The 57366-nt window shown below is 66.7% G+C and carries 47 protein-coding genes (2 of these 47 only partly in view); 25 read left to right on the forward strand and 22 right to left on the reverse strand.

Annotation, left to right across the window (positions count from 1 at the left end):
- Positions 1 to 817 carry the 5' portion of a porin gene (locus BHE01S_RS06435; RefSeq protein ID WP_042261768.1) on the reverse strand. The gene continues 341 nt to the left of window position 1, outside the view, so 817 of the gene's 1158 nt are visible here — the first part of the coding sequence; the start codon lies at positions 815 to 817; the stop codon falls past the left edge of the window.
- Positions 818 to 1409: 592 nt separating this feature from the next.
- On the opposite strand from BHE01S_RS06435, the gene dbpA reads away from it, so the two are divergent.
- The 6 genes from dbpA (at position 1410) to BHE01S_RS06465 (ending at position 8121) form a co-directional block, all read left to right on the forward strand.
- Positions 1410 to 2816 carry an ATP-dependent RNA helicase DbpA gene (gene dbpA / locus BHE01S_RS06440; RefSeq protein ID WP_042261770.1) on the forward strand — a complete coding sequence of 469 codons (1407 nt, stop codon included), beginning with the start codon at positions 1410 to 1412 and terminating at the stop codon, positions 2814 to 2816.
- A gap of 107 nt (positions 2817 to 2923) precedes the next feature.
- Positions 2924 to 3580, forward strand: a complete 657-nt coding sequence (locus BHE01S_RS06445; protein WP_042261773.1) for a DsbA family oxidoreductase — start codon at positions 2924 to 2926, stop codon at positions 3578 to 3580.
- A gap of 160 nt (positions 3581 to 3740) precedes the next feature.
- Positions 3741 to 4451 carry a DUF3348 domain-containing protein gene (locus BHE01S_RS06450; RefSeq protein ID WP_042261776.1) on the forward strand — a complete coding sequence of 237 codons (711 nt, stop codon included), beginning with the start codon at positions 3741 to 3743 and terminating at the stop codon, positions 4449 to 4451.
- Between the two features lie 16 nt (positions 4452 to 4467).
- On the forward strand, positions 4468 to 6825 hold the full coding sequence (locus BHE01S_RS06455; RefSeq protein ID WP_042261779.1) for a DUF802 domain-containing protein: 2358 nt from the start codon (positions 4468 to 4470) through the stop codon (positions 6823 to 6825).
- The gene (locus BHE01S_RS06460) at positions 6822 to 7469 is read left to right on the forward strand and encodes an OmpA family protein (RefSeq protein WP_042261782.1); all 648 of its coding nucleotides are present in this window, start codon (positions 6822 to 6824) and stop codon (positions 7467 to 7469) included. The genes BHE01S_RS06455 and BHE01S_RS06460 overlap by 4 nt, the downstream gene beginning before the upstream one ends.
- Positions 7459 to 8121: a DUF2894 domain-containing protein gene (locus BHE01S_RS06465; protein WP_042261787.1), complete on the forward strand. Its 663-nt coding sequence runs from the start codon at positions 7459 to 7461 to the stop codon at positions 8119 to 8121. The genes BHE01S_RS06460 and BHE01S_RS06465 overlap by 11 nt, the downstream gene beginning before the upstream one ends.
- Positions 8122 to 8126: 5 nt before the next feature.
- Here BHE01S_RS06465 and BHE01S_RS06470 read toward each other — a convergent pair whose 3' ends face one another.
- The 3 genes from BHE01S_RS06470 to BHE01S_RS06480 all read right to left on the reverse strand — a co-directional run bounded on the left by BHE01S_RS06470 (position 8127) and on the right by BHE01S_RS06480 (position 11422).
- The gene (locus tag BHE01S_RS06470; protein ID WP_042262122.1) at positions 8127 to 9248 is read right to left on the reverse strand and encodes a 3-deoxy-7-phosphoheptulonate synthase; all 1122 of its coding nucleotides are present in this window, start codon (positions 9246 to 9248) and stop codon (positions 8127 to 8129) included.
- Positions 9249 to 9414: 166 nt separating this feature from the next.
- A complete protein-coding gene (locus tag BHE01S_RS06475; protein WP_042261789.1) occupies positions 9415 to 10422 on the reverse strand; it encodes a sterol desaturase family protein in 1008 nt (335 codons plus the stop codon).
- A 13-nt stretch (positions 10423 to 10435) separates the two neighbouring features.
- Positions 10436 to 11422, reverse strand: a complete 987-nt coding sequence (locus BHE01S_RS06480; RefSeq protein ID WP_042261791.1) for a YVTN family beta-propeller repeat protein — start codon at positions 11420 to 11422, stop codon at positions 10436 to 10438.
- Between the two features lie 237 nt (positions 11423 to 11659).
- Between BHE01S_RS06480 and BHE01S_RS06485 the strand changes: the two genes are divergently transcribed.
- Together BHE01S_RS06485 and zwf are read left to right on the forward strand one after the other, a co-directional pair.
- Positions 11660 to 12985, forward strand: a complete 1326-nt coding sequence (locus tag BHE01S_RS06485) for an Nramp family divalent metal transporter (protein WP_042261793.1) — start codon at positions 11660 to 11662, stop codon at positions 12983 to 12985.
- Between the two features lie 227 nt (positions 12986 to 13212).
- A complete protein-coding gene (gene zwf, locus BHE01S_RS06490) occupies positions 13213 to 14688 on the forward strand; it encodes a glucose-6-phosphate dehydrogenase (protein WP_042261795.1) in 1476 nt (491 codons plus the stop codon).
- Between the two features lie 50 nt (positions 14689 to 14738).
- On the opposite strand, the gene BHE01S_RS38360 is transcribed toward zwf, so the two are convergent.
- Together BHE01S_RS38360 and BHE01S_RS39505 are read right to left on the reverse strand one after the other, a co-directional pair.
- The gene (locus tag BHE01S_RS38360) at positions 14739 to 14888 is read right to left on the reverse strand and encodes a hypothetical protein (protein WP_042261797.1); all 150 of its coding nucleotides are present in this window, start codon (positions 14886 to 14888) and stop codon (positions 14739 to 14741) included.
- A 62-nt stretch (positions 14889 to 14950) separates the two neighbouring features.
- Positions 14951 to 15082 (reverse strand): hypothetical protein, encoded by a 132-nt coding sequence (locus tag BHE01S_RS39505; protein WP_280523813.1) that lies wholly within the window; start codon positions 15080 to 15082, stop codon positions 14951 to 14953.
- Positions 15083 to 15246: 164 nt separating this feature from the next.
- Between BHE01S_RS39505 and BHE01S_RS06505 the strand changes: the two genes are divergently transcribed.
- A complete protein-coding gene (locus tag BHE01S_RS06505) occupies positions 15247 to 16311 on the forward strand; it encodes an alcohol dehydrogenase (RefSeq protein ID WP_042262126.1) in 1065 nt (354 codons plus the stop codon).
- A 327-nt stretch (positions 16312 to 16638) separates the two neighbouring features.
- The gene (locus BHE01S_RS06510) at positions 16639 to 18774 is read left to right on the forward strand and encodes a tetratricopeptide repeat protein (protein ID WP_042262128.1); all 2136 of its coding nucleotides are present in this window, start codon (positions 16639 to 16641) and stop codon (positions 18772 to 18774) included.
- Between the two features lie 32 nt (positions 18775 to 18806).
- On the opposite strand, the gene BHE01S_RS06515 is transcribed toward BHE01S_RS06510, so the two are convergent.
- Positions 18807 to 19025 (reverse strand): hypothetical protein, encoded by a 219-nt coding sequence (locus BHE01S_RS06515; protein ID WP_042261799.1) that lies wholly within the window; start codon positions 19023 to 19025, stop codon positions 18807 to 18809.
- A gap of 184 nt (positions 19026 to 19209) precedes the next feature.
- On the opposite strand from BHE01S_RS06515, the gene BHE01S_RS06520 reads away from it, so the two are divergent.
- The 3 genes from BHE01S_RS06520 to BHE01S_RS06530 all read left to right on the forward strand — a co-directional run bounded on the left by BHE01S_RS06520 (position 19210) and on the right by BHE01S_RS06530 (position 22382).
- Positions 19210 to 19557, forward strand: coding sequence for a DUF1330 domain-containing protein (locus tag BHE01S_RS06520; RefSeq protein ID WP_042261802.1), 348 nt, complete (start codon positions 19210 to 19212; stop codon positions 19555 to 19557).
- A 157-nt stretch (positions 19558 to 19714) separates the two neighbouring features.
- A complete protein-coding gene (locus tag BHE01S_RS06525) occupies positions 19715 to 20176 on the forward strand; it encodes a hypothetical protein (protein ID WP_042262129.1) in 462 nt (153 codons plus the stop codon).
- Positions 20177 to 20252: 76 nt separating this feature from the next.
- Complete coding sequence (locus BHE01S_RS06530) at positions 20253 to 22382, forward strand: phosphocholine-specific phospholipase C (protein ID WP_042261805.1); 2130 nt, start codon at positions 20253 to 20255, stop codon at positions 22380 to 22382.
- 20 nt (positions 22383 to 22402) lie between these two features.
- Here the strand turns inward: BHE01S_RS06530 and BHE01S_RS37635 are convergent, their stop codons facing one another.
- Complete coding sequence (locus BHE01S_RS37635) at positions 22403 to 22642, reverse strand: hypothetical protein (RefSeq protein ID WP_157025168.1); 240 nt, start codon at positions 22640 to 22642, stop codon at positions 22403 to 22405.
- Positions 22643 to 22688: 46 nt separating this feature from the next.
- Here BHE01S_RS37635 and BHE01S_RS06535 point away from each other — a divergent pair, with 46 nt between their 5' ends.
- Both BHE01S_RS06535 and BHE01S_RS06540 read left to right on the forward strand, forming a co-directional pair.
- Positions 22689 to 24935 (forward strand): TonB-dependent siderophore receptor, encoded by a 2247-nt coding sequence (locus tag BHE01S_RS06535; protein WP_084068614.1) that lies wholly within the window; start codon positions 22689 to 22691, stop codon positions 24933 to 24935.
- A gap of 201 nt (positions 24936 to 25136) precedes the next feature.
- Complete coding sequence (locus tag BHE01S_RS06540; protein WP_042261807.1) at positions 25137 to 26579, forward strand: NAD-dependent succinate-semialdehyde dehydrogenase; 1443 nt, start codon at positions 25137 to 25139, stop codon at positions 26577 to 26579.
- Positions 26580 to 26614: 35 nt separating this feature from the next.
- Here BHE01S_RS06540 and BHE01S_RS06545 read toward each other — a convergent pair whose 3' ends face one another.
- Positions 26615 to 27013: a GFA family protein gene (locus tag BHE01S_RS06545; RefSeq protein WP_042261809.1), complete on the reverse strand. Its 399-nt coding sequence runs from the start codon at positions 27011 to 27013 to the stop codon at positions 26615 to 26617.
- 217 nt (positions 27014 to 27230) lie between these two features.
- Between BHE01S_RS06545 and BHE01S_RS06550 the strand changes: the two genes are divergently transcribed.
- Together BHE01S_RS06550 and BHE01S_RS06555 are read left to right on the forward strand one after the other, a co-directional pair.
- Positions 27231 to 28289 carry a catalase family peroxidase gene (locus BHE01S_RS06550; protein WP_042261811.1) on the forward strand — a complete coding sequence of 353 codons (1059 nt, stop codon included), beginning with the start codon at positions 27231 to 27233 and terminating at the stop codon, positions 28287 to 28289.
- The gene (locus tag BHE01S_RS06555) at positions 28286 to 28831 is read left to right on the forward strand and encodes a cytochrome b (protein WP_042261812.1); all 546 of its coding nucleotides are present in this window, start codon (positions 28286 to 28288) and stop codon (positions 28829 to 28831) included. The genes BHE01S_RS06550 and BHE01S_RS06555 overlap by 4 nt, the downstream gene beginning before the upstream one ends.
- Positions 28832 to 28888: 57 nt before the next feature.
- On the opposite strand, the gene kdgT is transcribed toward BHE01S_RS06555, so the two are convergent.
- A complete protein-coding gene (gene kdgT, locus BHE01S_RS06560) occupies positions 28889 to 29905 on the reverse strand; it encodes a 2-keto-3-deoxygluconate transporter (RefSeq protein WP_042261814.1) in 1017 nt (338 codons plus the stop codon).
- A gap of 290 nt (positions 29906 to 30195) precedes the next feature.
- Here kdgT and kduI point away from each other — a divergent pair, with 290 nt between their 5' ends.
- From kduI to kdgR, 3 genes are all read left to right on the forward strand, one after another.
- Entirely contained in the window at positions 30196 to 31032 is an 837-nt protein-coding gene (gene kduI, locus BHE01S_RS06565) for a 5-dehydro-4-deoxy-D-glucuronate isomerase (protein WP_042261816.1), read from the forward strand.
- A 53-nt stretch (positions 31033 to 31085) separates the two neighbouring features.
- The gene (kduD, locus tag BHE01S_RS06570; protein ID WP_042261819.1) at positions 31086 to 31856 is read left to right on the forward strand and encodes a 2-dehydro-3-deoxy-D-gluconate 5-dehydrogenase KduD; all 771 of its coding nucleotides are present in this window, start codon (positions 31086 to 31088) and stop codon (positions 31854 to 31856) included.
- A 127-nt stretch (positions 31857 to 31983) separates the two neighbouring features.
- Positions 31984 to 32805, forward strand: a complete 822-nt coding sequence (gene kdgR, locus BHE01S_RS06575; RefSeq protein WP_245639653.1) for a DNA-binding transcriptional regulator KdgR — start codon at positions 31984 to 31986, stop codon at positions 32803 to 32805.
- Here the strand turns inward: kdgR and BHE01S_RS06580 are convergent.
- The 3 genes from BHE01S_RS06580 to BHE01S_RS06590 are packed head-to-tail and all read right to left on the reverse strand — an operon-like array spanning position 32802 to position 37045.
- On the reverse strand, positions 32802 to 34310 hold the full coding sequence (locus tag BHE01S_RS06580; RefSeq protein WP_042261823.1) for an efflux transporter outer membrane subunit: 1509 nt from the start codon (positions 34308 to 34310) through the stop codon (positions 32802 to 32804). The two genes, kdgR and BHE01S_RS06580, sit on opposite strands and share 4 nt — an antisense overlap.
- Before the next feature lie 16 nt (positions 34311 to 34326).
- Positions 34327 to 35973 carry an MDR family MFS transporter gene (locus BHE01S_RS06585; RefSeq protein WP_084068616.1) on the reverse strand — a complete coding sequence of 549 codons (1647 nt, stop codon included), beginning with the start codon at positions 35971 to 35973 and terminating at the stop codon, positions 34327 to 34329.
- On the reverse strand, positions 35909 to 37045 hold the full coding sequence (locus BHE01S_RS06590) for an HlyD family secretion protein (protein ID WP_042261828.1): 1137 nt from the start codon (positions 37043 to 37045) through the stop codon (positions 35909 to 35911). Before BHE01S_RS06590 ends, BHE01S_RS06585 begins: the two co-directional genes overlap by 65 nt.
- A 95-nt stretch (positions 37046 to 37140) precedes the next feature.
- Here BHE01S_RS06590 and BHE01S_RS06595 point away from each other — a divergent pair, with 95 nt between their 5' ends.
- From BHE01S_RS06595 to BHE01S_RS06610, 4 genes are all read left to right on the forward strand, one after another.
- Complete coding sequence (locus tag BHE01S_RS06595; RefSeq protein WP_042261830.1) at positions 37141 to 37872, forward strand: CerR family C-terminal domain-containing protein; 732 nt, start codon at positions 37141 to 37143, stop codon at positions 37870 to 37872.
- A 108-nt stretch (positions 37873 to 37980) separates the two neighbouring features.
- Positions 37981 to 38616 carry a LysE family translocator gene (locus BHE01S_RS06600; protein ID WP_042261832.1) on the forward strand — a complete coding sequence of 212 codons (636 nt, stop codon included), beginning with the start codon at positions 37981 to 37983 and terminating at the stop codon, positions 38614 to 38616.
- Positions 38617 to 38721: 105 nt separating this feature from the next.
- Positions 38722 to 39288 carry a TetR/AcrR family transcriptional regulator gene (locus BHE01S_RS06605; protein ID WP_042261834.1) on the forward strand — a complete coding sequence of 189 codons (567 nt, stop codon included), beginning with the start codon at positions 38722 to 38724 and terminating at the stop codon, positions 39286 to 39288.
- A 280-nt stretch (positions 39289 to 39568) separates the two neighbouring features.
- Positions 39569 to 39994, forward strand: coding sequence for an organic hydroperoxide resistance protein (locus tag BHE01S_RS06610; RefSeq protein ID WP_042261835.1), 426 nt, complete (start codon positions 39569 to 39571; stop codon positions 39992 to 39994).
- Between the two features lie 82 nt (positions 39995 to 40076).
- Here the strand turns inward: BHE01S_RS06610 and recD are convergent, their stop codons facing one another.
- The 7 genes from recD to BHE01S_RS06645 all read right to left on the reverse strand — a co-directional run bounded on the left by recD (position 40077) and on the right by BHE01S_RS06645 (position 54373).
- Complete coding sequence (gene recD / locus BHE01S_RS06615) at positions 40077 to 42302, reverse strand: exodeoxyribonuclease V subunit alpha (RefSeq protein ID WP_084068618.1); 2226 nt, start codon at positions 42300 to 42302, stop codon at positions 40077 to 40079.
- Positions 42299 to 46135 (reverse strand): exodeoxyribonuclease V subunit beta, encoded by a 3837-nt coding sequence (gene recB / locus BHE01S_RS06620; RefSeq protein ID WP_042261837.1) that lies wholly within the window; start codon positions 46133 to 46135, stop codon positions 42299 to 42301. The genes recD and recB overlap by 4 nt, the downstream gene beginning before the upstream one ends.
- Entirely contained in the window at positions 46132 to 49716 is a 3585-nt protein-coding gene (recC, locus tag BHE01S_RS06625) for an exodeoxyribonuclease V subunit gamma (RefSeq protein ID WP_245639654.1), read from the reverse strand. The genes recB and recC overlap by 4 nt, the downstream gene beginning before the upstream one ends.
- 239 nt (positions 49717 to 49955) lie before the next feature.
- Entirely contained in the window at positions 49956 to 51032 is a 1077-nt protein-coding gene (locus tag BHE01S_RS06630; protein ID WP_042261841.1) for a sn-glycerol-3-phosphate import ATP-binding protein UgpC, read from the reverse strand.
- A gap of 25 nt (positions 51033 to 51057) precedes the next feature.
- Entirely contained in the window at positions 51058 to 51903 is an 846-nt protein-coding gene (ugpE, locus tag BHE01S_RS06635) for a sn-glycerol-3-phosphate ABC transporter permease UgpE (RefSeq protein ID WP_042261843.1), read from the reverse strand.
- A gap of 13 nt (positions 51904 to 51916) precedes the next feature.
- Positions 51917 to 52798, reverse strand: coding sequence for a sn-glycerol-3-phosphate ABC transporter permease UgpA (gene ugpA / locus BHE01S_RS06640; RefSeq protein ID WP_042261844.1), 882 nt, complete (start codon positions 52796 to 52798; stop codon positions 51917 to 51919).
- A 333-nt stretch (positions 52799 to 53131) separates the two neighbouring features.
- Positions 53132 to 54373 carry an NAD(P)/FAD-dependent oxidoreductase gene (locus BHE01S_RS06645; protein WP_084068620.1) on the reverse strand — a complete coding sequence of 414 codons (1242 nt, stop codon included), beginning with the start codon at positions 54371 to 54373 and terminating at the stop codon, positions 53132 to 53134.
- A gap of 314 nt (positions 54374 to 54687) precedes the next feature.
- On the opposite strand from BHE01S_RS06645, the gene BHE01S_RS06655 reads away from it, so the two are divergent.
- The gene (locus BHE01S_RS06655) at positions 54688 to 55212 is read left to right on the forward strand and encodes a nucleoside 2-deoxyribosyltransferase (RefSeq protein ID WP_042261850.1); all 525 of its coding nucleotides are present in this window, start codon (positions 54688 to 54690) and stop codon (positions 55210 to 55212) included.
- A gap of 37 nt (positions 55213 to 55249) precedes the next feature.
- On the opposite strand, the gene BHE01S_RS06660 is transcribed toward BHE01S_RS06655, so the two are convergent.
- Both BHE01S_RS06660 and BHE01S_RS06665 read right to left on the reverse strand, forming a co-directional pair.
- Complete coding sequence (locus BHE01S_RS06660) at positions 55250 to 56923, reverse strand: S10 family peptidase (protein WP_042261851.1); 1674 nt, start codon at positions 56921 to 56923, stop codon at positions 55250 to 55252.
- 136 nt (positions 56924 to 57059) lie between these two features.
- A protein-coding gene (locus BHE01S_RS06665) for a S53 family peptidase (RefSeq protein WP_042262133.1) crosses the window boundary here: on the reverse strand, positions 57060 to 57366 show its final stretch. It continues 1331 nt past the right edge of the window; the window shows 307 of its 1638 coding nt (coding positions 1332–1638); its start codon lies beyond the right edge, outside the window — the gene reads right to left on this strand; it ends in the stop codon at positions 57060 to 57062.

Below are 57366 nucleotides of genomic sequence, written 5' to 3' on the forward strand. Positions count from 1 at the left end.
TGTTGCCGCCCTGGCCGCCGGCGATCAGGTTTTCGTACTGCGTGTGCGTCCACACGAAGCCGACCGTTGCCGGGCCGTAGTTGTAGTTCACGCCTGCGCCGAAGGTGCGCTGCGTTTGTGCCGACAGATTGAAGTTATTGCCGTTCGATGCCGAATTCGCGCCGTTGGCGTTCGTGTTCGTCGGCGAGTTGTTCATCTGCAGGTAGGCAGCCGCGAAGTTCAGCGGGCCGTTGCCGTACGATGCGCCCGCGCTCCATGCGCGGTTGTTCGCGAACTGGCCGGCGTCGTTGCTGAAGCCGTACAAGCCGCCGAACTTGAAGCCCTGGTAGTTGACGCTCTGGTACTTGACCGCGTTCTTGATCGAGAACGAGTGGTCGAGGTTGTCGTTGTCGAACGGGTGAGCGGCGAGGTTGTTGCCGTAGCCCGAACCGGCTTCCGAAAGCGGGCCGAGGTAATCGACCATCGAGTCATATTGACGGCCGAGCGTCAGCGTACCGAAACGGTCGCTCTGCAGACCGACGAACGCCTGGCGGTTGAACATCGTGCCGCTCTCGCTGTCCTTGCCGTTGTTCAGGTTGAAGCCGTTTTCCAACGTGAAGATCGCATGCAGTCCGCCGCCCAGGTCTTCGCTGCCCTTCAGGCCGAAGTACGTGTCGCCGACGGCGCCGCTACCCTGGTTCCATGCGGCGTGGCCGCCTGCATTGTTCGCGTAGACGATACCCGCATCCAGTGCGCCGTAGAGCGTAACGCTGCTTTGTGCGTGAGCGGAGGCTGCGAACGCGCCGAGGACGCCCGCGATAATCAAAGTATTCTTCATGACTTTCCTTATGACATTCAGACCGCGCTGAAGCGGCTCCGGGTATTGGAGCCACACCGGCAATCCCGAGCGAAGTCTACGTGTCAAAGGCTTTAATTCGCCTCAGCAAGCGCTGTAACAGATATTTGCTAAATCTGGAAATATCGAAAGAAAATCCCGTAAGTTAATGTTTTTAATCAGAAATACAGAGTAACGCACGGATCGGACCGAATCGGCTGTGTGGCAATCACGCGACGCCCGGATTCGCATGGGAATTCGATTATTGTGTAAATCGGATTAATTGACGGGTATTTCCGGCGATTAAAATTTCTTCGCCTGGATGAACTTTATCACGGTCATGCCGGTCTTATCGCGCGCGTGAATTATTGCTCTATGCGGCGATTATTATTGCGTGAAATCGCGATTAACAAACGCGGCGTTTTCGGCTTACCCGGCATCGTTCGTCATTTCCCTCGCGCGGCACGCGCGCGAGCGCGGGCGCGCGCATCCGTTAAAATCCCCCAACACGCGTGCACCGCGTGCACCACCCGCATCGACGCCACTTCTACCGAACGGCCGCGTCGCCCTTACCCGTCCGGCGCGAGACTCCGTCATGACAAACAAAGCCACTCCTACGCACGCCCAGCCCTTCAGCGAGCTGCCGCTCGCGCCCGCCATGCTCGCCAACCTCACGCGCCTCGGCTACGTCGACATGACGCCGATCCAGGCCGCGAGCCTGCCCATCGCTTTCGCGGGCCACGACCTGATCGCCCAGGCCAAGACCGGCAGCGGCAAGACGGCGGCCTTCTCGCTCGCGCTGCTCTCGCGCCTCGACCCGCGCCGTCAGGACGTGCAGGCCATGATCCTCTGCCCCACGCGCGAGCTGGCCGACCAGGTCACGCAGGAGATCCGCCGCCTCGCACGCGCCGAAGAAAACATCAAGGTGCTCACGCTGTGCGGCGGCACGCCCATGCGTCCGCAGGCGGCGAGCCTCGAACACGGCGCGCACATCGTCGTGGGCACGCCGGGCCGCATCATGGACCATCTGGAGCGCGGCAACCTCGCGCTCGGCGCGCTCAATACGCTCGTGCTCGACGAAGCCGACCGCATGCTCGACATGGGCTTTTTCGACGACATCGCCACCGTGGCGCGTCAATGCCCCAAGGAGCGCCAGACGCTGCTCTTCTCGGCGACCTACCCCGAAGGCATTACGAAGCTGAGCCAGCAATTCCTTCGCAATCCGAAGGAAGTCAAGCTCGAAGAACATCACGACGACAGCAAGATCCGCCAGCGCTTCTATGAAGTCACGGAAGACGAGCGCCTGCACGCCGTGGGCATGCTGCTCAACCACTACCGTCCTGTGAGCACGCTCGCGTTCTGCAACACGAAGCAGCAATGCCGCGACCTGCTCGACGTGCTGCGCGCACAGGGCTTTCACGCGCTCGCGCTGCACGGCGAGCTCGACCAGCGCGAGCGCGATCAGGTGCTGATCCAGTTCGCCAACCGCAGCTGCTCGGTGCTCGTGGCGACCGACGTGGCCGCGCGCGGCCTCGACATCGCGCAGCTCGAAGCCGTGATCAACGTGGACGTCACGCCGGACCCGGAGGTGTACGTGCACCGCATCGGCCGCACGGGCCGCGCCGACCAGGACGGCTGGGCGCTCAGCCTCGCGAGCATGGACGAAATGGGCCGCGTGGGCGGCATCGAGCAGGCGCTCAAGCGCGAAGTCGAGTGGAGCCCGCTCGCGGAACTGAAGCCCGCCAGCAACGAGCCGCTGCTGCCGCCGATGGAGACGCTGCAGATCCTCGGCGGGCGCAAGGAAAAGATCCGTCCCGGCGACGTGCTGGGCGCGCTCACCGGCGAAGCGGGCTTCAGCGGCGCGCAGATCGGCAAGATCAACGTGACCGATTTTTCGACCTACGTGGCCGTGGAGCGCAGCATCGCGCGCGACGCGCTGCGCAAGCTCAACGCGGGCAAGGTCAAGGGCAAGAAGGTCAAAGCCCGTATGATGGACGAATAAGCCGACGAATAAGCCGACGAATCCTCCGCGCCGGGCGCGCACGCGGCTTGCGCAAGCGCGCTGCACCGCGCCTCGGTGACCCCGCGTTCAACCGGATCAGGAAAGCCATGAAACAACCGCTCAGAATCGATTTCGTCTCCGACATCGCGTGCCCCTGGTGCGCAATCGGCCTCTCGTCGCTGAACCTCGCACTCGAACGGCTGCGCGACACCGTCGATGCGCAGATCGTCGTGCACCCCTTCGAACTGAATCCGCAGATGGGCCCGGGCGGCGAATCCGTGGTCGAGTATCTCGGCAAAAAGTACAACCGCACCCCCGCGCAGATCGCCGAGACGCAGGCCATGATCGGCGAGCGCGGCGCGAGTGTCGGCTTCGCGTTCGGGCCGCGCGAGCGTGTCTACAACACCTTCGACGCGCATCGTCTGCTGCACTGGGCCGGCATCGAAGGCAAGCAGCTGCCGCTCAAGCTCGCGCTGCTGCGTGCCTATCACGGCGAGGGCAAGGACACGAGCGACCATGCGGTGCTCGTCGCGGCGGCGCAGTCCGTGGGGCTCGACGCGGACAAGGCGCGCGAAGTCCTGGAAAGCGGCCAGTTTGCCGACGAGGTGCGCGCCGAAGAGCACGAATACCAGGCGGCGGGCATCCAGTCGGTGCCGGCGATCATCTTCGACCAGCAGTATCTGGTCAACGGCGGCCAGCCCATCGAAACCTTCGAGCAGGCGATCCAGCAAATCCTGGCCGAGCGCGCCAAGGCCAAGGCCTGAACGGCTCAGGCGCTGAAGCCCCGCGCGGCGGTGCCTCGCGCCCGCGGGCGCCGCGCTTTCGCGGCCCGCCGCGCCGTCGTCCAGGCGTCCGGCAATCCGCCGATGCCGGCCGCCCCCTCGCGGGCATGTACACTAGCGGGTTTTTTGCCCAGGTGGAAAAGTGCTAGCCCCGCAACGCCTCGCGTTGAGCGGCCCGACGCTCGTTCGCTTACTTGCCCGCTTCGGCGACGCCGAAGTGCCCGAATCCCGGCAATCGATCTCGGACCATCTGAGCCAGTGGCTCGGCTGGACGGACGCCATCGCGCTTTCGACGGCGCTGAGCGTTCAGGCGCCCGGTGGCGAGCCCGCCACGCGCGTGGGCGCCAGTGCCGAACAAAGCCAGAGCGAGCGCGTGCGCGCGGCGCTGAGAAAGGCCATTGCGGGCGAAGGCGCGCCCGCGCGGCGCGATGGACGCCGCACGCAGGCCGCGAGCCAGCCAGCCGATGTGGAACCCGATTTCGCGGATTTCCGCCAGCGCTACCTGGCGCTGCAACAGGCGATGGAGACCGACATCGCCGCGCTGCGCGCCCGTCTGCGTGCCGCGCTGGCTGCCCGCGCGCCAGCGCTTGCGCGCCTTGCGACGGTCGATACCGTGATGGAGCAGGCGCTCGGCGCGCGCGAGCGCAGCCTGCTCGCCGGCGTGCCCGCGCTGCTCGGCGCGCATTTCGAGCGGCAGCGCGCCGCCGCGGCGGCACCGTCCGCCGCAGAAACCGCCGCGCGCAACGCCTGGCTCGCCGGCTTTCGCAAAGATATGCAGAGCGTGTTGCTCGCCGAACTTGAAATTCGGTTTCAACCGGTGGAGGGGCTGCTTGCCGCCCTTCGCGCCAGCTAACCCTATGTCCCGCGCTATGTCCCGTTTTCGCATTGAACCTGTCGTCTTCGTCGTGGGCCTCGCCGCCGTGTGCTGGATCGGCGCCGGCTACGCGGTCACGAACCCGCTTGCGAGCGCCGTCACGCTGCTGATCGGCGCATGCTATGTCGCGGGCGCCTGGGAGCTTTATCGCTTTCAGCAGGCCACGGCCACGCTCGCCCGGGCGACCGCTCAGTTGAACGCGCCGCCCGCGCGCCTGGCCGGCTGGCTCGACACGCTGCATCCGGGCCTGCGCAACGCAGTGCGCGCGCGCATCGAAGGCGAGCGCGTGGGCCTGCCGGGCCCGGCGCTCGCGCCCTATCTCACGGGCCTGCTCGTGCTGCTCGGCATGCTCGGCACGCTGCTCGGCATGGTCGTCACGCTCAAGGGCACGGGTGCGGCGCTGGAAAGCGCCACCGACCTCGACGCCATCCGCGCCTCGCTCGCCGCGCCCGTGAACGGCCTTGGCTTCGCGTTCGGCACCTCGATCGCGGGGGTGGCCACCTCAGCCATGCTCGGGCTGCTCTCGGCGCTGTGCCGCCGTGCACGCATCGAGGCCGCGCAGCAGCTCGACGTGAAGATTGCGACGACGCTGCGCGCCTTCTCGCGGTCCCATCAGCGCGAAGCCTCGTTCAAGCTGCTGCAGCGCCAGGCCGACGCCATGCCTGCGCTCGTCGACAAGCTTGGTGCGCTGATGACGTTGATCGAGCGCCAGGGCGCCGCGCAGCACGAACAGCAGATCGCGACCCAGCAGGCCTTCGCCGCGAACGCCGAAGCCGCCTGGAGCCGCCTCGCGGCTTCCGTGGGCCAGTCGCTCAAGTCGAGCGCGGCGGAAAGCGCACGCGCCGCGGGCGCGGCGCTGCAGCCCGTGGTCGAAGCGACCATGGCGGGCCTCGCGCGCGAATCGGCGTCGATGCAGGGCGCGCTCACGCAGGCGGTACAACAACAGCTCGAAGGGCTCGTGAGCGGCTTCGAGGCGTCGACGGCGAACGTCGCCGAAATCTGGAACCGCGCGCTCGCACAGCACCGCCAGACCAGCGAGGCACTCGCCGCCGACCTCGGCGGCGCGCTGGAGCGCTTCAACGCAAGCTTCGAGCAACGTGCCGCAGGCCTGCTCGATGGCGTGTCGACGCGCTTCGAGAGCGCATCGGGAACGATGTCTCAGGCGTGGCAGGCGGCGCTCGACCAGCAGGCGCGCGCCGGCGAGAAACTCGCCGCAGCCAACCAGCAGGCGCTCGCCGCGGCGACTGCGACGTTCGAGCAGCACTCGGCGTCGCTGCTGCGCGCGGTCGACGAATCCCATGCGGACCTGCAGACCAGGCTCGGCGCACGCGACGAAGCGCGGCTCGCAAGCTGGGCCGAAGCGCTCGCGGCGATGGCCGCCACGTTGCGCACGGAGTGGCAAGCGAGCAGCGCGGCGTCGGCCCAACGCCAGCAGGAAATCTGCGCGACGCTCGCGCAGACCGCGAACGAGATCGCCGCGCAAGCGCAGCAGCACGCGAGCAAGACGATCGCCGAGATCGATCGTCTCGTCGACGCCGCCGCCGCTGCGCCGAAGGCCGCGGCAACCCTGCACGCGGAAATTGCCTCGCGCGACGCGCAGCGCCTCGAAGCATGGACCGCGTCGCTTGCCGCGATGTCGGCCGCCTTGCGCGAGCAATGGCAAGCCACGAGCGCGGCCACCGCGCAGCGTCAGCAGGAAATCTGCGCGACGCTCGCGCAAACCGCGAACGACATCGCCACGCAATCGCAGGCCCATAACGCCGGCACGATCGCCGAAATCGGCCGCCTCGTGCAGGCCGCCTCGGTCGCGCCGCAGGCCGCGGCCGAAGTCATCGCCGAGCTGCGCCAGAAGCTTTCGGACAGCATGGTCCGCGACACCGCGATGCTCGACGAGCGCAACCGCCTGCTCGCCACGCTCGAAACGCTGCTCGACGCCGTGAACCGCGCCTCCACCGAGCAGCGCTCGGCGATCGACGCGCTCGTTTCTACGTCGTCGGCTCTGCTCGAGCGCGTGGGCGGCCAGTTCAGCGCGAGCGTCGAGGCCGGCAGCGGCAAGCTGGGCGAGATCGCCGCGCAGGTGAGCGGCAGCGCCGTGGAAGTGGCGAGCCTCGGCGACGCGTTCGGCGCGGCCGTGAGCGTGTTCGGCGAATCGAACGACAAGCTCGTGGCACACCTGGAGCGCATCGAGGCCGCGCTCGACAAGTCGCTCGCGCGCAGCGACGACCAGCTCGCCTACTACGTGGCGCAGGCGCGCGAGGTCATCGACCTGAGCATGCTGTCGCAGAAGCAGATCGTCGAGAACCTGCAGCAGCTCGCGAGCCAGCGCGCGAGCGCCGGAGCGGAAGCGGCATGAACGACGAAATCGACGGCGGCGCGGCCCCCGCTGCGCCGGTCTGGCCCGCGTTCGCCGACCTGATGTCGGTGCTGCTGGGCGCGTTCCTGCTAATCCTCGTGGGCGTGGTCGGCATGCAGCTCGAACTGTCGAGCCGGCTCGCGAACGAGGTCAAGCAACGCAAGGCCGAAACCGCGCGCCGCAAGACGCTCGAAGAGGCGCTCGCGGGCCCGCTCGCGGCGGGGCGCGTGACGCTCGTGAACGGACGCATCGGCATTAGCGGCAGCGTGCTGTTCGCGCTGAATTCGGACCAGCTGACGCCGCAAGGCCGCGACCTGCTCAAGAGCCTCGCCGGGCCGCTCACGGCGTATCTGAAGAGCCGCGACGAAATCCTGATGGTGAGCGGATTCGCCGACGACCAGCAAGTCCATGCAGGCAACCGCCGCTTCGCCGACAACTGGGAGCTTTCGGCTGAGCGCGCGCTGACGGTCACGCGCGCGTTCATCGAAGAGGGCGTTCCCGCGTCGTCGGTGTTCGCGGCCGCCTTCGGCTCCGAGCAGCCGGTGAGCGCCAACACCGACGAGGCCGGTCGCGCGAAAAATCGCCGCGTGGAGATTGCGCCGGTGCCGCGGCCGACCGTCGGCGAGGGCAAGCATGGCCAATGATGCGTGCCCGCCGCTCGAACGAACCGGCGCGCCAACTACCGCGCCCGACGCCCGCGCCCTGCTCGACGCCTGGCGCGCCCGCGGCGCGGACCGGCTCGACCCGGTGCGCTTTCACTTCATCGAGGCGCTGGAGCGCCGCGCCGCCGCACTCGCGGGCGAAGCGCGCCGGCGCATCGACGCGCGCCTCGCGCAACTGCTCGACGCCTTTGCCGAGGACCTCGCGCGCGAGGCATCGAAAATCACGCACAGGCTCGACGGCGATAAGCCGGGAAGCGAACTGGGCCGCCTCGTCGATTCGCTCGTGCGTGCGCAACCCGCTCGACCGGCGACGCGCGTGCGGCACGAGCCGGACCCGGAGCTCGTCGAATACTTCCGGCAAACGTGGTCGCGCGTGCGCGCCGAAAAGCAGTTGCGGCAGTCGCTGGACCAGGTGCCCAGAAACGCGGGGCCGCTCAATTCGAGCAGCCTCGTGCATCGCGCGCTCTCGCTGATGCGCGAAGTGTCGCCGGGGTATCTGCAGCAATTTCTCGCCTATGCCGATGCGCTTTCGTGGCTCGAGCAGTTGAACGCGAGTGTGGGGGTCGCGGCGCCGGTGAAAGAGGCGCCGCGGGCTGCGTCAGCGAAGAAAGGCGCGCGGGGCAAAGGGCGCTAGCGCCCTCACCCCGCCTTGCGCCGCGCCCGCACCGCCTGCGCCAGCCCATCCAGCACGGGCGCCGTCTGCGCCCAGCTGATGCACGCATCGGTGATCGACACGCCGCGCTTGAGCGGCACGCCCGGCTTCTGGTCCTGGCGCCCCTCCTCGAGATGGCTCTCGATCATCACGCCGACAATGCGCTTGTCGCCGCCCGCCAGCTGCTCGCCGATATCGCGCGCCACGTCGATCTGGCGCTGATGCGCCTTGTTCGAGTTCGCGTGCGAGCAGTCGATCATGACCTGCTCGCGCAGCCCCGCCTTCGCAAGCGCCGCGCAGCACGCCGCCACGGAAGCCGCATCGTAATTCGGCCCGCTCTTGCCGCCGCGCAGGATCACGTGGCAGTCGTCGTTGCCGCGCGTTTCGAAGATCGCGGCCATGCCCATCTTCGTCATGCCCATGAACGCGTGGCTCGCGCGCGCCGCGACGATGGCGTCGGCCGCTATCTGCACGCCGCCGTCGGTGCCGTTCTTGAAGCCGATCGGGCACGAAAGGCCGGAGGCGAGCTGCCGGTGGCTCTGGCTTTCGGTCGTGCGCGCGCCGATCGCGCCCCACGCCACGAGGTCGGCGATGAATTGCGGGCTCAGCAGATCGAGGAATTCCGTGGCCGTGGGCAGGCCGAGCGCGTTGATGTCGAGCAGCAGCTGGCGCGCCGCGCGCAGGCCCTCGTTGATGCGGAAGCTGCCGTCCAGACGCGGGTCGTTGATATAGCCCTTCCAGCCCACCGTGGTGCGCGGCTTCTCGAAGTACACGCGCATGACGATCAGCAGGTCGTCCTTGAGCGTATCGGCCTTCGCCTTGAGCAGCTTCGCGTATTCGATCGCCTGGTCGTGGTCGTGGATCGAGCACGGGCCCACCACCACGACGAGCCGGTCGTCGCGCTGTGCGAGCACCCCGGCAATCTCGCCGCGGCTCGTTTCGACGAGCGTTTGCGTCTCCTGCGGCACCGGCAGCTCGTCGAGCAGCAGCGCGGGCGAGATGAGCGGCCGCACGGCGCCGATGCGCGTGTCGTCGATGCGGGTCGTGTCCTGGGTGGCGTCGGCCACGCCGACTTCCTGGTCGTGCTGCGGATTGTCGATACGGCTCAAGATGTTCTCCAACTGCGCCTTTGGCGCGCGCATCATGCATGTGTGGGGGATCAATGCGCGATTATCGCATCCGGCGCGCGAGCGGCATGCCAAACGTCGTCCTGAAACGCAACGAGGCGGCCCGAAGACCGCCTCGCACGAGGAGCCGCCGCGAATGCCGCGAAGCTCAGCGCGCCGCGTCGCCCATCGGATATCCCTTGCCCGCGAGGCGCCGCGCGATGCGCACGAGCGCGAGCCACTGCTGCGCGAGCAGGCCTGCGCCATAGTTCGCGCCGCGGCCGTGCGGCGCGGGCAACTGGTCGCGAATGCCGGTGGGCTCATGCTGCTTGTTCCACGACGCCGTGCGGAACATCACGTCCCACCACGGAAACAGCACGCCGAAGTTGCAGCCGTAGCGCGTGCCCTCGTGCCCGTAGCCGATCGCATGATGGCGGCGATGAAACGCCGGGCTCACCACGATGCGCTCGAGCAGCCAGCCAAAGTCGAGCCGCGCGTTCACGTGCTGCACGCTCTGCATGAAGTTGCTCACGGCCACGAGCACGACGAACTGCGCGGGCGGCACGCCGATAACGAGCGAGATGCCCGCAAAGAACGCGGCCTGAACGATGTCGTCGAGGAAGTGATTGCGGTCGTCGCACCACAGCGACATTTGCTGCTGGCTGTGATGCACGGCGTGCAGTTCCCACCACACGCCGAAGCGATGCTGCCAGCGGTGATACCAGTAGCCCGCGAAGTCGAGCGCGACGAGATAGATCAGGAACGACACGAGCGGCTTGTCGGTCACGCCGGGCCAGAGGCTGTCCACCTCGATATTCGGGATGTTGTGGATCGCCATCAGGCTCTGCCAGTGGTTGAACAATGGCGTGAGCAGAAAGAAGAATGCGATGTTCAGAATGCCGAGTTTCGCGATCCACGTGTACCAGACGTCGGCGCGCAGCGCCCGGCGATCGCCCCAGTCCTCCGCGGGCCGCAGCGCCTCGAGCGGACGCAGCAGCACATACGAGGCGCAGATCTGCAGCACGCCGACGATCACCCAGTAGAGCGCGTCATAGGTGTCCTCGTCGTAGCCCATCAGGCCGACCTTGTAGAAGATCGGCTGCACCACGTCCACGTAGACGAGCGTCTGCAGCCACGAAACGAGGTTGTCGGCCTGCGAAATCAGCGTATCGAGCATCGAGACTCCCTCATCAGTCCGGATTCGGCGCGTACACCGGCGCACTGTTCGCGAAGTAGATGCCGTGCGGCGAGCGGCCCACCGCGATCGTGTCGATCAGCTTGCGCGTGTTCAGGTCGATGATGCCCACGTGCTTCGCGAAACGGAACGTCACCCAAAGGTAACGCTTGTCGGCCGAAAGTTCCATGTCGTCGGGGCCGGGGCGCAGACCCGTGATGTCGGCGACTTTCGTGAGCGTCGTGTAGTCGAGAATGCTGATCGTGCTCTCCACGCGATTCGACACGGCGATATGTTTGCCATCGTCCAGATTGCGGAAGTTATGCGCGCCGCGGCCAGTCTGGATCTTTTTCACGACCGTGCGGTTGTGCCAGTCCACCACGGCCACGTCGTCCTCGCCCGTCATGCCCACGAGCAGATATTTGTCGCCCGGGGTCATCCAAAGGCCCGCGGGCGTGTTGCCCACCTGCAGCTTCCAGAGCACCGTTTGCGTCGGCAGGTCGATGGCGGCCACTTCGCCCGTGTCCTGCAGCGTGACGAACGCCGTTTTGTTGTCGGAGGCGAACGTGATGTGGCTCGGCGTCTTGCCGAGCGGAATGCGCTTTGCGATCGTGAGGTTCTGGCCGTCGTAGCGGTAGACGTCCACGCGGTCGAGCCGCAGACCGGCGGTCACGAACCATTTGCGGTCGGGCGAGAAGCCGAGCTGGTACGGATCTTCGATGCCTTCCAGGCGGCGCTGTATCTGCCCCGTATGCGGGTCGAGGAACAGCAGGTCGTTCGACACCGAATCGGCGACGATGAGCGACTTGCCATCGGGCGTGATCATCAGGTGATGCGGTTCCTTGCCCGTGGGCTCGGTGCCGACCACGGTGCGGCTCGCCTCGTCGATGAGCGAGAGCTTCGCCTCGCCCGAGTCGAGCACGATGACCTTGTCGTCGGCGTGGGCGAGTGCGCCCCATGCGAGGCCGCTCATCAGCAGCGCGGTCGCGAGCGGTTTCTTCATACGGACCGGTGTACACGAAAAGATCGGGAATTCAGGCATTTCGTAAGGGAAGGAGAGCAGCGAAGGCGCGCCGCGCCGGTTTGTGCTGAGATAACGCCAGGGCAGGCGCGCGGATTGCCTGCTTAACGCGTGAGGGCCCGATTCCGATGACGCATTTTCAATGTATTCGCACATGCTCGATGCGTGCCGCAAGGCGATGGGCTGCGCCTTCGGACCCCGGCATGCGCGAGAAGTTGCATGGATCATCGCGCCCGCGATGACGAGGCGCGGCGCGCCCCCGACGGCCTCACGCGCAACACGGCCGCCGCGGCGCGCGAAGCGCTCGAAGGACGCCGCCGCGGCGTCGCCCTTCTGTTGCCGCTTGCGGGTCCGGCCGTCGTCATCTCGGTGGCCTATATCGACCCCGGCAATATCGCGACCAACATCCAGGCCGGCGCGCGCTACGGTTACGCGCTGCTATGGGTCGTGCTGCTCGCCAACGTCATCGCCATGGTATTTCAGGGGCTTTCCGCGAAGCTCGGCATCGCCACGGGGCGCAATCTCGCCGAACTGTGCCGCGACAGCCTGCCCGCGCCGCTCGTGTGGCTCATGTGGGGCGTGAGCGAGATCGCGGCCATGGCCACCGATCTCGCCGAATTCCTCGGCGGCGCGATCGGCCTTGCGCTGCTCCTTCATCTGCCGCTGCTCGCGGGCATGGCGGTGACGGCCGTCGTGACCTACGCACTGCTGTTTCTCCAGCGCGCGGGCTTCCGGCCGCTCGAGCTGCTGATCGGCGCGCTCGTCGGCGTGATCGGCATTTGCTATGTTCTGGAGCTTTTCATTACGCCGATCGCGTGGCAAAGCCTTCTGCGCCACCTCGCCACGCCACGCTTGCCCGATGCGCAAGCCGTGACGATCGCGGTGGGCATCATCGGCGCCACCGTCATGCCGCATGCGCTCTTTCTGCACTCGGGGCTCACCCAGGCGCGTGTGCTTGCGCGCAACGATGCCGAACGCAAGCGCCTCGTGAAGTTTTCCAACGTCGAGGTCGTGGTGGCGCTTTCGGTGGCCGGGCTCATCAACATGGCGATGGTGGTGATGGCCTCCGGCGCGTTCCACCAGGGCTACGCGGACGTCGCCGAAATCGGGACCGCCTACCGCACGCTCGCGCCGCTGCTGGGCGCGGCGGCCGCCAGCATCTTTCTCGTTTCGCTGATCGCCTCGGGCATTTCGAGTTCGGTGGTCGGCACGCTCGCGGGGCAGATGATCATGCAAGGCTTCGTGAACTTTCGCATTCCGCTGTGGCTGCGCCGTGCGGTGACGATGGTGCCCAGTTTCATCGTAGTGGGGCTGGGCGTGAACGCCACCAACGCGCTCGTCATGAGTCAGGTCGTACTGAGCCTCGCCCTGCCGTTCCCGATGGCCGCGCTCGTGTGGTTCACGTGCCGCCGCGGCGTGATGGGGCCCCATCGTAACGGCGCGCTCACGGCTGCGGCAGCCGTGGCGGGCGCGGCCGCGGTGCTCTCGCTCAACGTCGTGCTGGTGCTCGCGACCTTCGGGGTGGCGGTGCCGGGGCTCGGGTAAAGATCGGCTCCATGCCACGCGAGGCATGCATGAACGGCCGGTCGGTCTATCGACGCGGAAGCCTCGGACGACGCCTCGTTCGCGCCACGCGTGCAAACTCGCGCGAAACCATGCACCATTAGCGTTTTCGCCGCGCCCCGCTCTTGCGGCCGGTGCGGGTATTGCAACCGCGCGCCGGCGTTCGTGCCCAACCATGTCACGCGAGCGCGCGTCACCTCCGACCTGCCATGACGAATCAGCCTGCCCAAGCCTTGCCCGAACAGCCCGTCGACATGATCATTTTCGGCGGCGGAGGCGACCTGGCCGCGCGCAAACTGCTGCCCGCGCTCTACATGGCGCACCTGCACGGCAACCTGCCGCCGGAAACGCGCATCATCGCCGTGGGCCGCAAGAACTGGACGATCGACGACTATCGAAAGTTCATGGAAGAGCAGTCGCGCCCGTTCATCGACGCGAAAGCGTTCGACACGCAAGCGTGGGACCGCTATCTGAACCTGTTCCAGTACGTGATCATCGACGTGAACGATCCGGCCAGTTACGCGAACCTGAAGGCGGCGTCGCGCGAGCATGCGCTGCGTGTGTTCTACCTCTCGACCTCGCCGGAACTGTTCACGACGATTTGCGACAACCTCACGCTGGGCGGCCTGATCGACGGCAGTTCGCGCGTGGTGCTCGAAAAGCCGCTCGGCCACGATCTCGCCTCGGCGAAGGAGATCAACGAGTCGGTGGGCCGGCATTTCGCCGAATCGCAGATCTACCGGATCGACCACTATCTCGGCAAGGAAACGGTGCAGAACCTGATGGTGCTGCGCTTCGGCAACCCGATCTTCGGGCCGCTGTGGCAGGCGCCGTACATCCGCAGCGTGCAGATCACGGTGGCGGAAACGGTGGGCGTGGGCAGCCGCGCGGGCTTCTACGATCACACGGGTGCGCTGCGCGACATGGTGCAGAACCATCTGCTGCAACTGCTGTGCATCGTGGCGATGGAGCCGCCCGTCTCGCTCGACCCGGACGCCGTGCGCGACGAGAAGCTCAAGGTGCTGCGCTCGCTGCGCCCCATGTCGCTCGCCGATATCGCGCGCGACACCGTGCGCGGCCAGTACGCGGCGGGCGCCGTGGACGGCCAGCCGGTGAAGGCCTATCTGCAGGAAGACAACGTGCCGGCCGACAGCAAGGCGGAGACGTTCGTGGCGCTGCGCGCGCACATCAACAACTGGCGCTGGGCCAACGTGCCGTTCTTCCTGCGCACGGGCAAGCGCATGCAGAAGCGCCAGTCGGAAATCGTGATCGAATTCGCGGACCTGCCGTTCTCGATCTTCCCGAGTGGGCCGCGCAATTACGGCAACCGTCTCGTGATCCAGCTTCAGCCGGAAGAGTCGATCCAGCTGCAGATGCTCGCGAAGGAACCGGGCAGCGGCATGAACATGCTGCCCGTGAGCCTGAATCTCGACTTGCAGCAGGCCATTCCCGAGCGCCGCGCGGAAGCCTACGAGCGCTTGCTGATCGACGTGATCCGCGGCCGTCTCACGCACTTCATGCGCCGCGACGAACTGGAAGCCGCATGGACGTGGGTCGAGCCGATTCTCAACGGCTGGAAGGAACTGAACGACCGCCCGCGCACTTACACGGCGGGCACGTTCGGGCCGGCGGCATCGTCGGCGCTGCTCGCGCGCGAAAACATGTCGTGGGCCGAAGAGATGTAATGTGAACGACTGCGAGCGCCGCGCCTCATGCGGGCGCTCGCAGCATGGTTTTACTGGTCGCCCGAATCCGGTCGAAACAGGTCGAAGCCGGCAAACACGATCACGCCGCTGAGCGCCATCAACGGCACCGAATGGCGCCCAAGAAAAAGGACCACGGCCGCAAGCCAGGTTGAAATACAGAAAGCGCCGATGCGCCGCATGATGCCAACTCCCTACTCTTTAATGCCCTTCTGAAGCGTTGCCGCGCGATTCAAGCCTGACATCACCTCAACGTCGCGCGCGCCGTGCGCAGGCGCGACACCGTATCCGCGAACGCCTCGCCGCCGAGCGTGCGCTTCAGGCGGCTCGCGGCGTTGAGCGCCTCGCGAATCGCCATGGCCTGTGCCGTTGGCACGATCGCCACTTCGCGACCATCGCACACGTCTGCCCAATGATAATTCAAGCGCACAGCAGCAAAAATAGAACGATCGGACGAATCCCCGTCGCATCGGCTATGATTCGAAGACCGCCGCAATCGTCTGGCCGCCGTACATGACACTCACGGAGACATCGATGCAAATGCGCTGTTACTGCATTATCCATCACGGCAAGCCGCTCGAGCGGGTCGAGCGCGACGTGCCCGAGCCCAGGGGCACCGAGGTGTTGCTGCGCGTGAAGGCAGCGGGCCTGTGCCATTCCGATCTGCACATCTGGGAGGGCTATTACGATCTGGGCGGCGGCAAGAAGCTCTCGCTCGCCGACCGCGGCATCAAGCTGCCGCTCACGCCGAGCCACGAAATCTGCGGCGAGGTCGCGGCGCTCGGCCCCGACGCGCAAGGCGCGCCGGAAGCGCTGGCGGCGGGCACGTCGGCAGTCGTGCATCCGTGGATCGGCTGCGGCGAATGCGCGGCCTGCCGGCGCGGCGAAGAGAACATCTGCGCGAAACCGCAGTCGCTCGGCGTGCTGCGCGACGGCGGCTTTGCGGATTTCGTGATCGTGCCGCATCCGCGCTATCTCGTGGACCTCGCCGGCCTCGACCCCGTGAAGGCCGCGCCGCTCGCCTGCGCGGGCGTGACGACGTATTCGGCCGTGAAGAAGTTCGGCGCGCGCATCCACGAAGGTCCCGTGGTCGTGATCGGCGCGGGCGGCCTCGGCATGATGGCGCTCGAAGTGCTCAAGGCGATGGGCGCACAAGGCGCGATTGTCGTGGACGTGGACCCCGTCAAGCGCGAAGCCGCGCTTGCGGCGGGCGCGCTCGCGGCCATCGACGCGCGCGCGGACGACGCCGTGCAGCAGATCATCGCGGCAACGGGCGGCGGGGCACGCGCGGTGCTCGACCTCGTGGGCGCAACGCCCACCGTCAAGCTCGCGCTCGACGCCTGCGCGCGCGGCGGCCACGTGGTGATCGTCGGGCTGATGGGCGGCGACCTCACGCTCTCGCTGCCCATCATCCCGATGCGGCCGCTGAAGATCGAGGGCAGCTATGTGGGTACGCTGCCCGAGCTGCGCGAACTCGTGACGCTGATGCGCGAAGGCAAGATGCATCCCTCGCCCGTCTCCACGCGGCCGCTCGCGGAAATCAACGAGGCCTTCGAAGCGCTCGTGCAAGGCAAGGTGGTCGGGCGGCAGGTGCTGGTGCCCTGATGCGTTTCGTCGGGCGCGGCCTTGTTTGGCCGCGCGCGACGGCAAATCGTTCGGAATTCGAATCAATTGGGGAGATCGGCTCACGGCGACGATCCCCGATTCGATACACGCAGGCGCCCGGAACGCCCTCTTACGGTCTCCCCCGGCGCTCGCCCCATCGGAAAGCCATCTGCAAGCTTTTCCGGGCGGGAAGCGCTGATCGTCCGAATAAGCGCACCGGATGCGCTCAATTCGCGCCGTTGCCCGAGCACGAGCTGTCGTAATCTCGACACTGCCTCAGTGTCCGTGTCGCCCACGCGCCGCGCCCCGACTCTTACGATTGTCACCGTGACCATTTCAACGCCCCTCGCGCCCGCCCCCGACGACCTCCTGCGCGAAGCCAATGCGCACTGCGAAGCACACCGCTTCGCCGACGCGCTCGCCTTGCTCGAACCGCATGTGGGCGGCCAACCCGGGGCGACGGACGAAGCCGCGCTCGCGCCGGCGCTCAATCTCGCGGCCTTGAGCGCGATGGGCACGGGCGACGCGGCGCGCGCCCAGGCGTTGTGGCAGCGCTGCCTCGCGGCAAAGCCCGACTTCGCGCAGGCATACAGCGGTCTCGCTGCACTCTTTGCGGCGCTCGGCGTCCTCGGCGAGGCCCAGGCGCTCTATGAACGGCTGCTGAGCCTCACGCCCGCCGACGCCGACGCCCGCAGCAACCTGGGGGTCGTCCTGCAGCGCCAGGCACGCCACGCCGAGGCGGAAGCGGCCTTTCGCGCCGTCCTCGCGCACCACCCGGCCCACGCCGACGCCCACTACAACCTCGGCCTCCTGCTGCAGGGACAAGGCCGCCACGCAGAAGCCGAAAACGCATTTCGCGCCGCCATCGCTGCGAATGCGCGCCACGCAAAGGCATACAACGCGCTGGGCACAGTGCTGCGGGACAAGGCGCGCGGCGACGAGGCCGCCGAGGCCTATCGCCAGGCCCTGCTGATCCATCCGCAGTACCCGGAGGCGCTCAACAATCTCGCCACGCTGCTCAAGGCGTCCGGCAAGCTCGCCGAAGCCGAACTCGCGGTGCGCCTCGCACTGCAGATCCGCCCCGGTTTCGTCGATGCACTGAACAACCTCGGTTGCGTGCTCACCGACCTCAAGCGCGTGCCCGAGGCGGAAGCGGCTTTTCGCCAGACGCTCGCACTCGCGCCGAAGCACGCCGAAGCGCAGTACAACCTCGGCGTGGCGCTACATACGCTCGAGCGGCTGCCCGAGGCCGAGGCGGCGTATCGCGAGACGCTGCGCCGGCTGCCGGGCCGCGTCGAGGCGTATAACAATCTCGCCTGCGTGCTGATGGCGCTCGGGCGCCGTGCCGAAGCGCTCGAGGTGCTGCACGAAGCCATCGCCGTGCGGCCCGATTTCGCCGAGGCGCACTTCAATATCGCGAGCCTGCACAAGGAATTCGGCCGGCTCGACGAAGCGGAGGCCGGCTACCGCCGCGCGCTCGACGCGAACCCGGAATACGGCGACGCGAAATTCCGTCTCGCCACGCTGCTCATCAGCATGGGCCGCTTCGAAGAAGGCTTCGCGCGCTATGAGTGCCGCTATACCATGCCCGGCTTCGTGCATCACGCGACGCAGCGTCTGCTGCAATGTCCCGCCTGGCAAGGCGAGCCGCTCGCCGGCAAAACGCTGCTGCTGTGGCAGGAAGACGGCCTCGGCGACATGCTGCAATTCGGGCGCTACGCGCGCGTGCTCAAGGCGCAGGGCGCGGCGCACGTCGCGTTCGCCTGCCAGCCGCCCTTGCAGCGGCTCTTTCGCGGCGTGCAAGGCATCGACGCCGTGCTCGACCATGAAGCCGGCGCGGCGGCAGCCGGCCAGTTCGACTACTGGATAAGCCCGATCAGCGTGCCCCACCGTCTGGGCACGACGGTCGAGACGATCCCCGCGCCGCTCGTCCATACGCCCGAGCCCGCGCTCGTCGAGCACTGGGGCGCGCGCCTCGCCACGCTCGCGCCGGGCCCGCGCATCGGCATCGTCTGGAAGGGCAACCCGAAGCATTTCAACGACGCCCACCGCTCGCTGCCCTCGCTTGCCGCACTCGCTCCGCTATGGAACCTGCCGGGCGTGCAGTTCGTGAGCCTGCAGAAAGGTCAGGGAGAAGACGAGGCGCAGCATCCGCCCGCGAGCCTGCCGCTGCTGCACCTCGGCACCGAAGTGCGCGATTTCGTCGATACCGCGGCGATCATCGCGCAGCTCGATCTCGTGGTTTGCGTGGATACCTCCACGGCGCATCTGGCGGCGTCGCTCGGCAAGCCGTGCTGGGTGCTGCTGCCGCAGTACGACCTCGACTGGCGCTGGATGCACGAGCGCGAAGATTCGCCGTGGTATCCGGGCACGATGCGCCTGTTCCGCCAGCGCACGAACGAAGCGTGGAGCGCCGTCGTGGAGCGCGTGCGCGCGGCGTGCGCGCAGCGCTTCGGCATTTGAAATTGCGGGAGTGAGAGAAGCGCCCGTGCGCCTCAATCCCAGATGTTGCGGAACGCCACGGCGACGATCACCGGCACGCACATCACGAGCGGAATGGCGAAGTATGGAATCTCCAGATCGACGACCCACTTGTAGACGATCCAGCCGATACCCAGCGCGAGCGTGAGCACGCCCACGAGCGCCGTGAGGGTGTTCAACAGCCACTTGGGCGGCGGCTTGCGCGCGGGTTTATGCTCGGGTGACGGGTTCATGGCGGCAATGGCGGAAAACGAAGACGTCTCGATCCGGACTTCGGATGTTGCGTATTTTACCCCGCTGCACGCCTTCAGCCTAAGCGCGGCGCAGCCGCGCCTTTACCTCCCGGGTAATCGATTCCCCGCCCGGCGCGCCCTATTCTCGCAAGCGTCGTCCCCTTTCACGCTCACGAGACCCGCCATGACCGCTTATGCCATTGCCCATCTGCGCGACGTCGAACCTTGCCCCGCCATCGTCGAATATCTGGAGAAGATCGACGCCACGCTCGCCCCTTACGGCGGCCGCTTCATCATTCACGGCGGACGCGTGGAACGGCTCGAGGGCAAGTTTTCCGGCGACCTCATCGTGATCGAATTCGCGAGCCGCGAGATCGCGCGCGCGTGGTATCGGTCAAGCGCCTATCAGGCGATCCTGCCGCTGCGGGCGGAGCACTCGCGCGGCGAAGTGTTCCTGATCGATCAAGTCGAGATGCCGCATCGCGCGACCGACGTGCTGCGTCCCGCTCACGAAAACGGCACCGCAAAGTGAAAGCCTTTCGTTAGCCGCCAGCCCGCGGCGAATGATTTTCGCGCACCACGTTTGCAAAGAAAATTCATCGCTCGCAAACGTTTTCTCGCATTTCACAATTCTTTCTTCATCGACGGCGAAACTGTGCGCGCCCCATCCTCACAGAACGGATGCGCACATGAGAATACGCCTTCACAACCGCGTGCCGACGACCCTGTCGACCGCGGCGATCGTTGTACTCGCAACCATCATGCTCGATGCATGCGGCCCCGGCTACGGCTCGTCGGCGGCTTCGTCGACGCCGGATACAGCGGAAAGCCAGAGCGCCGCGACGCCATCGCTATCTCCATCGCCATTGGCGAACAGCGCGCGCATCACGCCGCTGCCGACGCCCGGCACGAACACGTCGGCCAACGCCTCGACAGACACCTCGACGAACCCGGGCGCCATCCCCGCTTACGGCGCGAACGCGGCAACCGCCGCGAACACCGCGGGCGACCCCGTGCAAGGCGCACAGGCCAGCCTCGCCGCCGACAGCGACCAGGTCACGCCCGTCTTGAGCTACGCGCCTGGCGACAGCACGCAGACCCAGGCCAGCAACGGCAACGATTCCAGCAGTCCCGCAACATCCAGCCATTGAAGCATTGCACCTGCGTGCCCAGGCGCCACTGCGTCGGGGCACGACACTCCAACCCCAAGCAGAAAGGTGAGCAACAATGACGTCAAACAGCCGTCGCCGTTTCCTGCAGACCGTCGCGCAATCGGGCGCCGCCGCAGCAGCAATGACCGTTCTTCCCGAGTCGATCCGCAATGCGCTGGCCATTCCGGCCAATTCGCGCACGGGCACGATCCGCGATGTCGAGCACATCGTCGTGTTCATGCAGGAGAACCGTTCGTTCGACCACTACCTGGGCCATATGCGCGGCGTGCGCGGCTATAACGACCGCCTGCCCATTGCGCTGCCGGGCGGCCTGCCGGTGTGGTATCAGCCGTCGAAGGAAGACGCCACGAAGCCCGTGCTGCCGTTCCACCTCGACACGTTCAAGACGAGCGCGCAATGCGTGGGCGACCTCGACCACTCGTGGTACGCGACGCACTACGCGATCAACAATGGTCTGTACAACCAGTGGCCGCAGTACAAGACCGACATGACGATGGGCTATTACCTGCGCGCGGACATTCCGTTCCACTACGCGCTGGCCGACGCCTTCACGGTGTGCGACAACTACTTCTGCTCGCTGCCTGGCCCGACGCACCCGAACCGCTCGTATCTCATGACCGGCATGGTCGATCCGACCGGCACGATGGGCGGCCCGCTGCTCGACAACAACGACTTCGTGGACGGCGACGTGCCGCCCACGTATCAGCTGCTTTCGTGGACGACCTACCCCGAGCGCCTGCAGGCGGCGGGCATCTCCTGGCAGATCTACCAGCAGGGCACGAACGGCAACGACCCGCTGAACGGCAACTACGGCACGAACATCCTGCAGAACTTCGCGAACTTCATCAACGCGCAGCCGGGATCGGCGCTCTACCAGCGCGCGCAAACCGCACGGACCATCGCCGACCTGAAAAACGACGTACTCCAGAACAATTTGCCGCAGGTCTCGTGGCTTTTGCCGCCGGCGGCGTTCTCGGAGCACCCGAAGTACACGCCGGCCTATGGCGCCGAATACACCTCGCAGATCATCGAAGCGCTGACTTCGAACCCCGACGTGTGGAGCAAGACCGTGCTCTTGATCATGTATGACGAGAACGACGGCTTCTTCGACCATATCGTGCCGCCGCAGCCGCCCACGACGCCGACGCAGGGCAAGTCGACGGTGAGCGTGGACGGCGAGATCCACAACGTGGTCAACCCGCTGCGCGGCGGCAAGTACACCGCCGACGGCCTGCCCTATGGCCTCGGACCGCGCGTGCCGATGACGGTCGTCTCGCCGTGGACCAAGGGCGGCTTCGTCTGCTCGCAGGTGTTCGACCACACTTCGGTGATCCGCTTCATCGAGGCGCGTTTCGGCGTGCAGGAGCCCAACATCACGGCGTGGCGCCGCGCCGTGTGCGGCGACCTCACGACGTGCTTCGACTTCCGCACGCCCGACGCCACGATGCCCACGCTGCCCGACACGAGCAACTACATGGCGCTCGCCGACAACCAGTGCTCGGCCAACTCGGCGCCCACGGTGCCGGCCACGCCGCTGCCGATCGACGCTCAGGAGCCGGGCGTGCGCTACGCGCGCGCGCTGCCCTACGAGCTTCATGTGAACGCGAAGGCCGAAGCGCGGAACAACACGCTTTCGATCACGTTCGCGAACAAGGGCCGCCAGGGCGCGCACTTCTACGTGTACGGCACGAACCGCAGCGACGGCCCGTGGCGCTATACGGTCGAAGCGGGCAAGGCGCTCGACGACACGTGGGACCTGAGCGTGACGAACGGCGTCTACGCGTTCGAGGTGCATGGCCCGAACGGCTTCGTGCGCCGCTTTGCGGGCACCGCCGCGCAATCGGGTCCGGGCAAGTCCGGCCGCGCGCCGGCGCCCGCCGTGACGGCGCACTACGACGTGGCCAACGGCAACCTCTTCCTCAGGTTCTCGAACGCGGGCAGCAGCGTCGCGCACCTGAACGTGACCGACAACGCCTATGGCGCGCACGAGCGCAACGTGGTCGTGCCGGCCGGCGCGCAAATCGACGAAGTCTGGGTCCTCGCTTCGAGCCATCACTGGTACGACCTCACGGTCACGAGCCGCGACGACGCGGCGTTCGCCTGGCGTTTCGCCGGACACATCGAGAACGGCCGGCCGAGCATCAGCGATCCCGCAGCCGTTGCGCCGGTCACGAAGCTGGGCTGAGTCCGACGCAGGACACGGTCTTACGATTGCTTTTCCGTTTCCTTGTTTGCGGCGCCTTCGGGCGCCGCTTTTTTTTGCCTGTCCGTCCGGGCCTTGCGGGTGGCCGACCCGCCCGAAACACATAAAAGTGCGGCAAGCGCGAGGAATTGCGCGTCAAGACACAGCGATTTCACGAACTTACGGGTGGTTTCATCTTTTTGTTGTAGATGCGAATCATTTGCATTACTATTTCTCACGCTTTCAAGGCGGTTACGCAGCAAGACCGCCTTTTCGCCGCATTTGCCGCGCTCAATTCATCAGAAGAACATGCACAATTCTGCCGCCGCCCGCCGCTCTCGCCTCGACACCCATCGCTTACGTTCATGCGCCGCGCCTGCTCGCCGTGCGCAACTCAGTGCCGCGCTTCTGGTAAGTGCCGGCGTCACGCTCAGCACGCTGTGCGCATCCAGCTGGGCGCAAGAGCAAGACAGTGCCCAGGCCGAAGCGCAGGACAGCACCCAAACCGGCAGCACCCAGGCGCTGCCGACCGTCAAGGTCAGCGCCGCGCGCGACAGCCAGGCGGCCTCGCCCGATCGCGTGAGCGCGGGCGCGCTCGGCAACCGCAGGCAGGTGGACACACCGTTCTCGACCAACGTGGTGACGACGGAGGAAGGCAAGGATCGTCTCGCTTCCACGGCCAACGACCTCTTCAGGTACGACCCGGCCGTGACCGATGTCGGCAACAACATGACCGGGGAAAACTCGGCGTTGAGCATTCGCGGCCTGGCGGTCGACATGCTCAACGGCGTGAAGGTGGACGGCCAGAACTTCCCCTCGTGGGACACCGAGCTTGCGCTCGAACCGTTCGAACAGGTCGAGATGCTCAAGGGGCTTTCGGGCTTCATGTACGGTTTCGGCAACCCGGGCGGCATCGTCAATTACGTGCTCAAGCGCCCGACCGACGACCCGTACCGCAGCTTCTCGATCGGCTATCAGTCGGCGGGCGTGCTCAGCCAGAAGATCGACCTGGGCGGCCGCTTCGGTCCGGATAAACAGTTCGGCTATCGCCTGAATCTCGTGAACGAAGACGGCAACACCGCCGAAGCGAATGGTCACGTGCGCCGCCAGGTGGCGTCGCTTGCGCTCGACTATCGCATCGCGCCGGACCTCACATGGACGCTCGACGCCTTCTACCAGAAGCGCAAGACCACCGGCACGCTGTTCGGCCTCTACTTCGGCCCCGACGAGAACGGCAATCCACTCGGCATTCCCGACGCGAGCAAGGTCACGCGCCAGCTCACGCAGCCGCAAAACTGGTACGAAACGGAGATCGCCTCGTTCGGCACCGGGCTCGACTATCGCTTCTCGGAAAACTGGCACGCGACGATCAAATACCGCTTCGCCAAGGAAAATCGCTACAACTCGGACAGCCTGCTCTCCGTGTTCAACACGCAAGGCGATTACACCAACACGCTTTATGCCGCGTTGACGCGCTACTTCTATCAGAACGTCGACGCCAACGTGCAGGGCAAGTTCAATACGGGCCCGTTCAAGCACGATGTGGTGGCGGGCGCGAGCTATCAGAGCCAGCAAAACGAATACGACAACAGCGAAGGCTGGAACAGCGGCTATTTTCTCGGCATCGGCAACCTCTACGGCAGCACGCTGCTCACGAACGACGCGGTGCACATCGGCGAAAACCTGTACCGCCACGAGATCACCACGCAAACGGCGCTCTACGCGAGCGACACCGTGCAATTGACTTCACGCCTGTCCGCGCTGCTCGGTCTGCGCTATACGCAGTTCCGCGACACCACCTACAACCCCGATCAGTCGCAGGCGGCGAGCTATCGCGCGAACCCGGTCACGCCGACCGCCGCGCTCATGTTCAGGATCGATCCGGATTCGACGCTCTACGCGAGCTATGTCGAAAGCCTGCAGCAAGGCGGCGCGGCGAGCAACACGAACGTCAACTATCCGCAGACCTACGGCCCGCTCAGGAGCAGGCAGTACGAAGTGGGCTTCAAGGCCGACCATCGCAACTGGGGCGCGAACCTCGCGCTGTTCCGCGTCGATCAGGGCTACGAGTATACGAATACGGCCAACGTCTTCGTGCAGAGCGGCACGAAGCGCTACGACGGCGTGGACGCGAGCGGCTGGCTGCAACTCGCCAGCGACTGGCGCGTGCTGGGCGGCGTGATGTGGCTGGACGCGAAGGCCGTGGACGTGGACGACCCGGGCGTGGAAGGCAAGCGCGTGTACGCCACGCCGCGCTTCACACTCACGGGCCGCGTGGAATACAACCCGTCGTACCTGCGTGCGCTCACGGTCGCATTCGGCGGCAAGTATGTCGGCAATATGGCCGTCGATGCGGCGAACACGCAGTTCGTCTCCGCCTATACGACGTGGGACCTGAGCGCGAAATACGAAACCCAGGTGGCCGGCAAGGACGTCACGCTGCGCGCGGGCGTGAACAACCTGTTCAATCGCCGCTACTGGACTGCGGCGTGGGGCTATTACGTGATGCCGTCCGCCACGCGCACCTTCGTTGCCAACGCAACGCTCGAATTTTGACAGGCTGACGCGCTGCTTCTCATAGTGTGGGTTAAAAAGGGCCAATGTCTCCGGACGCTGGCCCTTTCCTTTTGCACGCCCTGCAGCCTCGGCGAACCGGTGGCACAATGGGCGCTCCGCATTTTCCGGCGCCCGCCTGCGCGCATTGCCGTGCGCGCGGCGGGAGCCTGTCGTTGAACCGTTGACAAGGATCGTCCCATCATGAGTTCCAGCGTGAAGCCCTATCCCGACACCCAGATCTACATCGACGGCGCATGGCGCGCCGGCGCGAAGACGATTGCTGTGATCGACCCCGCGACCGAAGCGGAAATCGGCCGCCTGAGCCTCGCCGGCGAACAGGACCTTTCGGATGCGGCCAGCGCCGCCGAGCGCGCCTTCCGCGAATGGCGCAAGGTCTCGCCGCTCGAGCGCAGCAAGCTCATGCGCCGCGCCGCGCAACTGCTGCGCGAGCGCGCAGACGACATCGCCGCGATCATGACGCGCGAGCAGGGCAAGCCGTTCGGCGAAGCGAAGCTCGAAACGCTCGCGGGCGGCGACACGATCGACTGGTTCGCGGAAGAAGGCCGCCGCACCTATGGCCGCGTGATTCCCTCGCGTTCGGACGCCGTTCGCCAGATCGTCACGCGCGAGCCGGTGGGCCCGGTCGCCGCGTTCACGCCCTGGAACTTCCCGCTCAACCAGGCCGTGCGCAAGGTGTCGGCCGCGCTCGCCTCGGGCTGTACCGTCGTGCTCAAGGGACCGGAAGAAACGCCGGCCAGCTGCGCCGAACTCGTGAAGGTGTTCGTCGACGCGGGTCTGCCCGCCGGCGTGCTGAACCTCGTATTCGGCGTGCCGGCGGAAGTCTCGTCGTACCTGATCGCGCATCCGGCCATCCGCAAGATCTCGTTCACGGGCTCGACGCCGGTAGGCAAGCTGCTCGCCTCGAAGGCCGGCGAGCACATGAAGCGCGCCACGATGGAACTGGGCGGCCACGCCCCCGCCATCGTGTTCGCCGACGCCGACGTGCCGCGCGCCGCGAAGCTGCTCGCGAGCGCGAAGTTCCGCAATGCGGGCCAGGTCTGCATCTCGCCCACGCGCTTCATGGTGGAAGACGCCGCCTACGACGAGTTCGTCGAGCACTTCGTCGCGACGACGCGCGCGATCAAGGTGGGCAACGGTCTCGAAGACGGCGTGCAGATGGGCCCGCTCGCGAACGACCGCCGCCTCGCTGCAATGGAACGCCTCGTGGCCGACGCGCGCGAACAGGGCGCCAAGGTGCTCACGGGCGGCGAGCGCGTGGGCCGCGAAGGCTACTTCTTCGCGCCGACCGTGCTCACCGACGTGCCGCGTTCCGCGCGCATCATGAACGAAGAGCCGTTCGGCCCGATCGCGCCGATCTCGCGTTTCTCGACCTACCAGGACGCAATCGTCGAAGCGAACCGTCTGCCGTACGGGCTTGCCGCGTATGCCTACACGCGTTCGAGCGCGACTTCGGCCGCGCTCTCGGACGACGTGGAAACCGGCATGCTGTCGATCAACCATCACGGCCTCGCCCTGCCGGAAACGCCGTTCGGCGGCGTGAAGGATTCGGGTTACGGCTCGGAAGGCGGCAGCGAAGCGATGGAAGCCTATCTCGTCACGAAGTTCGTGACCGAGCACCGTTGATCGCTTTACGCTAAAAACGCGCGCGCTTCTGCGGCTTACGGTTCGGGAAGCGCGCGCGGATATTGCGGCAAGCCGTCCGCGAGCTGCACCCAGGCCAGCTTTTGCGAGGTCCAGGTGTGATTGTCGGGCGGCGCGTCATCGGGACGATCGAGCGTGCCCGTCGCTACGTCGATCTCGCCCGCGAAGGCCGCGTGCCGGTAGGTGAGCGGCGTGCCGCAATCGGCGCAGAACGCGCGCTCGACACCCGGACTCGACGCTCGCGTTTTCGTTGCGCCCGCAACGAGCCGGAACGCACCCCACGGCACGCTGATCCAGCCGACGAACGGCGCGCCCGATGCACGCCGGCAATCCACGCAATGGCACACCGTGCTGCCAACCGGCGCAGCCGAAATCTGGTAGCGGACCTTGCCGCATAAACAGCCGCCAGTCAGCATCGCTCCCTCCTTCGCACATCGAGCTTGTTTGAGGCTTTCAGCGCTGAAAACGCGCGCGCCCTGGCATCGTGGCACGATTTCGCTTCGAACCGGGAATAAAACGCCGTGACGCATTGTTGACGCCAGTAACGACCCTCGGGCCATCGACAGGATCCATCATGCACACACTCGCACATATTTCGCTTGCGTTGCAGCGCGCGCGCACGGGAGCGCGCCCGTGAAGCGCGCCTCGATCTGCGTGCCATGCCGGCTCGCAGCCATTGCGGCCGTGGTGGGTTGCGCTGGCGCGGCATTTGCATGGACGGCCGGCTGGCTTACGCCGCACCGCCTCACCGCGCCGCATATCGTCAATACGTTCGAGTCGAACTACGGCATTCATGCGGGCTATCGGCGCAATCACGCCAAGGGGCTCTGCGTGGAAGGCTGGTTCGAAAGCAACGGCAATGGCGCGCAGGTCTCGCGGGCGGCGGTGTTCGCACCGGGCCGCACGCCCGTGATCGGACGCTTTGCGATTCCCGGCAGCAATCCTGCCGCGCCGGACGCGAGCACGCCCGTACGCAGCATGGCACTGCTCTTCCAGCTCCAGGACGGCGAGCAATGGCGTACCGGCATGAATTCCGTCCCGATCTTCGTCGTTCGCACGCCGAAGCAGTTCTATAGCCAACTGGTCGCCTCGAAACCGGACCCGGCGACGGGCAAGCCCGACCCCGCGAAGCTCGACGCCTTCTTCAAGGCAAACCCGGAAACGCTGCCGTTCCGCCAGTGGCTGAAGGCGCACCCGCCCTCCTCCAGTTTCGCGAATACGGCGTTCTACAGCGTCAACGCCTTCATCGCGACCGATGCCGCCGGCAACCAGCATGCCGTGCGCTGGCAGACCGTGCCCGAAGTGGCTTATGCGCCGCAAACGCCGGCAGAAATAGCCGACCCGAACTTCCTCGCCGACGACTTCTTCACGCGTTTCGCCGGGGGACCGCTACGCTGGCATCTGGTGCTCACGGTCGCCGCACCCGGCGACCCCACGAACGACGCCACGCAGTCATGGCCCGCCGACCGCCAGCAGATCGACGCCGGCACGCTGGTCTTGCAGCGCGCCGAGCCGCAAGCCAACGGCATGTGCCGCGACGTGAACTACGATCCGACCATCCTGCCCGACGGCCTGAAGCCTTCCGACGATCCCTTGCTCGCCGCCCGGTCGGCAGCGTATGCCGTTTCGTTCAACCGACGCACGCGCGAGGAAGCCAACCCCTCGCCAACGCATGGAGGCACGCAGCCATGAAGCAACCGGGCCAACACTTCAGCGCGCTGCAGCGCGTTCTGCACTGGTCGATGGCAGTCCTGATCGTTACGATGCTGTTCGTCGGCGTGGGGATGGTCGCAACCGTTTCGAGGCTGCATGACACGCTGCTCGCGTTCCACCGGCCGCTCGGCATCGCGCTGCTCGCGCTCGTGCTGCTGCGCGTAGCCGTGCGGCTCGCGCGCGGCGCGCCGCCCTTGCCGGCCGATCTGCCCATCTGGCAGCGACTTGGCGCGCACGCCTCGCATCTCGTGCTCTATGCGTTGATGATCGCGATGCCGCTGATCGGCTGGTCGATGCTGTCCGCGGGCGGCTATCCGATCGTGATGTTCGGCGGCGTGCACCTGCCGCCCATCGCGCCGCACGACGTCACGCTATACGCATGGCTGCGCGCCGCGCATACGTGGCTGGCCATGGCGCTCTACGCGACGGTCCTGCTGCATCTGGGCGCCGCGCTCTTTCACGCGCTCATTCGCCGCGACGGCGTGCTCGCCAGCATGGCGCGCGGCGAGGCACGCGGTTGACGCGAGGTTGCCGGGCGTTCCTGCGCGTGCAAGGCGCGCGGCAACCTCGCCTGCGCATCAAACGTGCGCGTCGCGCCCGGCCACCGGCGGCACGGGCGGTTCCATGAGCTCCTGAAGCAGTGCATCGCGCGCGCTGCGGCGGCGCACCCACAGCGCCGTGAGCATCGGCACGAGGATCGCGGTCACGAGGCAGGCAGTGGCGACCATCGCCGTCGCCGCCGGCACGAGCGGCTTGAAACGCGGAATCATCTCGCCGATGATGGCCGGATTCGCCACCGCCGCGCCCGCCGTGGACGAAGCCGCGAGCCCCGCCGCGCCGTTGCCGCCCGCAATCAGGCGATCGGCAAGAATCAGCGGAATGCCGGTCACGACGATCACGCCAAGCCCGAGCATCACGCCCGGGATCCCGCTCGTGACGATCACGTTGAGATCGATGCCGTTGCCGAGTGCAAAGCCAAAGAACGGAATCAGCGGATGCACGCAACGGCCGAACAGTTCGCGCAGATCGCTATCGAGATTGCCCAGGGCAAAGCCGATCAGAAACGGCAGCACGGCGCCCACGAAAAGCCGCGGCTCGAAGATGGCCACGCCGGTCGCGCCGAGGATGATCATGCTGACGAGCGGCCCTGACTCGACCGACATCAGCACGAACGCGCCCGCCTCTTCTTTCGTGCCGTATTGCTGCATCACGGCCGCGTAGAGACCGCCGTTGGTCATGTCCATCGAGGTCGTGATGGCGAGCACCGAGAGCCCCGCGAAGAGCCCCGTTTTCACACCGTCGACGGGAATGAAGCGCGCGGCGACCAGCGTGGCGACCCACGCCACGATCATCTTCGTGACGAGCAGCGTGCCGGACTTGCGCAGCACGGTGCCGGTCGCGCGCAGGTCGATCGTCGCGCCCATGCAGAAGAACCATACCGCGAGAATCGGGACGGTGCCGGTGATCAATCCATTGGTGAACGAACCAAAGTACTTGCCCGCGCCTGGCGCAAAAGTATGAGCACAGGCGCCGAGCAGCAGCGGCACCAGCATCAGGCCGCCTGGTATGCGGTCTATGGCCTTCTTGAGCTTCATGCCTCCTCCGTGGACTTTGCATCCGGTGGCCGGATCGGCACGTTCGCGCGTCCGGCTTTTTTCTCGCAATGCTCCCTTTCCGGAAACAGGATAGCAGCGTAAAAGGAACGCCGTTCCGATTTTTATACCGAAAAATGTCCACGTTTACCCGCTAATGGCTCAATATCTGGGCAGACCGGTTGCCAAACGTACTATGGCGTTGCAACATTTCCGGACCGATGTTCCGAAAACATGAATCTGCACTATAGTCCACGAGAGACGGTGCGCCGCCCATCCGACGGAGACATGGCATGGAAGTCAGACAAAGCCTCAACAGCGAATACGCGAAGACGCTCGACACAGCGGGACTGCGCCGCGAATTCCTCATCGAACGCGTGTTCGAACCCGACGCGCTGACGCTCACCTACAGCCACGTGGACCGCATCATCGTGGGCGGCGCGTTCCCCGCCACGCGCGCGGCCGAGGTGAGCGCCGCGCTCGGCAAGTCGATCGGCGTGAGCTATCTGCTGGAGCGGCGCGAACTGGGCGCGATCAATATCGGCGGCGACGGCTGGGTAGACGTGGAAGGCGTGCGCTACGCGGTGCGCAACGAGGAAGCGATCTATATCGGCAAGGGCGCGCAGGCCGTCGCGTTCGGCAGCGACGATCCGGCACGGCCCGCGAAGTTCTACCTCAACTGCGCGCCCGCGCATACGGCGTATCCCACACGCACCGTTTCGTTATCCGAAGCGTTGCCGCAAACACTCGGCGAAGCAGCCACGAGCAACCGGCGCACGATCTACAAGTTCCTCGTGCCGGAAGTGCTGCCCACCTGCCAGCTTTCGATGGGCATGACCAGACTCGAACCCGGCAGCCTCTGGAACACCATGCCATGCCACACGCACGAACGGCGCATGGAGGTGTACTTCTATTTCAACGTGACCGACGACGCAGCCGTCTTCCACATGATGGGCGAACCGCACGAAACGCGGCACATCCTCGTGCACAATGAACAGGCCGTTATTTCGCCGAGCTGGTCGATCCATTCGGGCGTCGGCACGCGCGCCTATACGTTCATCTGGGGCATGGTCGGGGAGAACCAGGTATTCGGCGACATGGACCATCTCGCCGTGCGCAATCTGCGCTGAAGCACGCCCAGGCATGGACCTGCATCAATCTACGACAGGAGGCCCGCACATTCATGGCATCCAGCACGTTCAATCCGTTCGATCTCAGCGGCAAGGTCGCTATCGTCACCGGCAGCAACACGGGGCTGGGCGCGGGCATGGTGCTCGCGCTCGCGCAGGCGGGTTGCGACATCGTCGGCGTTTGCCGCGCCGGGCCCGGCGACACGCCTGCGCGGGTCGAGGCCCTCGGGCGCCGTTTCGTCGACGTGCGTGCCGATCTCGGTTCGATCGCGCCGGTGGAGGACATCGTGCGCGCCGCCGTCGAAGCCTGCGGACGGATCGACATCCTCGTGAACAACGCCGGTATGATTCGCCGCGAAGACGCCCTCGCCTTCGGCGAGGACGACTGGGACGCCGTCATGGACGTCAACCTCAAGAGCGTGTTCTTCCTCGCCCAGGCGGCAGCGCGCCGGTTCGTTGCGCAGGGCGGCGGCGGCAAGATCATCAATATCGCGTCGATGCTGTCGTTCCAGGGCGGCATCCGCGTGGCCTCCTATACGGCATCGAAGAGCGGCGTGCTGGGCCTCACACGCCTGCTCGCCAACGAATGGGCCGCGCACGGCATCAACGTCAACGCGATCGCGCCCGGTTATATGGCGACCGCGAACACGGCCGCATTGCGCGAGGACGGCCGGCGCAACGACGAGATCCTCGCCCGCATTCCCGCCGCGCGCTGGGGCGAACCGGACGATCTCGCGGGGCCCGTGGTGTTTCTCGCCTCGGCGGCAGCGGATTACGTGCACGGCCATACGCTCGCCGTGGACGGCGGCTGGCTTGCGCGCTAGCCCACGCGGCGCGCACGGGAAGCGGTATGCTCCCGTCAGGGATACACATGGACCAGCAACAATGGCAGCAGACGCAGAAAAATCGGTAAAGCGGGGCAAGGGGCAGCGCAGCGCACAGGAGCACGCAATGAACGACATGGACGGCGGCACGGAGAAGGGCGAATCGGTCTCGTCGATCGGCCGCGTGTTTGCGATCCTCGGCGCGCTGGGCGAGAACGGGCCGGTCGGCATCAGCGAGCTTTCGCAGCGCCTTGCGCTTTCCAAAACCACCGTGCACCGTGTGCTGCAAACGCTGAAGGCGCTAGGCTACGTCGCTCAGGAAGTCGAAACCGACCGGTATCGTCTGACGATCCGGCTGTTCGAACTCGGCGCGAAAGCGCTCGAAAGCGTCGACCTCGTGCGCGAGGCTGACATCGAGATGCGGCGCATCGCGCAAGCCACGCGTGAAGCGGTTCATCTCGGCGCATTCGACGAAGACGCGATCATCTACATCCACAAGATCGACTGCGATTACGGCCTGCGCATGCAGTCGCGCATCGGACGGCGCAATCCGCTGCACAGCACCGCAATCGGCAAGGTGCTGCTCGCGTTCATGCCGCCCGCCGACGCGCAGGACACGCTCTCGCATGTGGACTTCAGGAAGTCGACGCAGAAAACGCTCACTTGCGCCGACGCGGTGCTGAACATTCTTCCGCGCGTGCGCGCGCAAGGCTACGGCGAAGACAACGAAGAGCAGGAAGAGGGTTTGCAATGCCTCGCGGTACCGGTGTTCGACCGGTTCGGGCATGTGATCGCCGGCCTCTCGATCTCGTTTCCGACCATGCGCTGCGGCGCGGACACGAAAGCGCACTACGTCGCCCTGCTCAAGCGCGCGGGCGCGGCGATCTCGGCGCGGCTCGGCTATCGCGAGCCGAGCGCGCACGAGCATGCGCCTGCCGAGCCCGGTTAGCCCGGCGTGGGGACGGTCGTGGCCGTGGCCGTTGCGGTGGTCTGCCAGCCGAGACCGAGGCTTTTCTGCAGCGACACGAAGTCCTTGAGCAAATCGGCCTGGCCCGACACCACGTTCTGCTGCGCGGCGAATTCCGTGCGCTGCGTGTCGAGTAGATCGACGAGGCTCGACGCCCCCGCACGGTAGCGCTGGCGCATGAGCGTCGCGGAACGCTCGGCGGAAACCTGCACCTTCTGCAAGGTCAACAGATGCTCGCGCTGATAGCCATAGCGCGAGAGCGACGCGTTCGCGTCCTGCAGCGCCGCGAGCACGGCTTTTTCGTAATGCGCTTCGGCTTCGTCGCGCGACGCTTGCGCGCCGTGCACCGCGCCCAGCGTGCGCCCGAAGTCGAACACGTTCCACTGCAGATACGGCGCCCCTACCCAGCTGAAATTGCTCTTGCGGAACAAGTGCCCCGGCACCGCGGCCGAAAAGCCGAGATCGCCGAACAGCGTGAGTTTGGGCAGAAAGTCCGCCACGTGCTCGCCGATCTGCGCGTTGCTCGAGGCGAGGCGCCGCTCCGCTGCGCGAATATCGGGGCGCTGCGCGAGCATCGTGGCGGGATCGCTCACGGGCACGCTTGCGGGCAGCTTGGGCAACGGCTGCGCCGTTGCCAGTTCCGCGTCCAGCGCGCCGGGCGCCTTGCCGGTGAGCACCGCCAGTTGGTCCAGCGATATTTCCACTTGTGCCGCGAGCGGCGTAATCGTGGAGCGCGTGTTCTCCACCTGGGTGGTGAGCCGCTCCACGTCCACCTCGGCCGCCGTGCCGCCCGCGCGGCGCTGCTCGGTGAGCGTGAGCATCTCCTGCTGCAGTTGCGCCGTGCGCTGCGCGATGGCGAGCCGCTGCTGCTCGTCGCGCAGGTCGATGTAGGCCTGTGCGACTTCGGCCGCGAGCGATACCTGGGTGTCCGCAAGATCGGCGTTCACGGCATCGGCCTCGTCGCTCGCCGCTTCCACCGCGCGGCGCGTGCCGCCGAACAGGTCGATTTCCCACGAGGCGTCGAAGCCCGCCGTGTAGAACGTGACCGGGCCGCCGCCGGAAGCGCCGCCCTGACCCGAGCTGCTGCCCGACGACGTCAAAGCGCTCAGGTCCGGCTGGCGCAAGCGGATCGCCGCCGCGCTCGCGCCGACCTTCGGCAGTTCGGCAGCGCGTTGCTGCTGCAGTTGCGCGCGCGAGGCGCGCAAACGCGCCTGCGCCGCGCGCACATCGGGATTGTGCGCGAGCGCCGCTTCGATCAGCGTGTTCAGTTGCGGGTCGTTCAGCGCAAGCCACCATTGGCTCGGTGCACGCGCGGGCTCCACGCCTTGCGCGGGCGTGCGCAGGAACGCCGCGGCGTTCGCCGCTTCGGGCGCGACGGCCGGTGCGCCGCGATAGTCGGGGCCCACGGTGCAGGCGGCCAGCGCGCAGGCGGCAGCGAGCGCGCTCAGCGCGGCGCAGGAGGTTCGGGGGTAACGGGTTGCCGTCATGAGTCAGTGATAATCTTCAGTGCCCGCCAGACGGCGCTTGCGCGCCGGGCTGCGGCTTCTTGAGCAGGAGCGCGAGCGGCACGCACGCCGCCAGTGCGATGCCGAGCACCCAGAATGTTTCGGAGTACGTGATGACCATCGATTGCTGCGCGATTTGCGCCGCAATCTGGCCGAGCGCCTGCAGTTGCGAGTGCGCCATGTCGCCCGTCTGCGTGAACCAGCTGGCCGCGCTCGCGGCCACACGCTCCTGGCCGACGATCGCATTGGCGCTCAGCGATTCGCGCAGCACGGCAGTATGGAACGCCTCGCGCCGGTCGATGAGCGTGCCGATGATCGCAAGGCCCACCGAGCCGCCCAGATTGCGCGCCATGTTGTAGAGCCCGGCCGCGTCGCCTGAATCTTCGCGCGACACTGCCGCCATCGACGCCTGGTTCAGCGGCATCATCGCGAGCATTTGCGCCACGCCGCGCACGAGCTGCGACCAGACGAAATCGTGACCGACGCTCTGCGCGGTGAGCGAAATGTCGAGCATGCAGCTCAGCGTGAACAGCAGCAGCCCGGACACCACCAGAATGCGGAAATCCACCTTGGCCAGCAGGCGCGGCAGAATCGGCATCACGAGGAACGCGGGCAGACCCGAAAGCAGCATGATCGCGCCGGACTGCTGCGCGTTGTAGCCGGCGACGAGGCTCAGAAACTGCGGCAGCAGATACGAAATGCCATAAAGCCCGGCGCCCACCGCGAACACGATAATGATGACGCTCGCATAGCGCGGATTGCGCATGAGCGACAGACGCAGAATCGGCTTTTTCGCGGTGAACTGCGAAAGCGCGATGAGCGCCATGCCCGCGAGCGAGACCCACGTGAGCGTGACGATGAAGCTCGACTCGAACCAGCGTTCGCGCTGGCCCTCTTCGAGGACGACCGTCAGCGAACTCAGGCCCACTGCCAGCCCGGCAATGCCGAGCCAGTCCGCCTTGAGAAAAGCTTCCCAGTGCGGCCGGTCGGCTTCGAGCCCGACGAGAAGCAGCGTGATGAGCGCAAGACACACGGGCAGATTGATGAAAAAGCACCAGCTCCAGCTGATGTTCTCCGCGAGCCAGCCGCCCACCACGGGCCCGAGCAGCGGGCCGAGCAGCACAATCAGGCCGAACACCGTCATGCCCACAGGCAGCTGCGAAAGCGGCAGGCGCGTGCGGATGATGGTCTGGCCGGTCGGGATCATCGCGCCGCCCGTGAAGCCCTGACCGATGCGCCCGGCGATCATCATGCCGAGCGTGGTCGACCAGCCGCACATCATCGAAAAGGCGATGAAGAGCGCCGAGTTCGCGAGCAGGAAATTTCGCAGCCCGAACACCCTCGTGAGCCACGCGGCGAGCGGAATCATCACGATCTCGGACATCAGGTAGCCCGTGGAGATCCACGTGCCCTCGGTGCCCGTCGCGCCAATCTGCCCCTGGATCTGCGGCAGCGCGGAGTTCGTGATGGAAATGTCGAGCGTGGCCATCAATGCGCCGAGCGCGCCCGCCGCGACGGCGATCCAGTCGGCCACGCTCGCGCGCTCGCCATGCGGATGCGGCACCGCTGCGCGAGCCGTATTAGCCACGGTGGTTCTCTTGATCGATACGGCGGTCGTCCTCACGCGCGGAGCGCGTGTCGACATCGACGGTCACCGACATGCCCGGCAGCAGCACGCTGCGCGTTTGCGGCCCGGTTTCGAGGCGGATGCGTACCGGCACGCGCTGCACGATCTTCGTGAAGTTGCCGGTGGCGTTCTCCGGCGGCAAGAGCGCGAACTGCGCGCCCGTGCCCGGCGAGAAGCTGTCCACCACGCCGTGCAGCGTGTGGCCGGGCAGCGCGTCGACGTGCAGTTCCACAGGCTGGCCTGCGCGCATGCGGCCGATCTGCGTTTCCTTGAAGTTCGCCGTGAGATAGGTGTGCTGCACCGGCACGACGGTCAGCATGCGCGTGCCCGGCTGCACGTACTGGCCCACGCGCACGCTGCGGTCGCCCACCCGGCCCGCCAGCGCGCTTTTCACCACGGTGTTGTCGAGGTCGAGTTGCGACTGCGCGGCGTTCGCACGTGCCGCTTCGAGCTGCGCGCGCGCCTGCGAGAGCTGCGCGTTCAGTGCCGAGATTTGCGAGCGTGCAGAGGTGACGGCGGCTGCGTCGGCGGCGAGCGTGGCCTGCGCCTTGTCGCGTTCGCTCCTGAGTTCGGCAAGCCGTTCGGTGGTTTCCGCCCCCGTGGCGGCAAGCGGCGCGTAGCGCGCCACCTCGTCGTTCGCGTGGCGCAGGCTCACCTGGGCGACTTCCTGCTGCGCCTGTGCCTGGGCCACGTTCGCGCGCTGCGCGTCGATCTGCGCCTGCGCATGCTCGATGTCCGCCGTGCGCGCATCGACGTTGGCCCGCGCCTGGTCGAGCGCCACCTGATACTGGCGCGCGTCGAGCTTCACGAGCGGATCGCCCGCCTTTACCGCCTGGTTGTCGGCCACGTAGACGTCCGTCACGTAGCCGCTCACCTTCGGGGCGATCGTCACGCTGTCGGCCTGCAGATAGGCGTCGTCAGTGGATTCGATAAAGCGCCCGACGACCCACCAGTGGCCCAGCCACACCGCCGCGCCGACGAGCGCCGCGAGGCCCAGCAGGATCAGAAGGGTTCGTTTCGCGCCGCTGCGCGCGGGTGCAGCGGCGGCGTCCGGCACGTCGCGCGCGGGCGCGCCTGCAGTCGTAGACATGGCGTTGTTTCTCAATTTATTCCAGTCGGAAGAATTATTCCATCTGGAAAAACTGTGTCAAGTGTTATATTTCGCAGGGATACGAAAGGAAATGCATGAGCGAAAGTAAGAAACTGCGACGTTCGCCCGAAGGAGGCTATGCGCGTGGCGACGAAACACGTCGCAAGATCATCGAGGCGGCCATCAGCCTGTTCGGGCAGCACGGCTTCGACGGCGCCTCCACGCGCGACATCGCCGCGCGCGCGGGCGTGAACGCACCGGCGCTGCAGTATTACTTCGAGAACAAGGAAGGCCTCTATCGCGCGTGCGCGGAGTCGATCGCCGACGAATCGTGGCAGTCGTTCGCGCCGGCCGTGCAGCGCGCACGCGCTGCGCTCGCACGCAACGCGGACACCGAAGCGCTGATCGACGCCTTCATCGACATCCAGTCGGCCGTGGCCGACCGTACCTTCGTCAAGCAGCACGGGCCGGACCAGCGTTTGTTCTTCGCGCGGGAACAGGGCGGCGGCGAACCGGAGATCGGCTCCGAAATCCTGCGTGAGCGCGTGCGCTTGCCGCTGAACACCATCAACGTGGAACTGCTCGAACGCATCACCGGCATGCCGGCCCACGATCCGCTCACCGTGGTGCGCATGTTCAGCCTGTATGGGCAGTTTCTGCTTTTCTTCATCGCACGACGCTCCACGCTCACGATGCTCGGCTGGGACGACATCGACAGATCGAAGGCCGATTTTCTGAAGCAGAGCATCGCGGAACAGACGCGCGTGCTGCTGCACCACTGGAATCGCGAGCGCGACAAGCACAAACAAAACGCTCAAGACAACTAAGCACTATTCAGGCGGCTGGCACGATCAAGCGACACCAGCAGGGAATCCTCGCGGCGCATCTGCGCACGTGTTAGTGTTCGAGATTCCCGCCCGTATGGAGCCGCCAGCATGTCTCCCCTCGCCGCCGTCGCCAGCATTCTCCTCGCTGTTCTACTCGGGGCCATGAGCCCTGGTCCGAGCTTCGTGCTCGTCGCGCGCAACGCAATCGGTCTGTCGCGCCGCGACGGCGTCGCCACCGCGCTAGGCATGGGCACGGGTGCGATCTGCTTCGCGGGTATCGCGCTCGCCGGGCTCTACACCCTGCTCGCCACCGTTGCCTGGCTGTATGCCGCGCTCAAGATCGCAGGCGGCGCCTATCTGCTCTACATCGCTTCGCGCATCTGGCGCGGCGCCGGCTCGCCGGTCACGATGAGCAGGACGGCCGTACCGGGCGAGCGCCCCGGCAAGTCATACTGGAGCGGCCTCACCACCCAGTTGAGCAACCCGAAAACGGCCATCGCCTACGGCGGCATCTTCGTCGCGCTGCTGCCGCATAACCCGCCGCTGTGGTGCTACTTCGCGCTGCCGCCGCTCGTTTTCGCGATCGAAACCGGCTGGTACACGGTCGTCGCGCTGTGCTTTTCGAGCCAGCGTCCGCGCGATCTCTATCTGCGCGCCAAGGGCGGAATCGACCGCATTGCGGCCGGCGCGATCGGGGCGCTGGGCCTGCGCCTCATTTTCGGCGCCGGGCATCGCGGGATCTGACGTCACCCCGCCGGACGCGGCCAGGAGGTCGCGTCGCGCCCGGCACACCGGAATTTTTTCACGAAGCGCTTGACAATCTATCTTCCAGTAGATAAATTGGAGCCCATGAACACGAAGTTGACCGTCCGGGAGCAGGTTCTCGATCACGCCATCACGCTCATGATGCTGCGCGGCTACAACGGCTTCAGCTACCGCGACCTGTCAGAGCTGGTGGGCGTGAAAACGTCGAGCATCCACTATTACTTCCCGTCGAAAGACGACCTGGTGCTCGAAGCGGTGAGCCAGTACAGCGGCGAAGTCATGGCGGGATTGCAATCGATCGACGCGGCGCTGCCGGCGCGCGAAAAGCTCGCTACGTACACGCGGCTCTTCGGCAAGACGCTGGGCGACGGCAACCAGATCTGTCTATGCGGCATGCTGGCGGCCGATATCGAGTCGCTACCGGAAACCGTGCGGCAGGCTGTGCAGGCGTTCTTCCGCGCCAACGAAAGCTGGTTGGCCGAGGTGCTGGCCCAAGGCGCGAAAGAAGGCACGCTGGTCGTGCGCGGCAAGCCGGAAAGCTCGGCCCGTACGTTGTTCGCGGCCTTACAGGGCAGCGTGCTGGCGAGCCGGCTGTTCCATACGAAGTCGCGCCTCGAAGATGTCGAAGCCATGTGGCGCGTGGCTCAGTAACGTATTCTTGCCCGGAAGACGGGGCGGTTAGCCGCCTCTTTTATTGGGCCGCGAATTCTATCTTCCGATAGATAGCTAGAAGGAGGAGCATCATGAACGTGTTTCGATGGCCGAAAATCTATCTGATGATAGATAGAATGCAAAAATTGACGGCCGGAAATTCGCAAGCGCTGCTCTTCTGCTGGACCCTGGTGCACAGGGTTGTCGCCTTGCACCACTAAATTGAGTGTCGTACTCCGCCGTACCTTCAACGAACCGTCTTTGCTCAAAGGAGCCTGTCATGTCGATCGAAAAAGTCCTCTACCGCGCCGAAGCCAACGTCACCGGCGGCCGCGATGGCCGTGCCGTCATCCCCGCCAGCCACCTGGACCTCAAGCTCACGACGCCGCGCGAACTCGGCGGCGCGGGCGGCGACGGCACGAACCCCGAGCAGCTTTTCGCCGCGGGCTACAGCGCATGCTTCATCGGCGCGATGAAATTCGTCTCGGCGCGCGACAAGATTGCGCTTCCCGCCGATGTCTCGATCACCGGCAATGTCGGCATCGGCCAGATTCCGAATGGCTTCGGCATTGAAGTCGAACTGAAGATTTCGTTGCCCGGCATGGATCGCGCGGCCGCCCAGGCGCTCGTCGACAAGGCACATATCGTGTGTCCGTACTCGAACGCCACGCGCGGCAACATCGACGTGACGCTCACCATCGTCTAAACCGCACGCAACACGCGGCACGCAGCACGCAACCACGAGTCGAGGGCCGCCCAAAGCGGCCCTCGGCCTTTTTGCCGCTCGTTCACGCAGCCTGAGCGTCGCGCGCGAGTCCCGCCATGAGGCCGCTTGCGCGCTGTACCTTGGCGAGCACTGCGCGATCGAGCACGGAGCGCCCTTCGGGCACCGCGAGCGTGAGGAACGAACGCGCACGCGTGATGCCGGTGTAGACGAGTTCGCGCGTGAGAATGGGGCTGTAGGTATCGGGCAGCACGAGCGCCGCGTGCGCGAACTCCGAGCCCTGCGATTTGTGGACGGTGAGCGCGAACACCGTCTCCACGCCCTGCAGCCGGCTCGGCGAGACCCACTTCACGCCGCCCGAGCCGTCGCCGGCCGGGAAGGCCACGCGCAGCACGCGCGGCTCGGCCGCCCCAACGGGCAGTTCCAGCGCGATGCCGATATCGCCGTTCATGAGCCCAAGCTCGTAGTCGTTGTGCATGACGAGCACGGGCCGGCCCGCGTACCACTCGCCGTGCGGGTCGATGAGCCCCTCTTCGTGCAGCAGGCGCGCCACGCGGCGGTTCAGGCCTTCGACGCCCCACGGGCCGCGCCGCAGCGCGCAAAGCAGCTGAAACGCGCCGTGCGCCTCGAGCACGCCGGCGGCCCAGCCGGACAGTGCCTCGGGCGTCGCGCCGGGCGCGGGCCGGGTCGTGCGCATCGTTTCGAGGTAGTGGCGATAGCCCCGGCGCTGCGCGTGCGCGGCACGGTGTTCGCCCACGCGGCCATCGACGATCAGCGAACGCAACGGGCCGTCATCGTCGGCAGGACACACGAGACGCGCGAGATCCTCGTAGCCCCGTGCCCAGATCTTCGCGACACCCACCGCATCGCCCATGTTCACGCGTTCGGCCAGCGCGCCGATGCCGCTTTCCGATGCGAAGCGATGGCTCTCGCGCAGCATCGCGATGGCCTGGTCGAGCGGCAGGCCGTGCACGTCGAGCATGGCCGCGTCGATGCGCTCGCCCGTGGCCGCTTCGAGCCATGCCCGCGACGTCTGCATGTAGTGCCCTTCGCGCGCGCGGTCGCACAATTCGCCCAGCACCGCCCCAGCCTCGACCGATGCGAGCTGGTCCTTGTCGCCAAGCAGGATGAGCCGCGCGGAGGGCGGCAGCGCGTCGAGCACGGCGGCCATCATTTCGAGGTCGACCATCGAGGCCTCGTCGATCACGAGCACGTCCACGGGCAGCGGATTCGCGGCGTCGTGCCTGAAGCGCCGGCTGCCGGGCCGCGTGCCGAGCACACGATGCAATGTGGTCACGACGGTCGGAATCGCATTGCGCAGCGCCACGGCGTCGACGTGTGCCTGCAGTGCATCGAACGGCAGCCGCTCCACCGCGCCCGCAATCGATTCGTTCAAACGCGCCGCGGCCTTGCCGGTGGGCGCGGCAAGCCGGATGCGCAAGGGCCGCGCCGCACGCGTCCCCTGCCCCGCGTGCCCGAGTGCGAGTGTCTGCAGGAGTGCCAACAGTCTCACGACCGTCGTCGTCTTGCCCGTGCCCGGCCCGCCCGTGACGATGCTGAACGCGCTGCGCGCGGCGAGCGCGCAGGCGAGCTTCTGCCAGTCGGCGGCGCGCGCAGCCTGAGCGGCTCGTGCCTCGCCGTTACGCGGCGGGAACAGCGCATCGAGCGCCGCGCGCGCGATATCGAGCGGCAGCGCGGCTTCGACTTGTGCGGCGCGCGTGAGCCGGCGCTCGATGCCCTCGCGCACGTCCTGCTCGTATTGCCAGTAGCGCCGCAAATAGAGCCGCGTGCCCGCGAGCACGAGCGGCGTGTTGCCTTGTGCGACGTCGGTGGCCGATGTCTCTTCGCTCACCAGATCGGGCACCGCGAGCGCCGCGCGCCATTGCGCGAGCGTGACGCCCGCGAGCACTTCGGCAGGAGGCTGCGCCGGCACCGCGGCCAGCACTTGCGGCCCGTCCGGCGGCAGGGACAGCGCGAACGCCGGGTCTTCCAGCGTGGCCTTCAAGTCCAGACACACGTGACCGCGCCCAAGCTGATGGCTCGCAAGCGCCGCCGCCAGCAGCAACAACGGCGGGCTGTGCGGCGCTTCGGTCCACAGAAAGCGCGCGAATGCGGCATCGAGCGTACGCAGCCAGCCGCGCTCGACCCAGTTGTCGAGCACGCCGAGCATCTGCACGGCCGTTTCGCGCGCGGCGCCTGGCCTCCGTTCCGGCACCGCGTCGGGCAAGTCCAGATTCTCGAACAAGTCGCCGGTGAGGCCGTCCTGCCCTTTCGTGCGGCGCCTCGTCATGCCACGTCCTCCAGCGCGTTGCGACGCGCGAAGAGCGCGTCGAGTCGTTCGATCAGTTCACGCGGCGGCCGCTCGCAATGCAGCCCCTGCCCCGGCGCACGGCCGCCGCGCAGGAAGAGATACACGGCCCCGCCCACGTGGCGGTCGTAGTCGTAGTCGGGCAAACGCGCCTTGAGCAGCCGGTGCAGCGCGAACAGATAAAGCACGTATTGCAGCTCATAACGCGAATGCAGGATCTGCGCGCGCATTTTCGCGCTCGTGTACGACGCATCGTCAGGGCCGAGCCAGTTCGACTTGTAGTCGGCCACGTAATAGCGGCCTTCGTGTTCGAACACGAGGTCCATGAAACCCTTGAGCATGCCGTTGAGCGTGGCGGCGTCGAGCGCGGGGCGCGCCTCGCCATCCAGCGTGAATTCGGTGACGAGCGCATCGATTGCGAGCGTATCGACGGCATGCGCCGTGACCCAGAATTCCAGTTCGGCCATATACGCGCCGGGTTCGAACTGCGCGAACGCCACGGGCGCGACGCTTTCGCCTTCGATGTCCGGCAGGCGCAGCGGCGTGCGCACCATCTCCAGCATCCAGGCCGTGAGCGTGTCGATCCAGTGCGACCAGCCGCGCACGCTGCAGCGCCGCGCGACCATGTCGCGCACGCGCGCTTCGTCCCGCGCGATTTCGGCGAAGCCTTCGTTGGCGGCCCATTCCATCAGTTCGTGCAGGAAGGTGCCCGCGTCCGCGCCGCGCTCGAAGCCGTGCATCGGCGCAAGCGCGGGTGCGACGAGCGTCTGGCCGGCGCTTGCGACTGCTTCGTCGTCCGCGGGCGGCACGCTCGCCTCGAGCAGTTCGAGGAACACGTCCTCGCTGCGCGTGTCGGGCGCGCCGCGCGCAGCGTCCGCTTCGACAGGAACACCCGAACCGATCGACGTTTCGAGCGTCTTGAGACTCGAATAGCTCGCGATCCACCAGCGTTCGCGCTCGCGCGGCACGAGCGTGCGCGCCTCGCCGCGCACGGCGCCGGTGTCGCGCAGCGCGAGCACGTCGCGGCTTGCTTCGGGAGCGGGCGCGACGGCGATGTCTGCGCATGGGCCGCGCAACGCACCGAGTAATGCTTCGGTTTCCTCAGCAGGCATGGCCACGCCGCCGCCCAGCAGATAACCCAACGCGCTCGCCTCGACGCCCTGCACCGGGCCATAGCCGACCCACGTCGCGTAACGCGCGCGCGTCAGTGCGACGTAGAGCTTGCGCAGATCTTCGCCGAGGCGCTCGCGATCGGCCTGACGCAGCACGCGCGCGTCGGCCTCGAGCGTCACGTGCAGTTCGCCATCATCGTCGTGCCACTCGAGGGGCACGTCGTCGGGCTTGACGGCGCGGTGCGCGCACGCGAACGGCAAGAACACGAGCGGATATTCGAGGCCCTTCGACTTGTGGATCGTGACCACCTGCACGAGTCCCGCATCGCTTTCCAGACGCAACTGGCGCGCGTCCCCTCCGCCGCCCGCGCTTTCGTCTTCGCGCTGCTCGTCGAGATAGCGGATCAGCGCGTGCTCACCGTCGAGCTGCGTGCTCGCCTGTTGCAGCAGTTCGGCGAGATGCAGCAAGTTGGTGAGCGCGCGCTCGCCATTGAGCCCCGCGCCGGCCGCTTCGCCAAGCAAGCGCTGCGGCACGTGAAAGTCGTTGAACAAGCGCCGCAACAGCGGCAGCACGCCCTTCCTGCGCCAGCATTCGCGGTACTCGCGGAACTGCAGCACGCGCGACTCCCACGCGACCTCGTCGTGGCCGAGCCGATCGAGTTCGGCCCATGCGAGCCCGAGCGTAGGCGTGGCGAGCGCCGTGCGCACGAGGCGGCCGTCGTCGGGCTCGGCGCAGGCCGCGAGCCAGAAGCGCAGTTCTTCGGCCTGCGGCGTCTGGTACACCGAGTCGCGGTCCGAGAGATAGACGCTGCGCACGCCGCGCGCGGCCAGCGCTTCGCGTATTGCCTGCGCCTCGCCGCGGTTGTTGACGAGCACCGCCATGTCGGCGGGCTGCAACGGCCGCATGCCACGTTCGCCCGAGAAGCCCGCGGCCTGCTGCTGGCCGAGGTTGAGCAGGCGCACCATTTCGGTCGCGCAGCTGCCGGCCATGCCCGCGAGATACGTGCCCTTGCTGAGCGGCTTGCCATCCGTGGGAGGCGGCATCCACCAGAGGTTGAGCGCGGGCAGCGCCGCACCGGCTGCTACCAGCTCCTCGGGCCGTCCATGCGCATCGGCAGCGACGAACGGCAATGCATTTTCGCATCTATCAGGGCTGCGAAACAAAAACGCGCCGCTGCCCTCGGGCCGCGATTCCGCCGCCTCGAAGCAACGGTTCACCGCCTCGACCATCGCGCGCGTCGAGCGGAAATTTTTCCTGAGCGTATAGAGCCGCCCTTCACAGGCACGGCGCGCACGCAGATAGGTGTAGATGTCCGCGCCGCGAAACGCGTAGATCGCCTGCTTCGGATCGCCGATCAAGACGATTGCCGTGCCGGTGTCATGGTCGGCGATACGATAGATCGCGTCGAAGATCTGGTACTGAACCGGATCGGTGTCCTGAAACTCGTCGATCAGGGCGACCGGGTATTGCTTGCGGATGACTTCTGCGAGACGCGGGCCGTTCTCGCGCAGCAGCGCCGCGCGCAGCCGCGTGAGCAGATCGTCGAAGCCCATTTGCGAGCGGCGCGCCTGCTCTTGCTCGAAGCGCTTTGCCACCCAGCGCGCCGCATGGCACAGCAGGTCCTGTTTCGCCTCGGGCCGCGCAGCCAGCGACTCGCGCAAGCTTTCCATCGCCACGAAGGCCGCATGCTGGGGCGGCTCGCCCTTCACCCAGATCTCGGCGAGGCCCGCGGGCGTGAGGCGCGTCCATACGGCCGCCTTGTCGTCGAAGCCCGGATGCGCGGATTCGGGATCGTTGGCCCAGTCGCGCAGCTTGCCGATCCATGTTTCGCTGTGCTTCGAATTGAGCTTTCTGGCGTCGAACTGCTTCGCTGCGCGCGCCGCGCCCAGCAACGCTTCGACTTCGTCGATCCAGACGCGCCACGGCGCCTTCAGCGTTTCGAGTTCGTCGCGCGCGCGCTTGCGGGCCTCTGCGAGCGCCGCGCCGGGCTCGCATGCAGCGGGCAAGCGATCGGCGTGCGCGAGCAGCCCGCGTAACGTATCGTGCAATTCGTCGGGACTCGCGAACCACGCCCTCACTTCGGCGGCGCTCGCCGCGTCGAGGGGCGCCATGAAGGTGCGCCAGTAGTCGCGCACGACTTCGGCGCGCAATTCCGTCTGGTCGGTTTCGAGCGTCTGCGAAAAGAGGCTGTCGCTGTCGAACGCGTGCTCGCTCAGCATGCGATTGCACCAGCCGTGGATCGTCGAAACCGCGGCCTCGTCCATCCATTCGGCCGCAAGTTGCAGGCGGCGCGCGCACGCGGGCCACTGCTGCGGCGCGTAGTCCTCGCGCAGATCGTGCAACAGGTCCTCTCCCGGCTCGCGCTCGGGCACGTCTTCAGGCTCGACGCGGAAGCAATCGGCGGCTTCGATGAGGCGCGCGCGAATGCGCTCGCGCAGCTCCTTCGTCGCCGCGTCGGTGAAGGTCACGACGAGAATTTCGGGCGGCGTGAGCGCGCGGCCCGCTGTGCGCGCCTCGTCATCGACATCCGCTTCGCCGCTTGCCGCGTTGAGCGCGCCGTGCCCCAGCACGAGGCGCACGTACAGCATGGCGATCGTGAAGGTCTTGCCCGTGCCTGCGCTCGCTTCGATCAGGCGGCTGCCGTAAAGCGGGAAGCGCAGGGGCTCCAGGACCTGTGCAGCCATGTTCCCGAGCGCATTCATGCCGCCTCCCCTGCCTCGTTCGAGGCCCGCTTCGCACGCGACGACGCGAGCGGCGCGCGGCTCACCGGCAGCAGCAGCGTCGTGGCGAGCGTCATGAAATCGTCGTGGGCAACGAGGGCTTCGAAATGGGGGAAAGCGCGGCGCAAATACGGATTCGTCTCGCATTCGCCGGGCGTGCGGCCATTGCCCTCGTAGGCCGCGCGTGCGGCTTCCCATGCTTCGGCAGGCACCATCGCGCGCGTGCCGTCGAAGGGATCGGGCAGCTTGCGCAGCCATGCGAACGCGGTCTTCACCGCGAGCGGCAAGGGCCGGCGCGCACCGTCGTCCCATGCGGCAAGCAGCGCGAGCAGATAGTCGCGCGCAACCTGCGCGTCGAGCGGCGCGAACTCCGCCACGCCCACCTTGCTGACGATCACCGTGGTCACCGGCCCGGCCGCGATCTGCGCGGCCACGTGCGCGACCCACCAGGGCACGAGGCGATCGCTGCGATAGCGGCTGTCCTTCACGAGCGTGCCCGGCTCCAGAATCACGCGGCCGAGTGCGCCGTCCGCTCCCGCACGCAAATCGTCGAGCCAGTCGTCGAGCGAAACGACGCGGCCTTCCAACGTCGCATCGAGACGAATTTCGTACTGGTGCTCGAGCGGCTCGGGCCAGCGCGCGAGCGCCTTGCGATATTCGGCAAACAGCTCGGGCATGGGCGCGAGCAGTTCTGCGCCGATCACCTCGCCAAAGCCGCCGGCCGCGAGGTCGCCGCTGCGATGCATACGTTCGAGGCGCGCCAGCGCGGCCGGTTCGAGATCGTCTTCGCCGCGCTCCATCGCGAGGCGCTGCGCGCGGATCAGCTCGCCCTGGAGTTGCCACGCCTGCAGCGCATCCACCTCGAAGGGCTCGTGATTTTCGCTCGCCGCGTCCTCGCTTTCGAAGGCCACGCGCAGACGCTGCCGGAAGAAGTTGCGAACCGGCTCGCGCAGGAATTCGCCGAGCTCGCGAATCGACAGCGGCTCGTCGCGTTCGGGCGGCGCAAGGACTTCGGCGTTCGCTTCAGCCGCAGGCCGCACCCGTGCGGGCTTGCTCCACTCGTGAGCATACGTGTAGAGCGCCGCCTCTTCCGGGCGCGGCGGAAAATAGTCCGGGCTGAACGGCTGCAGGCGATGCTCGATGGTCAACGCATCGAGCAGCGCGTCGCCATCGTTGTCTTCGCCGCCTTCGAGCCGCCAGCCGGCCTTTAGATGATCGCGCAACTGTCCGACGAGCACCGAAGGCGGACGCGGCGTGTTGTCGGTCACGCTGCGCCCGATCCACGACACATGCAGATGGTCGCGTGCCGAGAGCAGCGCTTCGAGGAACAGGTAGCGGTCGTCTTCGCGGCGCGAGCGGTCGCCGGGGCGATAGTCGCGCCGCATGAGGTCGAAGTCGAGCGGCGTGCGGCTGCGCGGATAGTCGCCGTCGTTCATGCCGAGCAGACACACGCGCCGGAACGGAATGGCCCGCATCGGCATGAGTGTGGCAAAGGTCACCGCGCCCGCGAAGAAGCGCTGCGAGAGGCCGCCGCCTTCGAGCGCCGCGAGCCAGTTCTCCGCGACGATGGCGAGCGGCAAGGTCTGCGTGAGCGCGGCTTCGTCGCAGGCCTCGCGCCACGTTTCGAGCGCGCCGTCGAGTCGGTCCAGCGTGTAGGCGTCTTCGTCCTGCGCCGCGAAAAAGGCCGCCTTCAACGCCCGCAGACGCTCGCACCACACGGGCACCGTCGCCGGCTCGCGCAGCGTGCGCCACGCGTGGTCGAGCGCATCCACGAGGCGCGTGAGCGGACCCAGCAACGCGGCGTCGAGCCCGCCGATTTCGCTGTACGGTTCGATGCCGCGCCATGCGCCCGCCCGTTCGCCCGCGGCGTAGCCCAGCAGCATGCGCCGCAAACCGAACGCCCAGCTGTTGGGTGCGCCCAGTTCGTCGGCCTGGGGGAGCCCGAGACTCGCACGCTGGTCCGCATGCAGGCCCCAGCGGATATTCGCGCCGTCGATCCAGTTGCGCAGCGTGGGCACGTCTTCGGCGCCGATGCCAAAGCGCGCGCGCACGGCCGGCACTTCGAGCAGGTCGAGCACGTCGCTCACGCTCACGCGCGAGTACGGCAGCGCAAGCAGCATTTCCAGCGCGCCGATGAGCGGGTCGAACGCGCGCTGCGCCCGGTCGGCCACGCTGAACGGAATGCTGCGCGGGTCGTTGCCGTCGAGCAGGCCGAACACCGCCTGGATATGCGGCGCGTAGACCTCGATGTCGGGCACCATCACGATCACGTCGCGCGGACGCAATGTGGGGTCCGCCGCAAACGCGGCGAGCAGTCGGTCGTGCAGGATCTCGACTTCGCGCTGCGCACTGTGCGCGATGTGAAAGCGAATGGATTCGTCTTCCTGCGCATTGACCGGTTCCCAATGCTCGCGCGTCTCGCCGAGCGGCCGCAGATCGCGAATGTCGTCCTGCAACTGCGAGAGCAGCGTGAGCGCATCCTCGCCGTCGAACAGATCGATACGCTGGCCGATGCGCGTGAAATGCGGCGTGTACGTCTCGCGCGCTTCGTCGCTATCGTATTCGTCGAGCAGGCCGATGAAGTCGCGCCCCTGCTTGCCCCAGGCCGCGAGCAACGGCTGGGAATGCAGATGCAGCTGCGCCTCGTCGAGCTGGTCCGGCGCGCCCGCGCGGCGGCGCTGGCGCGCGTGGCGTGCGCGCAGCAGGTCCTGGTCGGCGACGATGTCGGCCCAGTAGTGCATGCAGGGGTTATGCACGCACATCAGCACCTGGCTCCAGCGCGCGAGCGCCGCGAGGACTTCCACCGACTGGCGCGCGAGGCTCGAAATGCCGAATACCACGAGCCGGCGCGGCAAGCCCTTCGGCCGTGCGTCGCCCTCCTGCCACGACTGCGCGCGCGCCATGAACGCTTCGTGCACGGCGGCGCGCCCGGTGTCGCGCAGGCCGATGCCGTCTGGCGCCTGCGCGCTCACGTCCACGAGCAGCGCGCGCCAGAGCGCCGCCTGCCAGCGCGCCTCCTCGGGCAACGGCATGCGCGCATTGCGCGCATCGATCAGCACGTCTTCGTTCGCGGCCCACGCGGCGAGCCAGTCGGCGCGATAGACCTGGTACTGGTCGAGCAAATCCGCCACGCGCTGCGCGAGCTGGAAGCACTTGCGCTGGTCTTCGTCGTTGGCCATGAAGCGCTTGAGCGGCTGATAGCCCGGCTCGTCGAGCAGCGCCGGCAGCATGCGCATGAGACGCCAGACGAGGCGCGACTTGTCGAACGGCGAGACCGCGGGCACCGCTTCGTTGCCGAGCACGGCGCGATACACCTGCCACAGGAAACGCGACGGCAGCGACATTTCGAACGCCGCCGCGATCCCGCAGCCGCCCTCCTCGGGATCGGCGGCAAACGCGAGCTTGAGCCACTGCGCGATACCGTTGCTCTGCACGAGGAACATTTCCTTTTCGAGCGGCGCGATCGGGTTCTGGCGGATCCAGCTCACGATCAGGTCGCGCATGCGCTCGGGCTGATTGCCGTGAACGAGCATCAGCCCGGTGGGCAGGTCGCGCGCGCTCAAACGAGGCTCCGGCGCGCCTGACAGACGTTACGCGCGGGTTGGGCAGATGGGGCGAGGAAGCGGAGAAAAGGAATTGCGGCCATGTCGCCTGTTCGTGTTTGGTGCCGGTACTTGCCGATACTTGCCGATACGAATGGCGCAGGCGGCAGTGCGCCCACGCGATGCGACAGTTTACGACAATCGGGACCGCGGTGAGCACCGCTTTCGCGCGCAGGCCGCCGTGTTGGCACCGGCAGGCCCTAGCCCAAACGCTTGCCCGTAGCCGGATCGAAGAAATGCAGGCGCGCCGGCGGCAAGTGCACCGCCAGCCGCTCGCCGGGCGTGGGCCGCGTTTCGTGCGGCAGGCGCACCACCACATCCGCGCTGCCCCAGCGGCCGTGCGCGAGGTTGTCCGCGCCGAGCAGCTCGCACGTCTCGACTTCGAGCGTCACCGGCTCGTTGGCGCCGCGCGCGTGCATATGCTCGGGCCGCACGCCCAGCACGCACTCGGCGCCCTTCGGCAACCAGGCCGGCGCATCGCCAAGGGGCAGATGCGGCCCGTTGTCCGCGATTTCGAAGCGCACGCCGTCGTCGCTCACGCGCCCGCGCAGCAGGTTCATGGCCGGCGAGCCAATGAAGCTCGCCACGAACATCGAAGCGGGCCGGTCGTACACCTCGCCAGGCGTGCCGATCTGCTCCGTACGTCCGCCATTGAGCACCATCACGCGCTGCGCGAGCGTCATCGCCTCGATCTGGTCGTGCGTGACGTACAGGCTCGTCGTACGCAGACGCGCATGCAGACGCTGGATTTCAAGGCGCATCTGCACGCGCAGCTTCGCGTCGAGATTCGAGAGCGGTTCGTCGAACAGGAACACCGAAGGCTCGCGCACGATCGCGCGGCCCATCGCCACGCGCTGACGCTGGCCGCCCGAAAGCTCGCGCGGCTTGCGCTCCAGCAGCTTGCCCAGTTCCAGGATTTCGGCGGCCGCCGCGACGCGCGCCTCGATCGTCGTGCGGTCGAGGCCCTGCAGCTTGAGGCTGTAGCCCATGTTGCGCGCGACCGTCATGTGCGGATAAAGCGCGTAGTTCTGGAACACCATGGCGATGTCGCGATCCTTGGGCTCCACGCGATTGACCACTTTCCCGCCGATGGCGATCTCGCCCGCCGTGATGGTCTCCAGCCCCGCGACCATGCGCAGCAGCGTGGACTTCCCGCAGCCCGACGGGCCGACGAGCACCAGGAATTCGCCGTCCGCCACCTGCACGTCGATGCCGTGCAACACCTGTTGCGCCCCGTCGTACGACTTCGTGACGCCCCGTATGCTCAATGCCGCCATGCCTTCCCCCGAATTGCATCCATGCTTATTTCTCCACGTCCACGAGGCCGCGCACGAACCAGCGCTGCATGGCCAGCACCACCACGAGCGGCGGCAGCATGGCGATCATCGTCGCGCACATCACGAGATGCCATTGCGTGGCCGCGTCGCCGCTCGAAATCATGCTCTTGATACCCACCACGGCGGTCGTCATCGAAGCCGTGCTCGACATGAGAATCGGCCACAGATACTGGTTCCAGCCGTAAATGAAGGTGATGACGAACAGCGACGCGATGTTCGTTTTCGATAACGGCAGCACCACGTCCCAGAAGAAACGCAGCGGCCCCGCGCCGTCGATGCGCGCGGCCTCGATCAACTCGTTGGGCAGCGTGAGGAAGAACTGGCGGAACAGAAACGTGGCCGTGGCCGAGGCGATGAGCGGCAGCGTGAGGCCCGCGTAAGTGTTCGTGAGATGCAGCGTGGCCGCGACTTGCACCGTCGGGAAAATGCGCACTTCCACGGGCAGCATGAGCGTCACGAAGATGAGCCAGAAGGCGAGGCGCCGGAACGGAAAGCGGAAAAACACGATCGCATAGGCCGAGATGATCGAAATGGCGATCTTGCCGACCGAAATCGCGAGCGCCGTGATGACGCTGTTCATGAGCATCGCGCCGAACGGGCTCGCCGCGCTGCCCGTGCCCACGTTCCACACGGTCGCCATGTTCGCGAACAGATGGGTGCCCGGCACGAGCGAGAGCGGCACCGAGAAGACTTCTTTCTCGTTCATCGTGGCGGCGCAGAACGCCACGTAGACGGGGAAAGCCACCACCGCCACCCCGAGCAGCAGCATGACGTGGCAGAACAGGTTGAAGTATTTGCGGTTCTCTACCATAGGTAAGCAGCCCCTAGTACTGCACCCGGCGTTCGATGAAGCGGAACTGGAAGATCGTGAGTGCGGTGACGATCAGCATCAGCACGACCGACTGCGCGCCCGAGCTGCCGATGTCGAGCCCCCGAAAGCCCTCGTCGAAAATCTTGTAGACGAGCGTGCGCGTGGCCTGGCCAGGCCCGCCGCCCGTTGCGGCGTCGATCACGGGGAAGGTGTCGAAGAGCGCGTAGACCACGTTCACCACGAGCAGAAAGAAGCTCGTGGGCGAAAGCAGCGGGAACGCGATGCCGAAGAAGCGCCGCACGGGGCCCGCGCCGTCGATGGCGGCCGCCTCGAAAAGCGATTGCGGAATCGATTGCAGGCCCGCGTAGAAGAACAGGAAGTTGTAGCTGATCTGCTGCCAGACCGATGCGATCACAACGAGCGTCATGGCCTGGCCGGGATTGAGCGCGTGATTCCATGTCACGCCCAGGCGTGCGAGCGCAAAGGTCACGAGGCCAATGCTCGGGTTGAACAGAAAGCCCCACAACACGGCGGCAATGACGGGCGCAACCGCATACGGCCAGATGAGCAACGTTTGATAAAAGCGCTTGCCGCGCGTCACATGGTGCGCCATGGCGGCCAGCAGCAGCGAAATGGCGAGGCCGCCGAACGTGACGAGCGCCGTGAACACGAGCGTCGTCTGGACCGAGGCCAGATACAGCGGATCGTGCAGGAGCCGTGTGAAGTTGGCGAAGCCGACGAAGACGGACGACGTGCCGAAGGCGTCCTGGGCCTGGGTGGACTGCAGGAGCGCCACGCCGGCCGGCCATAGAAAAAAGATCACGGTCACCGCAAGCTGCGGGCCGACGAGCAGGTACGGCAGCAGGCTCGCCCCAAAACGGGAGCGTTGTTCCATTGCGTCACTCTCCTCGAGTGGCGGCGTTCGGACAGGCGCGAACACCAGCTCACGCGGCGTGTTGATCGAATTGAATCGCTGATTTGGCCACCCCGTGGGCGGCGCCGCGTTCGCATTCTAGCCGAGACTCGTGACAATGCGGGCCAAAGCGCGGGCCAAAGCGCGGGTCAAAGCGCGGGACTGGCGGCCGCGCTGCGGCGCCGGGAGCGGGATCGGCACAGGCAGACACCGGGCGATCGGGCTGCGGGGAGTGACGATCCGGCGCGCGGCGTATCCCGACCGCGAAAAGAGCGGGGACGTCACCGCCCCCTGACTTCATCGTTCGACTGCCGCTCAGGCGAGCGCCGCCGCGGCAAATTTGCCCATGTCCGTGGCCGGATCGCGCAGCGCATCGAGATCGAGCTTCACGCCCTTGCCCACGAGCTTCTTGCCGCACAGGAAATCGGGCATCGAATTGACGGCGTCGACCGCGAGCAGCGCGCGCTCCTTCAGGTAGTACACCGCGAAGCGCCGCGCGCCGGGGTCGCCGCGCACGATGGCCTCGTCATAGCCTTCGAGCAGGCCCACCGTCTGCAGCTTGAGGTCGTACTGATCGGACCAGAACCACGGCGCGTCGCACGCGGGACGCGGCTTGCCGACGATCGCGGCGGCCGCGAGCTTCGCCTGCTCCACCGCATTGTGCACGCTCTCCAGGCGAGCCGCGCGGCCATAGTGCGCAAGCGGCCGGTACGCGCAATCGCCGATCGCGAAGACGTCCGGGTCGTTCGTGCGCGCGTCGTCGTCCACCTGGATGCCGTTGGCGCACGTAATGCCCGCCGCTTTCGCGAGCGCCTCGTTCGGCAGGATGCCGATGCCGACCAGTGCGAGCGTGGCGGGTACGATCGCGCCGTCCGCCAGCTCCACGCCGGCCAGTTTGCCGCCCTCGCCCACGAGCGCCTCGATCTTCGCGTTCAGGCGCAGGTCCACGCCCTGGGCGCGATGTTCGTTCGCATAGAAGGTGGAAACGGTCTCGCCCGTCACGCGGCCCAGCACCCGCGGCGCGGCTTCGAGTACGGCGACCTCGTGGCCGAGCTGGCGCGCCGCCGCTGCCGCTTCGAGGCCGATATAGCCGGCGCCGATCACCACGAGCTTCTCGCCCGGCTTCACGCGCTCGCGCAACATATCCGCGTCGGCGAGCGAGCGCAGCGCGACCACGCCGGCGAGATCGTGGCCCGGCACCGTCAACGCGCGCGGCGTCGAGCCGGTGGCGAGAATCAGCTTGTCGTACTGAAGCTGGCTGCCGTCGGCGAGCGTGAGCGTGCGGCTCGCGCGGTCGAGCGACTGCGCGCTCGCGCCGAGCGCAAGCTCGATGCGCTGCTCGTCGTAGAACGCGCGCGGTTTGAGCCACAGCCGCTCGACGTCGGCCTCGCCCTTCAAGTAGGCCTTGCTGAGCGGCGGCCGGTGATAAGGCGGCACCGGTTCTTCGCCGACCAGCACGACGCGGCCGCCGAACCCATATTGCCGCAGCAGCGCCGCGGCGTTGCCGCCTGCATGCCCTGCCCCAACGATCACCACCGTGCCGCCGTTTTCCTGCATGTCCGCCCCCCGCATTTTCCCGCTTGCTGCAACGTTAATGGATGCATGGCGCGCATCGGCGGCCACGACTCATACGCGCGCCTGAACCGTCGCGCCAATGAGCTTGCCCGCGCCGTCCGCCGTGCCAGGATCGAGATCATCTCATGGTTTGCAGGTGCACGCCGCGCCTGGTCGAAGACGCGATCGATCGTCCGGCGCAGGCATGAGGATATCGCTCTGGACTTCGAAGGAGCACCAAACCTCGTTGAGCAGGCCTGGCGCTAGAATCATCGAACTCACTCCCGACGCCCCCCTGCATTGGAGAACCGCACGCCATGAATTCGACCCCAGCGCCCCGCCGCCCGCGCGTGTATCTCGCCGGCTTCGACGTCTTCCGCCGCGACGCGCTCGAGCACGGCGCACGCCTCGTCGCCGCGTGTGCGGAATTCGGCTTCGAGGGCGTTTATCCACTCGACGCGCAGGCGCCCGCGGACCTCGACGGCCCGCGCAAGGCTGCGTGGATCTATCGCGCGAACGTCGAATCGATCCGCGCCGCCGATATCGTGATGGCGAATGTGAACGACTTTCGCGGCCCCGGCGAGCCCGACTCCGGCACCGCCTTCGAGATCGGCTACGCGGCCGCGCTAGGCAAGGAAATCTGGGCCTATTCATCCGACGAAGGCACGCTCATCGAACGCGTGCCTTCCGTGCCCGACGCGCAGGGGCGCGTGTGCGAACGCGGCTATCTGGTGGAAGATTTCGGCCTGGCCAGGAACCTGATGATCGCGTGCGCGGCGCGTCTCGTGCAGGGCGACGCGCGCGCGTGCCTCGAAGCCATGGCGCAAGGACGCACGCCATGACCGCGTGCAAACGCGTGCGCCGGCGCCAGCAATCATTTCAATGATGCATGGCGCTCATCGTGCTCATGCGCTGGAGCGCGCGAATGCGCGCCACTGCGGGGCGGTCCGTCACGGCGACCTGATAGAGTTTCGCGAGGTCGGCCTTGAGCGCCGTGCGTGAGCCGGCGTCGAGATACACCATGTGCCCCGAGGGATAGAAGCGCGCGCTCAGGTTGTCGCGCACCTTCTGGTCGAGAAGCGGCATCTTCTGCAGGTCGATGACGGTCTGGTAGAACGGCGTGACGAAGTCGTAGTAGCCGTTCGCCGAAAGCACGCGCAAATCCGGATTCAGCGCCATCACCGCCGCGAGATCGCCGGCCGTGTAAAGCACGATATTGCCCTGCGCGTCCACGCCCTTTTGCGCCCCCGTCGGATCGATGTGGCCGAAGTTCCAGTTCTTGAACGCCTGGTCGTTCAGGTCCGTGAACGACGAGTTCGTGCGGAACTTGAGCTGCTCGTTCAGGTAGCTGTTCCACATCGCCGTATAGACGCCGCTCACTGCCGTCATGGTGGGATCGTTGCCGCCCGAGTTGGGGTCGATGTTGCCGGCAATGCCCGTGTCGATGGCGGTCACGCGGCCGTCGTACGAACCGAGCGCCACGCCCTTGTCCTTCAGGAGCGTCGTCAGAAAAAGCGAATTGCCGCGGCTGTCGTACGAGGCGATGTCGAGATTCCACGACTCCAGCGTTTGCGTGTCGATGCCCGTGTATTGCGACAAGGTCTTGAGCGTCGCCGGAATGCTCTTGTCGCTCGGATCGGGAAACTTCGAGAGCGCCTGCAGATAATCGGTGCGCGCGAATTGCGCGACCTGCGCGGCGAACGCCTGCAAGTCGGTCGGCGCGGGCGTCACGCCAAGACGCTTGTGGTACCACGCATCGGCTGCCGCCGTGGGCAGCGCGCCCACCGGATTGCCGCTTTGCGTGTAATCGAGAATCGACGACTGCAGCGTGATGCCGTTCAGATCCACACCATCCTCGTGCAGCCGGTAGGCCAGCACGCAGCTACGTGCCGTGCCATACGATTCGCCATAGAGAAACTTGGGCGAATTCCAGCGATCGTTCGCCGTGAGGTAGCGCTTGATGAATTGCTTGAGCGAATCGGCGTCCTGGTCCACGCCCCAGAAATCGCGATTGTGATGCGGCGCAATCGCGGCCGAATAGCCGGTGCCCACCGGATTGATGAAGATGAGGTCGCTCTTGTCGAGCAGGCTGTCCGGATTGTCTTCGAGCGTATAGGGCGCGGGCGGCGTGAAGCCCGGCATCGAGGTCTTGATGCGCTTTGGCGCGAACGAGCCGAGCAGCACGAACACCGAAGAAGAGCCCGGGCCGCCGTTGTAGAAGAACGTGACGGGACGGTCCTGCGCCTGCGCGCCGTCCTTCGTGAACGCCACGTAGAAGATCCTCGCGTTGGGCTGCGAGCTGCTCGAATCGACGGTCACGAGGTGACCCGCCGTCGCCGTATAAGCAATGACCTCCTTGCCGATCTGGATGGCGTGATGCGTGATCGCGGCGTTCTCCGTCACGTCGGTGACGAAGTCGTCGGGCCCGTTGCCGTAAGCGGTGGGATCGAAGCACGGCTGGTCGGCCTGCGAGCGATGCTTGCCGTTGCCGCCCGCGGGACTGGCCCCTTGAGTGCCGCCGTTGCCCCTGGTGGACTGCGCTTCGTCGTTCATGTCGTCTCCACTTTCTGTGTGTTCGCGTTTGAGACAGTGAATGCAACTTCGAATGCAACCTCTCATGCAACCCGCATCGCGCCCGCCGCTTGCCTTTCGTGCCCACTTCGCGTCGCGGCGGCGCGCCGCGCTCATCCTACGCCGAGCCGAGCGCGGTTGCCACCTTGCTGCCCACCGGCGTGCCGAGGCCCGTGCAGGCGTCCCAGCCCGGCGCCGCCGAGAAGTCGCCATTGCTGCCGCTTGTCACGTCGTTAAAGGCGCCCGGCTGTGCATAGAGCTTCGCGTTCGCGAAGCCCACGGGCGTGCCGCGCGCCGCGTTGATGCGCGCGATCAGCGCCGCCCACAGCGGCGCAACGGCACTCGTGCCGCCCACCACCGTATCCGCACCGGCCACGCGCACCTCGTAGCCCGTGGCGGGATCGGCGTCGGCGGCAACGTCGGGC

The organism is Paraburkholderia heleia NBRC 101817 (assembly GCF_000739775.1).
Lineage (GTDB): Bacteria > Pseudomonadota > Gammaproteobacteria > Burkholderiales > Burkholderiaceae > Paraburkholderia > Paraburkholderia heleia.

What these genes read in the sequence shown, in the direction of transcription:
- BHE01S_RS06595 (WP_042261830.1), top strand. Translation starts at nt 37,141, where the DNA reads ATGAGCGAAAGTAAGAAACTGCGACGTTCGCCCGAAGGAGGCTATGCG.
- BHE01S_RS06610 (WP_042261835.1), top strand. Translation starts at nt 39,569, where the DNA reads ATGTCGATCGAAAAAGTCCTCTACCGCGCCGAAGCCAACGTCACCGGC.
- BHE01S_RS06515 (WP_042261799.1), bottom strand. Translation starts at nt 19,025, where the DNA reads ATGAACCCGTCACCCGAGCATAAACCCGCGCGCAAGCCGCCGCCCAAG.
- kdgT (WP_042261814.1), bottom strand. Translation starts at nt 29,905, where the DNA reads ATGAAGCTCAAGAAGGCCATAGACCGCATACCAGGCGGCCTGATGCTG.
- BHE01S_RS06465 (WP_042261787.1), top strand. Translation starts at nt 7,459, where the DNA reads ATGGCCAATGATGCGTGCCCGCCGCTCGAACGAACCGGCGCGCCAACT.
- BHE01S_RS06590 (WP_042261828.1), bottom strand. Translation starts at nt 37,045, where the DNA reads ATGTCTACGACTGCAGGCGCGCCCGCGCGCGACGTGCCGGACGCCGCC.
- BHE01S_RS06655 (WP_042261850.1), top strand. Translation starts at nt 54,688, where the DNA reads ATGAATTCGACCCCAGCGCCCCGCCGCCCGCGCGTGTATCTCGCCGGC.
- BHE01S_RS06480 (WP_042261791.1), bottom strand. Translation starts at nt 11,422, where the DNA reads ATGAAGAAACCGCTCGCGACCGCGCTGCTGATGAGCGGCCTCGCATGG.
- BHE01S_RS06555 (WP_042261812.1), top strand. Translation starts at nt 28,286, where the DNA reads ATGAAGCAACCGGGCCAACACTTCAGCGCGCTGCAGCGCGTTCTGCAC.
- BHE01S_RS06475 (WP_042261789.1), bottom strand. Translation starts at nt 10,422, where the DNA reads ATGCTCGATACGCTGATTTCGCAGGCCGACAACCTCGTTTCGTGGCTG.
- BHE01S_RS06585 (WP_084068616.1), bottom strand. Translation starts at nt 35,973, where the DNA reads ATGTCGACACGCGCTCCGCGCGTGAGGACGACCGCCGTATCGATCAAG.
- BHE01S_RS06545 (WP_042261809.1), bottom strand. Translation starts at nt 27,013, where the DNA reads ATGCTGACTGGCGGCTGTTTATGCGGCAAGGTCCGCTACCAGATTTCG.
- kduI (WP_042261816.1), top strand. Translation starts at nt 30,196, where the DNA reads ATGGAAGTCAGACAAAGCCTCAACAGCGAATACGCGAAGACGCTCGAC.
- ugpA (WP_042261844.1), bottom strand. Translation starts at nt 52,798, where the DNA reads ATGGAACAACGCTCCCGTTTTGGGGCGAGCCTGCTGCCGTACCTGCTC.
- BHE01S_RS06460 (WP_042261782.1), top strand. Translation starts at nt 6,822, where the DNA reads ATGAACGACGAAATCGACGGCGGCGCGGCCCCCGCTGCGCCGGTCTGG.
- kdgR (WP_245639653.1), top strand. Translation starts at nt 31,984, where the DNA reads ATGAACGACATGGACGGCGGCACGGAGAAGGGCGAATCGGTCTCGTCG.
- BHE01S_RS06535 (WP_084068614.1), top strand. Translation starts at nt 22,689, where the DNA reads ATGCACAATTCTGCCGCCGCCCGCCGCTCTCGCCTCGACACCCATCGC.
- BHE01S_RS06630 (WP_042261841.1), bottom strand. Translation starts at nt 51,032, where the DNA reads ATGGCGGCATTGAGCATACGGGGCGTCACGAAGTCGTACGACGGGGCG.
- BHE01S_RS06645 (WP_084068620.1), bottom strand. Translation starts at nt 54,373, where the DNA reads ATGCAGGAAAACGGCGGCACGGTGGTGATCGTTGGGGCAGGGCATGCA.
- BHE01S_RS06530 (WP_042261805.1), top strand. Translation starts at nt 20,253, where the DNA reads ATGACGTCAAACAGCCGTCGCCGTTTCCTGCAGACCGTCGCGCAATCG.
- BHE01S_RS06525 (WP_042262129.1), top strand. Translation starts at nt 19,715, where the DNA reads ATGAGAATACGCCTTCACAACCGCGTGCCGACGACCCTGTCGACCGCG.
- BHE01S_RS06605 (WP_042261834.1), top strand. Translation starts at nt 38,722, where the DNA reads ATGAACACGAAGTTGACCGTCCGGGAGCAGGTTCTCGATCACGCCATC.
- recD (WP_084068618.1), bottom strand. Translation starts at nt 42,302, where the DNA reads ATGACGAGGCGCCGCACGAAAGGGCAGGACGGCCTCACCGGCGACTTG.
- zwf (WP_042261795.1), top strand. Translation starts at nt 13,213, where the DNA reads ATGACGAATCAGCCTGCCCAAGCCTTGCCCGAACAGCCCGTCGACATG.
- BHE01S_RS06505 (WP_042262126.1), top strand. Translation starts at nt 15,247, where the DNA reads ATGCGCTGTTACTGCATTATCCATCACGGCAAGCCGCTCGAGCGGGTC.
- BHE01S_RS38360 (WP_042261797.1), bottom strand. Translation starts at nt 14,888, where the DNA reads ATGCGGCGCATCGGCGCTTTCTGTATTTCAACCTGGCTTGCGGCCGTG.
- BHE01S_RS06445 (WP_042261773.1), top strand. Translation starts at nt 2,924, where the DNA reads ATGAAACAACCGCTCAGAATCGATTTCGTCTCCGACATCGCGTGCCCC.
- BHE01S_RS06600 (WP_042261832.1), top strand. Translation starts at nt 37,981, where the DNA reads ATGTCTCCCCTCGCCGCCGTCGCCAGCATTCTCCTCGCTGTTCTACTC.
- kduD (WP_042261819.1), top strand. Translation starts at nt 31,086, where the DNA reads ATGGCATCCAGCACGTTCAATCCGTTCGATCTCAGCGGCAAGGTCGCT.
- ugpE (WP_042261843.1), bottom strand. Translation starts at nt 51,903, where the DNA reads ATGGTAGAGAACCGCAAATACTTCAACCTGTTCTGCCACGTCATGCTG.
- BHE01S_RS06455 (WP_042261779.1), top strand. Translation starts at nt 4,468, where the DNA reads ATGTCCCGTTTTCGCATTGAACCTGTCGTCTTCGTCGTGGGCCTCGCC.
- BHE01S_RS06540 (WP_042261807.1), top strand. Translation starts at nt 25,137, where the DNA reads ATGAGTTCCAGCGTGAAGCCCTATCCCGACACCCAGATCTACATCGAC.
- BHE01S_RS06660 (WP_042261851.1), bottom strand. Translation starts at nt 56,923, where the DNA reads ATGAACGACGAAGCGCAGTCCACCAGGGGCAACGGCGGCACTCAAGGG.
- BHE01S_RS06580 (WP_042261823.1), bottom strand. Translation starts at nt 34,310, where the DNA reads ATGACGGCAACCCGTTACCCCCGAACCTCCTGCGCCGCGCTGAGCGCG.
- dbpA (WP_042261770.1), top strand. Translation starts at nt 1,410, where the DNA reads ATGACAAACAAAGCCACTCCTACGCACGCCCAGCCCTTCAGCGAGCTG.
- BHE01S_RS06520 (WP_042261802.1), top strand. Translation starts at nt 19,210, where the DNA reads ATGACCGCTTATGCCATTGCCCATCTGCGCGACGTCGAACCTTGCCCC.
- BHE01S_RS06485 (WP_042261793.1), top strand. Translation starts at nt 11,660, where the DNA reads ATGGATCATCGCGCCCGCGATGACGAGGCGCGGCGCGCCCCCGACGGC.
- recB (WP_042261837.1), bottom strand. Translation starts at nt 46,135, where the DNA reads ATGAATGCGCTCGGGAACATGGCTGCACAGGTCCTGGAGCCCCTGCGC.